This is a genomic window from Solimonas sp. SE-A11 (assembly GCF_030345715.1).
GTDB lineage: Bacteria > Pseudomonadota > Gammaproteobacteria > Nevskiales > Nevskiaceae > Solimonas_A.
In genome coordinates, this window is the sequence record NZ_JAUASX010000015.1 from 1 (window position 1) to 55,569 (window position 55,569).

Here is a 55,569-nt window from a genome sequence, read left to right on the forward strand (position 1 = left end):
CGCAGGCCAAGAAGCTGGCGCCGACGCTGTCGGCGGAGCAGAACATCGTCATCAACCTGTCCGGCCGTGGCGACAAGGACATCTTCACGATCGCCAAGCTCGAAGGGATCTCGCTGCTATGACTGCCGAGGCGAGCCGGGGCGCAAGCCAGAGCAAGGCGACCCAGTGAAGCCATCCGATCATATCCAGGGTCCCGCGCGTCGATGCGGTGTCCTGCTGGTCAACCTCGGCACGCCCGACGCGCCGACGGCACCCGCGATCCGCCGCTACCTGCGCGAGTTCCTCAGCGACCGTCGCGTGGTGGAGTTCAGCCGCCTGTTCTGGCTGCCGGTGCTGCACCTGTTCATCCTGCCGCTGCGGCCGCTGAAGCTGAAGCACGCCTACGAGTCGGTCTGGACCCCGCAGGGCTCGCCCCTGATGGCCTTCTCCAAGCGCCAGCAGGCGGCGCTGCAGGCCGCCCTGGGGTCCGAGGTGCCGGTGGCCCTGGCGATGCGCTACGGCAATCCGTCGATCGCCGATGCGCTCAACGCGCTGGGCCGCCAGGACGTGCGCCGCATCGTGGTGCTGCCGCTGTATCCGCAGTACTCGGCCACCACCACGGCCACGGTGCTGGACAAGCTGTTCGAGCTGCTGCGCGCCTGGCGCTGGCTGCCGGAGCTGCGCACCGTCAACCAGTACCACGACGATGCCGGCTATATCGGCGCGCTGGCGCAGAGCGTGGAGACCCACTGGCAGGCACAGGGCCGCGGCGAGCACCTGCTGATGTCCTTCCACTCGATCCCGCTGAGCTACTTCAAGGCCGGCGATCCCTACTTCTGCCACTGCCACAAGACTGCGCGCCTGCTGGCCGAGCGCCTGGGCCTGGCCGAGGGCCAATGGTCGGTGAGCTTCCAGAGCCGCCTGGGCCGCACGCCCTGGCTGCAACCCTACACCGAGCCGCGCGTGCAGCAACTGGCCAAGAAAGGCCTGCGCAAGCTCGACGTGATCTGCCCCGGCTTCTCCGCCGACTGCCTGGAGACCCTGGAGGAGATCGCGCTGCGCTACGGCGAGAGCTTCCGCAAGGCCGGTGGCGAAGCGCTGCGCTACATCCCCGCCCTCAACGACAAGCCGGCCCACATCGAAGCACTGAAGGCAATCGTCGAGAGAAACTTGGCTGGCTGGCGAGAATAGAGCCCGTATGGAGGCTGCAACGATCGTGCTTTACGCCGCATACGCGGCACTGCCCGCCTTACCGGATTTCGGGGTGCCTGGGCCATCGGCTATGGCAAGGTCACGCACAGTTTAGCCAGCGCAGAGAACTAACCCTGGGGCTGCCCTCCGGTCTGCCGGATGGCGCGGGCCTTGAGCGTGATGGCTTGCCTGCGCGCCAGCCCGAAGCCATCCAGATGGCGCAGTGGCATGGCCATGCGCGGATTCTTGCGGAGACGCTCCTGGTGCCGGATCAGGAAGTCCCAGTACAGCACGGTGAAGGGGCAGGCACCGTCGCCCTCCGACTCCCGCGGTGAGTAGCGGCAGCCGCGGCAGAAGGGGCTCATGCGATCAATATAGGCGCCGCTGGCAACATACGGCTTGCTCGCCATCAGCCCACCGTCGGCATATTGGCTCATTCCCAGCGTATTCGGCAGCTCGACCCACTCGACGGCGTCGACGTACACGGACAGGTACCAGCCATGCAGCGCCCTGGGCTCCACTCCGAGGAGCAAGGCATAGAGGCCGGTCACCATGAGCCGCTGAATATGATGGGCATATCCGTGACGCAATGTCTGGGCTAGTGCGTCGCGTAGGCATGCCATCTCGGTCCTGCCGGTCCAGTACCAGTCCGGCAGCGGCTCGCGCGCGTCCAGCGCGTTCCGATCCATGTATTCGGGCATCTGGGTCCAGTAGACACCTCGCACGTACTCGCGCCAACCCAGGATCTGGCGGATGAAGCCTTCTGCCGCCGGCAGCGGGACTTTGCCGCTCTGCCAGGCGTGTTCGGCGGCGCCGACGACCTCGCGTGGATCAAGCAACTTGAGATTCAGCGCGGCGGACAGCTGCGAGTGGAACAACCAGGGCTCCTGCGGCCACATGGCGTCCTGATACCGGCCGAAGTCCGGTAGCCGCTGCTCGATAAAGCGCTCGAGTGCGTGGAGGGATTGCTCTCGCGTGACGGGCCAATGGAACTCGTCAAGCGTCCCGGGATGATCGGGAAACTGCTCCAGGACGAGTTCGATCACCTCTCGGGTGATGGAGTCGGCCTCGAATCGTGGAGGGGCCGGATGTCCCTCAGGACCCACCCGTCCGAATGATGCCCGGTTCTGCGCATCGAAGTTCCAGGCCCCTCCAGCTGGCGCACCGTCCCGCATCAGCACATTATGGCGCCGGCGCATCTCCCGGTAGAAGTACTCCATGCGCAGCTGCGAACGCGACTCCGCATGGCGGCGGAACTCGCGGACGCTAAGATAGAAATGGCGGTCATCGCGGACCTCCAGGGGAAGGCGATGGTCGCGAGCCACCGCGCGCAGTGCCTGCAGCACTCGCCAATCACCCGGCGCCGTCATGATCAGCCGCTCGGGCCGATGGCGTTCGATGGCAAGCCCGAGGCTGACCGCGAGGGTATCGGAGCCCCGGGCGTCATCGAGCCTTCCGTAACTCAGCGAAAGGCCGCTCTTGCGCAGTTGATCTGCAAAATGTCGCATGGCCGAGAGGAACAGGGCGATGCGTTGCTTGGAGGACCAGACATGGGTCGATTCCTCGCGGACTTCGGCCATCCAGACCTGGTCGCGGCTCCGGTCGAATCCGTCCAGGGCGGACGCATGGACGTCCAGTTGGTCACCCAGGATCAGAACCAGGTTCCTGCACTTGCGCATCACCCGCATCCCGCCACGGGCGAGCGCGGGGGAACCTCAGGCATGAGGGGGCCTGACTCCGACGAAGTTGATCGCCGCATGCTTCTTGGTTTTGTCACACCTGCTCTACGACTGCGGCGGGGGTCGCGGATGCACCGGCAGGCGAACGAGGCCTCAGGTACCGACCTTGCCGCCGTCGGCCTTCCAGATCACCACCGTGGCAGGACGCGGGCGGCCGCCGGCACCGTTGTCGGGCCAGCGTGAGAAGGCCAGCGGATCCTGCTCCGGCCTGGTCTCCGGCTGATTGGGATGGCCGCCGTACTCGCCCGGGTGCTGGATGTTGACGAACACGCAACGCTGGTCGGGGGTGAAGCTGATGCCGGTGATCTCGCAGGCGGAGGGGCCGACCATGAAGCGGCGGATCTCCTTGCTGTGCGGATCGGCCACCAGCATCTGGTTGTTGCCCATGCCGGCGAAATCGCCGGTGTTGGAGTACTTGCCGTCGGTCTCGATCCACAGGCGGCCGTCGGCGTCGAAGGACAGGCCGTCCGGGCTGTTGAACATATTGTCGGCGTTGACGTTGGACGAACCGGCCTCCAGGGTGCCGGCATCATGCGCCGTGGGGTTGCCGGCCAGCACGAACAGGTCCCATTCGAAACGCTCGGCGGCCGCATCGCCACCGGCCTCGCGCCAGCGCACGATCTGGCCATAGACGTTCTTCTGGCGCGGGTTGACGTCGTCGGTGCTGCTGCGGCCGCTGTTGTTGGTCAGTGTGCAGTAGACCTCGCCGGTCTTCGGATGCACCGCCACCCATTCCGGGCGGTCCATCCTGGTGGCGCCCGCCGCATCGGCGGCCAGGCGGGTGGACACCAGCAGCGCGCCCATGTCCGGATACAGATCGCCGAGCGTGCCACCGGCCACTGCGGGCGTGTCGAGCCGCAGCGGAATCCACTGGCCGTCACCCATCATGTCGCCGCTGGCGGCGCCCGCGCCGAATTTGGCGACGTACAGCGTGCCACTCTCCAGCAGGTTGCGCGCCTTGTTTCCGGCATCGGACAGCGCCGGATCATGGGCGGCGTCGGAGACGAACTTGTAGAGGTAGTCGTCCGCCTGATCGTCGCCCATGTAGACCACGACGCGGCGGTCAGCCGCCAGCCGCAGCGCGGCGTTCTCGTGCTTGAAGCGGCCCATCGCGGTGCGCTTCTTCGGCGTGGACGAGGGCTCGAAGGGATCGATCTCCACGATCCAGCCGAAGCGGTTGGATTCGTTCGGCTCCTTGGCATAGTCGAAGCGCTCGTCATGCTCCTCCCAGCGGTATTCGCTGGCGGCGGCGGAGACGCCGTAGCGGCGCATCAGCGGGCTGCGGGTGTCTTCGCCGCCGGTCGTGCCGAAGTAGTTGTTGAAGTTTTCCTCGCAGGTCAGGTACGTGCCCCAGGGGGTGTAGCCGTTGCCGCAGTTGTTGATCGTGCCCAGCGATCCCTCGCCCGTGGGACTGGCGGTGGTGCGCACCTGGGTATGACCGCGCACGGGGCCGGTGAGCTCCATCGCTGTGTTGGCATGGATACGGCGGTTGCAGGGCGCGCCCACCACCACCTGCCAGCTGCCGTCGGCCTGGCGCTGAACCTGGGCCACCGACACGCCGTGGGCGTGCTGGCTCTTGCGTACGTGGTCCTGCGACCAGGGCGTGTCGCCCGACTGCACGTCTGGTGTGAAGAAGTATTCCGGGTTGATGTACTCATGGTTCATCACCAGCAGGCCTTCGCGGCTGTTGCCGGCACCCAGCGGGAAGAAACGCATGCCGTCGTTGTTGTCGCCGAACTGCATCACCTGCGCGGCCGCGTTCTCGCTGGCGTCGCCCTTCCAGGCCGGCGAGTCGGCAAACAGCGGATCGCCCCAGCGGCACAGCACGGCATGGCGGTAACCCTCCGGTACCACCACGTCGTCGCCGCTGTTCGCGGCCACCGACTTGAAGCCCAGCAGCGGATAGGCGTCGCTGCGGTCGCAGGCGGAGAGCCCCGCCCCGAAGAAGCCGACCGCGCCGAAAGCCAGGCCGGCCTTGAGCACGTCGCGGCGGGAGTAGATCATCGCGGCAACCTGGTTCAGGTGCAGGTTGGCGGAGGGATTGCTGGAGACGTCGTCGGCGTCGGTGGCTTTCATGGTCGCGGGTCCGATTGGCGTTAGGCGGCCATGGATGGCCGCGGCAAACCGGGCACGCTAGTGACGGCAAATGACAGCAGCATGACCCCAGGGCTGGGAAAAATGGCCTAGCGAACCGACCGTAGCCGGCCCGCCAGGAAAACCCCAGTCAGTGGAGGACCAGCGTGAAGCCGGAGATGGCCTCGGCCCGGTCGAAGCCCCGCAGTTCCGCGAAATCGGCCGGCCGCTTCGGGAATCCGACGGCGCCGCTGATGCAGAGCGCGCCCCGCCGGCCAGCCAGCGCGCCGCTGCCGCTGCCCTGCACACCCATGCAACCGGTGGCGCGATAACGCACGGGAAAAGGGCCGCTGCCTCCGGGGATCGGGCCGAGCTCGAACAGCAGGCGCCCCTGCAGCGGGATATCGGTCTCCGTCAGGGGCGTGGCGGGGTCGTCGAGCAGTTCGGTCAGCACCGAGCCATCGGCCAACTCCAGGCGCAGGCGCGTGGAGCCAAGATCTGTGAGGGTATTGGGGGGCAACCCGACAGATGTGCGATCGACACGCAGGCGGATGTTCCACCCGACCACCTGCCCGACCACCGGGCCCTCGCCTTGCCATTGCGCATCCGCGGCATCCACGGTCGCCACACGCACTGGGCCGGAGAAGTTCCAGCTCACCCAGTCCTCGCCGCTGCCGCTGCGTTGTCCCTGCAGATCGTAGTGCAGCGAATACTTCAGCACCTCGGCACCGCTGAAGCTACGCAGGCTCCGCAGCAGGATGTCGAGCGCACTTTCGATAAGGCCGGCGGAGGCGGACAGCGAAAGTCCCAGTAGCAACGCGGCGAGGCAGAGGCGCTTCATGGGCGCTGGCCCTGCACGGTGATGGCGCAGTCCGAGCGTCCGGTCAGCAGACTGCCCGCCAGCAGTTGCAGCAATGCCGCCAGCTCCGCCGCATCGCCGCCGTCGGCGAAGCCGGCCAGGGCCTGCGCCAGCGTGGCCGGTGAAGGGCTGGAGAAATCGAATTGGCCGTTCATGCAGATGGTGCCGCGTCCGCCGGCCAGCAAGCCCAGGCCCATCACCTCCTGAGTGCCGCCGCAGCCGACGCCGCGCAGACCGAAGCCGATACCGCCGGTCTGGGGCGACAAGGCACCGAGGTTCTGCAGGAAGTGTCCCTGCATGGGGATATCAAAGACGGCGGAGCGCAACGGCTCGCCGTCAGGCGCGGTCGCATCGCCGGGAAGCAAGGGGCGCAGCAGGGCACCATCCGCGAAATGGATGCCGCAATCGATGCAGCGGAACGTCAGGAAATCACTGCTGGTGGGCGAGCGTGCGGGATTCACGCGGAACGCCACCACCGCCGGGCCGAAGCGGCCCAGGCTACGGCTGCCCTTGCCGGTCACGCGCCCCGTGGCGGGGTCCACGGCCGAGGCCACCATGTCGCCTTCGAAGCGGAAGAACACCTCGCCAGCCGCCAGGTCCACGTAGGGGGCCTGGGGCGTGGCGTTGACCTCGAAGTGGATCAGCAGCGAACGCAATCCCGCCCCGCCCGGGGGCGAGGAGGGCTCGCTGCAGGCCGCGAGCAGGCCCAGGCAGACATACAGTCCTGCCCGGGCCCGCCGCTTCAGCCTCAAGGGCAACCGTTGGCCTTGACCGCGACACCGGCCGGCGTCGCCGGGCATTGGTCGGCACCGTCCTTGATGCCATCGCCGTCGCTGTCCACGCCGCAGTCCTGGCGACGGCCGCTGGGATCGACCACGGCCACGCTGCACTCGGCCGGCGCCGCGTTGCGGAAGCCGCCCTCGCGCAGGAAGTACAGCGGCACCTGCAGGCCGACGTTGATGCGGTAGTCCAGCAGCCAGTCCTCGCCGCTCACCGACTTGTCGTTGACCTGGAGTTGGGCGCGCGCTTCCGTGCGCAGCGCCAGCCCGTACCAGGGCAGAGGGAACAGAAGGCCGGCACCGGCGCTGGCGCCGAGGTGCAACTCTTCCTCGCCGTCCACGTCCTCGTTGACCAAGCCGACGCCGCCCAGGATCAGCGGCGTGAAGGCCGGCAGCGCGGCGATGCCGACTTTGGTGCTGGCGTAGTGATGCACCCAGTCGACGAACAGCGCGGTCTGGTAGTCCTTGCCGCCGTCGAGGTCACGCTTGCGGCTGACGTCGAACAGGCTCACTTCCAGCGCGTTGTTGGTGCCGTAGTCGAGCGGAATGCCGACGCTGATCTGCAGGCCGCGGCCGCTGTCGGAATCGCGGGCGCTGTCGGAAATCTCGTGTCCGTAGGAAATGCCGGCATACGGGATGTCGTAGCCGGCGGTGGTGACCGCAAAGGCAGGCGCGGTGCTGAGCCCTGCGAGCAGGGCCATGGTCTTGAGCTTCATTGCTTCCCCTTGTGCGCCGGCATCCCTGCCGGCTCCCTTGTAATCGTTGGTTTGCCGCTGCCGCTGTATCAGCAGGGGTTGGCCGGGTTGATGGCGGCGCGCAGTTCGCTGGCGCTGATCGACTGCGTCGCTCCGTTCAGGTCGAGATCGGCGCTGCCGTCCGGCTTGAAGCGGAACACCGCCTTGCTCGACGCCGACGTCACTTCCAGCGTGCCCGCGACGATCTGATCGCCGTTCTCGCCGAAGGCCAGACCGTCGCTGGTGCTGACGGTGGCCGTGCCGCCGCTGCAGGTCCTGGAGCTGTAGCCGTAGGGGCCGCTGACGCTCAGCAGGTCACCCTGCACGACCTTGAACGGCGTGCTGGTGTTGCCGACGTCGGCACTGAAGAACTCGCCGCCGGAGCGGGCATAGCGGTAGGCGTAGACGGCGCGCGCGTCGATCGGGGTGCCCTGCAGGCTCTTGACCTCGGACAGGCCGCGATAGCTGACCTTGGTGCTGTCCACCAGGCGGGAGCCGTCCTTCTTCTCGAACAGCTCGGTGTAGAAGTCGCTGCCGCTGCCGGCGCTGCCGTAGCTCAGGCCCGCCGCGCTGCCGCTTTCCTGCACGCCGTTGAGCGACAGGGTCTGCGTGACGTTGCCCTGCTGCGGGAAGGCCGACTTGCAGTTGATCTCGCTGCTCCTGGACAGCGCCGTGTCCGCTGACTGCCCGCCGAACAGCGTGTAGTTGCGGCTGGCGCTGCTGTCCTCGGTGGTGAAGCTGCCGCCACCCGGGCAGTTGCCGGAGCTGCTGTCGGCGGCGCCGACCTGCGCACGCTCGTTGTTGTTGAAGGCCCAGGGGCGAACGCGCTGCGAATCGGCGTTGCCGCTGTTCCAGGCGGAGGCGCCGCCGGCCACCTGGTTGGCCAAAGCGCCGATCACGCCCAGCTCGCGCAGGGCGTCGGCCTTGGACCCCAGCGCCGCAGCGCTGGTGTTGATGTCGCGGCTCTGCGGCACCGCCGAATCGGTCGCCTGGTCGCTGCGGCTGCAAGCGGCCAGCGTCAGCAGCGAACCTGCCAGTGCGAATCCCAGAATCTGTTGAATCTTGTGCGTCGTTGCCATGAATCCCATCGCTCCCTGATTTCTGAGGACCGCAAGCGGTCCATGGTGTCTTGATTTGCCTGAACTCTAGACAAGCGTTCCCTGCGCCAGAAGGAATTTTTTTGCGGCCTTCTTCCAGACCGTGGCATATGTTTATTCCGCTTGGTTAAGGTACTGCTCGAGCAGGGCTCCGCCCTGCACCACCCGGCGCTCGCCGGCACCCCAGGCTGCACATTGCGGCCCGCGCTTGAACACGAAACGCTCGGGTGCCGCATGCAGCCAGACGCCAGACTCGCCATTGCCCAGTGCCAGGCAGCCCTGGCGCGCGGCCTGCGCTTCCGGTGCCGCAGCATCCAGCTCGATTCGGTGCAGCTCGCCCGGCAACAGCGGTCGCGGCGGCGGTGACTGCGCCTCGAACAGCAGCTTCCAGCCGGTACCGCCGCGCTGCGGCTCGCTGCCGCGGTAGAGCAGGGGCAACGCGGCGTCGCCCAGGCGCAGCGTCGCGCCACGCAGCCGCGACGGCAGCGTGGCGTCATGGCTCAGCGCGGCGAGCTGCAGGCGCTGCGGATCGGCGATCTCGAACAGCAGCTGCCCCGCGGACACGCGCTCGCCCTCGCGCACCGGCGCGCTGGCCAGCGTGCCATCGGCAGGCGCACGCAGCGGTTGCGGCACCGCCAGGCCCAGGCCGGCCAGCTCACGCTGGCGCTGCAGTGCACGCCATTCCAGGTCGGCCTGCTCGTAGTAGACGTTGTTCTGCGTGGCCGCGGGATTGTCCAGCGCATCGGCCTGCACTCGCAGGCGCTCGAAGTTCATCCGGGCAATGCGCAGCTTCTCGTCCAGGCGCGCGATCTCGGCCTGGCGACGCGCCGTTTCGGCCTGCGCCATCGTCGGCCGCAGCCAGGCCAGCAGTTCGCCCTTGCGCACCCGCTCGCCGGGCAGGCGCCAGCGCTCCGCGGGCTCCAGGGTCCCGGACTGCGCAGCGCGCAGCTCGCCGGAGTAGCGTGGATCAGCCACCACCTCGGCCAACAGCGATCCGGCGGACACGCCGCCGCCGACCGCGGTGCGGATGCCCAGCAGCCGCTGCAGGCTCTTGGGCACCAGGAGTTCGGCCTCGCCGATGCGGCGCACACTCTCCGCCGGCACCGTGGCCGCCTGGACGGAAGCAACCATGGCCAGTGCGACCACCAGCGGCGAGAAGCGCAGGGTCTTCACGGCTCGCGCCCCGACAAGGCTGCAGCGCCGTCGATAACCACCCGTGAATCCGGCGCAAGACCTGCGACGCGAACCCAGCCGTCCGCCAGCACGGTGGCCGATACCTCGCGGAGCGCGAAACGCTCCGCGGCCTCATGCAACCACACGAACTGTTGCGCGCCACGCGTCTGCAGGCTGCGCGCCGGCAGCAGCCAGCCGGCCTGCGTACGGCGCGACAACCTCATGCGTAGCGGCTGGCCAACGGCCAGGGGCTGCGCCGTTGCACCGGCGGCATAAAGGGTACGGCGCGAGCGCGAAACCGGGTCCAGGGTCTCTCCCAGGAAGCCCAGCGGCAGTCGCTCCCCCTGCAGCGTCCAGGCCGCATTGGCCGAAGCGCTGTCGTAGTCCTCACCGTCGAACAGGAGTTCCACCGCCACGCCGCCGCTACTGTTCAGCTCCAATAATGTCTCGCCTTCCGCTGCGACACGCCCGCTGCGCAAGCCGGAACGCAGCACGATGGCGGAGGCCGGTGCACGGATCGCCACGCGGCCATCCAGCGCATGCCGCAATTCCAGCTGGCGAGCTTTGGCGATGCGGTAGTCGGTCAGGATCTGGATGGACGGCGTCGGCAGGCGCACGTCGAGGTTCTCCGCCTCGTCGATCGAGTAGCGGTCGATCTGCAGGCGGCCCAGTTGCACGTCGCGCTCCACGCCGACGCGTTCGGCTTCCAGGTCGCGGCGCTGCGGTGCCGTCAGCGCCGGACGCAGCCAGGCCAGCAACTGCCCCGCGGCCACCGTGTCGCCCGCCACCGCGAAGCCTCCCGGCGGTGGTTCCAGCGTGCCGGCCTGGATGCTGGTCACGCGCAGGTGCCGCCGCGGGTCCACCACCACGCGCGCCGGCAGCAGCACCGTGGCCGGCGCGTCGGCGCGCTGGGTGCGCAACAGCAGGCGTCGCTGCTCGGCCTTGTCCAGTTGCAGCACGCGCTCGCCCGGCGCCGCCCATGCCAGCAGCGGCAGGCACAGCAGCAGGGCGGTGGCGCGGCGCATCAGCGGTGCGTCAGGGCGTGGCGCGGGCGGCCGTCGCGGGCGATGGCGCGTCCTTGAGCAACGCCACGACTTTCTGCAGCCCCTTGAGCTGGGCGATCCGCAGCGGTGTGTAGCCGGCCTTGGAGGCCAGAGCCGGATCGGCACCGCGCGACAGCAGGTAGCTGACCTGCTCCTCGCGCCCGCTGACGCTGGCGAGGTACAGCGCGGTGATGCCGCGGTCGTTGCGGCCGTTGACGTCGGCGCCGGCCTCGAGCAGCAGGCCCAGAAGGTCCGGGTCGGCACCGGCATAGACCGCATGGATCAGCGGCGTCCAGCCTGCGCGATCCGCGAGCTCGGGATTGGCGCCGCTATTGAGCAGCAGCTTCACCGCCAGGATCTGCTTGTGGCTGACAGCACCGATCAGGGCCGTCTGGTCCAGCGAGTCGAAGGCGTTGACGTCGAGCCCGGCCTTGAGTTCGCGCGCGACATCGAGCAGTTCACCCGCGCGCGCGTGGTTGACGAAGAAGGCGACGCGCTCTTCCTGCGTCAGCGCCGGCTGTGCGTCGGCGACCGGCGTGGCAGCCGGCTTGTCCGCTTCCGGCGAACCGGTGGTGGCGCAGGCGGCCAGCAGCAGCGGCAGCAGGGCGAAGACGACCTTGTTGGGATTCATATCGGTCCTTACTTGCTGTTACGGGCGACGGTGCCGGGGTTGCTGATCTTGGCGCCGGCGGTCAGGCGCGCGGTCAGTTCCTCGATGCGGATCTGCGCGGCCTTCTGGCGCAGCGCTTCCTTGACCGAGTCATCCAGCGCCTCGAAGGTCTCGGGGTTGGCAACCGCGCGCGGGGCCTCTTCGAGCTTGATCACGTGCCAGCCGAAGCGCGTGCGTACCGGCGTCTTGGTGTATTGGCCCTTCTTCAGCGACTCGACGGCGTCGGTGAAGTGGTGATCCACGAAGATGTCGGGGCGGAACCAGCCGAGGTCGCCACCATTGGCCTGGCCGCCCGGGTCCTGGGTGCTGCGCTTGGCCAGCGCGGTGAAGTCCTCGCCCTTGCCGAGCTTGGCGATCAGGTCCTGGGCCTGCTCCGGCGTCTGCACGAGGATGTGGCGAATCTTGTATTCCTGGATCTTGCCGTTGGCCTTCTTGAAGTCGTAGCTCTTCTTCAGCACCGAATCGGTGATCGGATCCTTAGCGAAGAAGTCCTCCAGGTAGGCGCGCGACAGGATCACGCGGTTCTGGAAGGCCAGTTGATCGGCGATCACCGGGACCTTGTCCAGGCCCTGCTTCCTGGCTTCCTGCGCCAGCACTTCCTGGGTGATCAGCTCGGCGCGTGCGGCCGCCTGGGCGTCGGCATTCTCCGAGCGGTTCGACTTGTTCTCGGGATCGATGCCCTGGCTCATCAGCAGCACGTGGTTGCGGCTGATGGGCTGGCCGTTGACCAGCACGTCCGCGGCCAGGCCCTGAGAGGCGGGGGCGGCGAAAGCTGCGGTGGAGGCAAGCAGGCTGCCGAGCGCCAGTGCGTAGATTGTCTTCTGAAGTTTCATGTGTCTCATCTCAGGTGAATCAAGGTCGGTTACACGGCCGTTGAAGCCGAAAAGGACGCTGCCTGCTTGCGCAGGCAGCGTCCGGTTTCCATCACGGCCGCTTTGTCGGCCTGGTGTTACTGCGCGCCATCCGCGTCGATCGGCTTGGCCGGGTAGTAGCCCGGGCCAAACAGTGCCGCGCCGTCACGCTCGAAGGCCGCCGCGTGCGGCTTGGCGCCGCCCTTGGCACCGCGAGCGCCCGGCCAGGTCCAGCCGTCGCGCGCCTTGCTGTCGAAGTCCAGGCAGGGCGTGCCGAGCAGTTCGTCGGTGAACGAGGTGTCGAGCACCGTCGCGCCGGTCTTGCGGTCGAACTTGCCGAGGCAGATCGTGCGGTCGCCGTCGGAGCCGGTGCCCGGACCCGGGACGTGCTGCAGTTCCACGAAGTACTGGATGAAGGCGAAGCGGGCGGAGCCCGAAGCCTCCGGCTGGCCTTCCACCTGGTCACGCGGCGGGCCGAGGCCGTTGACGACCTTCGGACGCAGGTCCAGGTAGCCACCCTCGCCGTTCGGTGTGCGCTGGTGCCCGACGCGGTCGTACAGCGTGAAGTGCGGACCACCGTGCGTGTACAGGTTCTGCAGCGAGTTGAGGTTGCCGCTGCCCGGCGTACCGCCGTCGCCCGAGGGCTCGCCGCCGGTCTGCTGGCCGTTGAGGATGATGCCCGCCACGTCCAGGCCATCCAGCAGGCCCAGGCCGTCGACGTTCAGCTCCAGCAGGCTGCGGATGGCACTGCCGTCCAGCACGTTGCCGGCCGCGTCGGTGATGTTGTTCAGCAGCGTGCCGGGGTTCAGCACGTTGTCGAGCACGCTCACCAGGCGCAAGCAGCCGGTGCCGACCTGGTCGGTGTTGGAGGACACCGTAGTGGGCAGGCCCTTGCCGTGCGGGCCGGTCTCGAACTGGCCGATGGCGCCGCGGATACGCGGGCAATCGTCCGCCTCGTTGTTGTGCTTGAGCACATTGAACTTGCCGCTGGCACCGGCGAAGCGGTTGCTGCGCGTGGCCGAGGTACCCAGCGAGGTGTTGGCCGGCCGCGTGGCATCCGGCGGCGGGAAGTCGCAGGCGATACGGGTCGCGGCGGTGTCTGCCTTGCCCTTGGCCAGCAGCGGACGCACGTCCACGGTCAGCACGCGGCGGCTGTGCTGGCGCGGGTAGTCACGGTCGAACACGGCACTGCCCGAGGGATCGATGCTGGGCGGGCTCTGGATGCCCGATACCGGCTGGATCAGGAAGCGGTCGTCGTCCGACAGCGTGAAGTACGACACGCCCGAGCAGGGGCCGACGTCATACACCGGACGCCAGTAGGGGCCGTTGCCGCCGTAGGCGTTCGGCTGGTCGCCGCGGATGGTGATGTCCGGCGAGTAGTACAGCACGCCACCGCACATGCTGGCGGTGAAAGCGCCGTCATGCGGCACGTAGTCGGCGTCGCCCGGCTTGCAGTCGGAGGAGCTGATCTTGGAGGCGTCGTTGGCCGACACGCCGGCCTTGGTGACGGCGGCGTCGTAGGACGGATCGCCCAGGTTTTCCCAGCCCTTCTGGCCCACGCAGTGATGCGACTGGTGCGCCAGGCCGAAAGCCATCAGGCCCTCGTTCTCTTCATGGAACAGAACCTCCTCGCGGCGAGGACCATCCGGCACGGCGCTGACCGAGCGGATGTAGGAGTTGCCGGAGTAGACGTTGGCTTCCTTCAGCGAGTCGCGCGTCTTGCCCAGGTTGTAGACGCCGCTGGTCTCCCACACGCGCACCGAGGCGCCGTAGGTGGAGCCGCAGATGCCCAGGGGGCCAGCGTTGACGGTCTGGTTCTTGGCACAGAACACCGACAGTGCGCCGTTGATAGCGGCGGCACCGATGGAGGCCGGCACGGCGTAGTCCGAGGTCGCCAGGTACTTGCCGTCATAGGTCAGGCCCATGCCGTGGGGCTGGGACTCATGACCGGCATCGGAGTTGCCCAGGAAGAACACGCCCTGGTTGCGCTTGCGTGACTCGCGCTGGTCCGGGTAGCTCGTGTAGTTGGTCGGGTTGCGCGACTGATTGGCGCTGACACAGCCCGGGTACTCGGTGATGCCCTTGTGTCCCGGCTCGGCGCTGTCTTCCGGCGTGGTGCCGCCAACGCAGCCCAGCAGGCCGACGGTCTCGAGCAGCGGCGCCACCGCCGGAACCGACGGGGTGCAGATGCCGGCCACCGTCGGCGCGTTGCGGCCCGGGTCGATCTCCGTGACCGTGCCCATGGCGCCATAGCCGTAGCTGCCCATGTAGGTGTAGATGATCTTGTGATCACCACCCGGCGCCGGCATGACGATGAAGTCGTCGGTCAGCGAAGAGCGCTTGGGCTGCGTACCGCAGACCACCAGGTCGGCCTTCTGGATGTTGCGCACGCTGGTGATGTCGTAGCGGAACACGTTCTTGCTGATCACGCCGCCGCCGAAGGTGTACTTGCGGCCCTTCTGCAGGCCATCGCCACCACCGGAGATGTACGAGGTGTAGCTCAGCATGTGATGCGGGTCGTTGTGCGCATCGGAGTTGGCGATGATGCCGCCCGGCAGGATGTTGGACAGCGTCACGCGCGGCAGCTCGGCGGTCCAGATGACGTCGCCGTAGCGGGTGGAGTTGGGCTCCACGTCGACCACCGCCAGGAAGTCCTGGGCGCTGTCCGGGCTGCAGGTTCCGATGGGGACCGGCAGGGCGCAACCGTCGCCCGTCCAGACCAGCAGCACCGAGCCGTTGGGAATGATCTCCCCCGTGTACTTGTTGATGGCGGCAGGCGCAGACGCCTGAGCCGCTCCCGCCGCGGCAATCACGCCGCTGGCCGTTGCCGCGAGTGCAACTCGCCGCAACGACCGCAGGACTCCCTTGGAAAATTTGTACATATCCACTCCTGTGGCTTTCGCTTGTTTGTGCCGCACGACAGGCGGCATTCGGAGCGGAGAATAGCGATGCACAAGAGCTCGTAGACCCTTACGGAAATAGAAGATTTTCTGCTGGGTTATGGTCGGCATGGGTATAAGCTCATGCCTTGGTGGCGATAAGCTGCAGCAAGGGCTTCTGTCCATGGCGCAGGAACAGCGCCGGCGTGACGAAGCTGTCGAGCAGCGTGTTGCTGAACAGGCCGCCGAATACCACCAGCGCCACCGGATGCAGGATCTCGCGCCCCGGTGTGCCTCCGGCGAGCACCAGCGGCAGCAGCGACAGCGCCGCGATCAGCGCGGTCATCAGCACCGGCGCGAGCCGTTCCGCAGACCCACGCAGCACCAGTGCCTCGCCGAAGGCTTCGCCCTCGTCACGCGCCAGGCGGATGTAGTGGCTGATCTTGAGGATGGCATTGCGGACGGCGATGCCCGCCAGCGTGACGAAGCCCACCAGGCTCGCCACGGACAACGGCGTGGCGGTGATCGCCAGCAGCAGCACGCCACCCGCGCAGGCCAGCGGCACATTGCCCAGCACGATCAGGGCGAGCCGCAGCGAGCGATAGCGCCCATGCAGCAGCACCAGCATGAGCAGCAGCGACAGCGCCGCCAGCAGCAACACCCGTCGCGCGGCCGCGCGCTGCTCTTCCGCCTGGCCCTCGAAGCGCAGCTCGTAGCCTGGAGGCAGGGACAGGTCCTGCAACTGCTCGCGAGCCTGCGCGCCGGCGCGCTCGAAGCCGCTGGCGGCCGGAAAGGCCGACACCGCGATGCGCCGCCGTGAGCCTTCGCGGCCGACCGGGTAGGCACCGGGCTCCAGCTCCAGGCTCGCGATCCAGGACAGCGGCACCAGGCCCGCGGGGGTTTCCAGCGGCAACTCGCGCAAGGCTTCCACCGTGCGCTGATGCTCCGGCAGGCGCAGCACGAGATCATGGCGGCGATCGCCGTCGACGAATTCCGACAGCGGCAGGCCCACGGTCAGGCTGGAGACTTGGCGCAGCACCGCGGCCGGAGAAAGGCCATAGAGCGCCGCGGCGCGCGTGTCGACGCGCAGGCGCGCCTGCGGCACCGCGTCCTGGCGTTCCACCTGCACGTCGGCCAGGCCCGGCAAGGCTTGCAGGCGTGCCTGGACCTCCTGCGCCAAGTGCCGCAGCGTCTCCATGTCGTCGCCGAACACCTTCACCACCAGCGGCGCGCGCACGCCCGACATCAGGTGATCGATGCGATGCGAGATCGGCTGGCCGATGGCAATGTCGCCCGGCAGCACCGACAGGCGCTGGCGCAAGGCCGCCACCACCTCGTCGCGCCGCGCATCGGCGGACAGCGACACGTCCAGTTCCGAGTAGTGCAGGCCCTCGGCGTGCTCGTCGAGCTCGGCGCGGCCGGTGCGCCGGCCCACGGCCTCAACGCCGGGCAACTGCAGGATCAGCTGCTCCGCCCGTTGGCCCAGGCGGTCCGACTCCGCCAGCGAGATGCCCGGCTGCAGCACCAGGTTCACGGTCAGCGTGCCCTCGTTGAAGGGCGGCAGGAAGCTGCGCGGCAGAGACAGCGCCGCGGCGGCGGCGATCGCCAGCAGCGACAGCGTGACCGCGAGCATGGCCCTGGGGCGGCGCAGGCTCCACGCCAGCAGCGCCATGTAGCGCTCACGCAGGCGCGCCAGCCAGCGCCGCTCGCCGATATGGGCCGGCGTGCCGCTGCGCAGCAGCAGACTGCACAGCACCGGCGTCAGGGTCACCGCCACCAGCAGGCTCGCCAGAATGGCGGTGACGTAGGCGATCCCCAGCGGAAGGAACAGGCGACCCTCGATGCCGCCCAGCGCGAACAGCGGCAGGAAAGACAGCACGATGATGAAGGTGGCGTAGAGGATGCCCGAGCGCACCTCGACGGTCGCCGCCAGGATCGTTCCCAGCACGTCGCCGCTGCCGGCCCTCAGCCGTCGCATGACGTTCTCGACGCCGACCACGGCATCATCCACCAGCTCGCCGACGGCGATGGCGAGGCCACCCAGGGTCATGGTGTTGACCGACAGCCCCAGCCACTGGAACACCAGCACCGCTGCGAGCATCGACAGCGGGATGGCCGCCAGTGCGATCAGGCTGGGACGCAGGCCCGCGAAGAAGGCCAGCAGCGTCAGCGCCACGATCACGCTGGCATGCAGCAGCGAGGCGCCGAGGTTGTCCACGGAACGGTCGATGAAGTCGGCCTGGCGGAACACCGGCGACACGCGGGCGCCCGGCGGCAATCGTGGAGCCAGCTCCGCCAGGCGTTGCTCCACGGCGGCGGTGACGGCGACGGTGTCGGCACCCGGATGCTTCTGCACCGCGAGGATCACCGCCGGCCGGCCGCCGTGACCGGCGGCGCCGCGACGGATCGCGTGGCCCTGCCCGATCTCCGCCACCTGCCCCAAGCGCAGCGGCGATCCGTCGCGCCAGTCCACCGCGACCTGGGCGAGATCGCCGAAGTCTGCGGCTGCTGCGCGGCTGCCCACCGGGATTTCCTGCCCGTGGTCCTCGGCATAGCCGCCGCCCGCGGCGCGGGCATGCCCACCCAGGGCTTGTTCGATCTGCTGCAGCGAGACCCCGAGTGCGCGCAGCCGTTGCGGATCAGGCCGGACCTCGATCTGCAGCAGGTCGCCGCCGATCACGCTGACCTGGGCCACGCCCTGCACGCCGATCAGCGCCGGGCGGAGCGTCCAGTCGGCCGCATCGCGCAGGCCGACGGGGTCGGTTGCTTCGACATCCTGCCACTGCAGCGACAGCAACAGGATCTCGCCCATCAGCGAGGTCATCGGCCCCAGCCGCGCCTTCAGGCCCGCCGGCAGACGCGCAAGGTCGAGCCGCTCGGCCACCAGTTGTCGCGCGCGGTAGGGATCCATGTCCCAGCCGAATTCGACATAGGCCAGGGCCAGGCCGGGCGCGGTGGTTGTGCGCAGGCGCTGCAGGCCGGGGATGCCCTGCAGCGCCGCTTCCAGCGGCACCGTCGCCAGGGTCTCCACGTCGGCCGTCGCCAGGCCCGCCGCTTCGACATGCACGGTGACGGTGGGGCGGTTCAGTTCGGGCAGCACGTCTACCGGTAGGCGCTGCAGGCTGGCCAGTCCTGCGATCAGCAGGGCCAGCGAGAGCAGCAGCACCAGCGCCCGGTTGTGCAGGCTCCAGTGCAGGATGCCGGAGAAGCTCAAGCCCGCCCCCGGCGCCGCCGGGCGAAGCCGATGCCGGCCAGGGCCAGCAGCACGGTCAGCGCAGCAGCCGACCAGGGCCATCTGGCCAGGTGCGGCGCCGGTGATTCATCGGCGACGGGCGGCGGCAGGCTCAGCGCAAAGCTCTCTTGCCAATGCGGTCCACGCAACTGCAGTTGCAATGCATCACCTGGCGGCAGCAGGTCCAGCGGCAGGCGATAGACGCCTTCGCCCAGCGCCTGCGCTTCGACGCGACGATCCGCGGCGGCCACAGCTACCGCCAGATGTTCCAGGGGCGCGTTGCTGCTGTAGTCGTCGGCATAGACCAGCAAGGCCTCGGCGCCACGCACCACCACCACCTCGACGCGCTCGGAGTGCAGTGCCACCCGCGGCTCCAGCACCGTCGCGGAGGCGGTGGCGGCCGGCTCGCCATGCTCGTGGCCTTCATGGGCCTGGGCCGACCAGCCCAGCGCCAGCATCAGCACCGTCACCAGCCGTTTCATGGCAGGGGCTCCGAGTAGCGTTCGTCCTGCAGGAAGGCTTCGTCGGTCAGCGACTCGAGGAAGGCCACCAGCGCCTGCTGCTGCTCCGCGCTCAGGGCCATGCCACCGCGCAGCGCCGGATCCAGCGCCGGGGAGTCCTGCACGCCGGAGGCATAGTGCCGCAGCACCTGCGCCAGCGTGTCGAAGCGGCCGTCATGCATGTAGGGCGCGCTGACGGCGACATTGCGCAACGAGGGCACCTTGAAGCGGCCACGATCCTCGGCCTTGCCGCTGACGACGCTGCGGCCAAGGTCGGCGCTGTCCGCGTCCAGTCCATTGCCGCGGTAGCTGTAATCGGTGAACAGGGGCTCGCGGTGGCAGGACGCGCAGTGCCGACGGAACAGCGCCAGGCCCTCGCGCTCCTGTGCCGAAAGCTCGTCGCGGTCATAGCGCGAATCGGCCGAGCGCAGGGTGCCGACGAACTGCGTCAGCGCCAGCAGCATGCGGCGGCTGTCGATCTCGCCCGGGCCGAAGGCGGCCTCGAAGCGACGTCGATATTCGGCGTCGGACTGCAGCTTGGGCAGCACACCCTCCAGGGCCTCGCCCATCTCCACCGGATTTCCGAGCGGAGCCAGGGGTTGCAGCTCGAGGTCGTGGATCGCGCCGTCCCACATCAGTTCGGGCTGCCATGCGAGGTTGAACAGCGGCGGTGCATTGCGCGTGCCATTGGCGCCGTTCAGGCCATGACTCACGCGATGGTCGAGGTGCGCGAAGGCGGCGAACTGCTGGTGGCAGCTGGCGCAGGAGATGCTGCCGTCACGCGACAGGCGCGGATCGTGGAACAGGCGACGGCCCAGTTCGAAACCGGAGGCCGTGACCGGGTTGGACGAAAAATCGTACTGCGGCGCCGGCCAGCCCGCGGGCACCGCGGGCCGCGGCGTCGGGAAGCTCTCGATGATGTCCGCCAGGCGCTGGCGCAGCACACCATTGGCGGCGATCAGCAGCACCACGATCAGGGGCAGCAGGATCACGGCACGCCGCCTCATCCGCCGCCGCGCCGGCGCGGTTCATGGTGCAGGTGATCGACCCGGAACATGGCCGCCGCATTGTCGGCCAACGGCCTGGCCGCGACCGGGTCCATGGCCTCGGGCAACTGCGCGATCCGCACCGGGTTCACGGCGGACAGCAAGGCGCCCACGTCCACTGCCAGGTGCACGGTCGGCTTCACCCGCTCCTCGACGCGGATCGACCGCTCGCCGAACGGCAGGTACACGCGGCGCGCCAGCGAGGGCTCGCCGCCACCCAGGTGATAGCTGTAACGGCCACCGGGCGCCGGCGACTCCGGGGAGGTTCCTTCCAGCACCAGGAAGATGTAGCCGCTCTTCCAGGTCCAGAACATGCCGCGCGCGGGATCCAGTGCGCCGGTCTGCGCGCCGCCATGGTTGCGGGCGTCATCGACGCCCAGCAGGAACTCGATGCCCACGTACTCGCCCGCCGGTACGCCGCCGATCCGCAGGCGACGGCTGTCGGCCTTGGCCTCGTCCACCAGGTGATAGGCGTCGACCGACTCCGCCGGATACCGCGGCTCGAACCAGCTGCCGTCGGCACGGCGCAACCGCGGCAGGCTCAGGTAGTAGCGCAGGCGCCCGACCGTGAATTCCTCCCCCGCCGCGTTGCGGTAGTGGCCCTCATCCAGGCGCAACGGCTCGCCGCCGACGACGTGGCTGATGTCGATCTCGGCATCCAGCTCCGGCGCGCGGCCGCAGGCGGCCAGACCCGGCAGCATGGCCAGGATCAGCAGTGCCGCCCGCTTCATAGCGTGCGCAGTGCCGGCAACAGCTCGCGCACGCGGTTGCGGCGTTCCTCGGGGTCGGCCAGCCGGCCCACCTCGTCGACCACATCGCGGCTCAGGTGCGGCGCGAACAGCTGGATGAAGTCGTACATGTAGCCGCGCAGGAACATGCCGCGGCGGAAGCCAATGTGCGTGGTGCTGGACTCGAACAGGTGGCCCGCAGGCAGGCGCACCAGGTCGCTGTCGGTCTGCGGGTCGTAGGCCATGTCCGCGACGATGCCGACGCCCAGCCCGAGTCGGACATAGGTCTTGATCACGTCGGCGTCCACCGCCGTCAGCATCAGGTTGGGCTTGAGTCCGCGGGCACCGAAGGCCTTGTCCAGCTGCGAGCGGCCGTTGAAGCCGAAGGTGTAGGTGACGATCGGATACTGGGCCACGTCCTCCAGCGTCAGTTCGCCGAGCTGCGCCAGCGGATGCTCGGGCTTGACCAGCACGCAGCGGTTCCAGCGGTAGCAGGGCAGCATTACCAGCTGGTCGTAGAGGTCCATGGCCTCGGTGGCGATGGCGAAATCAGCCTGCCCTTCCGCGGCGGTCTTGGAGATCTGCACCGGTGAGCCCTGGTGCAGGTGCAGCGAGACCTTGGGATAGCGTCCGGTGAAGGCGCTGACCACGCCGGGCAGCGCGTAGCGCGCCTGCGTGTGCGTGGTGGCGATCGCCAGGTCGCCGGCATCGGTATCGCGGTACTCGCCGGCGATGCGGGAGATGTTCTCGATTTCGGTGAGGACGCGCTGCGTGTGTTCGAGGATGCGGCGGCCCGCGGGCGTCACCTGGGTCAGGTGCTTGCCGCTGCGTTCGAAGATGTCGACGCCGAGCTCCTCTTCCAGCACGCGGATCTGCTTGCTGACGCCGGGCTGGGAGGTGAACAGCGCCATCGACGCGGCCGTGACGTTGAGCCCGCGGCGCGAGACTTCGTGGATATATCGCAGTTGCCGCAGCTTCATGACCGGACTCCCGATCGCCTGCTGCTCCCCACCCTGTCTTGCTGTTGCATTGCCGCCACCCTTAGAACCGGTTCACCGAACCGGCGTGCAATCTAGGGCAGCAGCGTTATATATCAAAAGAATATGGTGTTTTACTTATATTCCCTTAGAGCCTATCTGTTGGGTATAGCCACCACATTTCAACCGGCCTGCCCCAGACAGCCACCGAACAGCGCGCGATGCACGCCGAAGGCCGCCTCGTCGTTGGCGGCGCGATAGATCGCCGAGGTGACATCCTTCAGGTATTGGGTCGGCAGCGTCTTGCCGTAGATGCCCTGCAACTGCGCCAGCGTATCGGCTTCCCCGGCACCGCCGGCCTTGCGCAACTGCGCCACGGCGGGCACGCCAGCCATCTGGAAGCAGCGCAATTCCACATCGCCGAGGCGCGACTGCAGCTGGTGCCGCTCCAGGCAATGGGTGAAGCGGCTGCGCGCCACCATGCCGGGAGCCGTGGTGCGCTTCCAGACCGCGAACTCGCGACGGCGCTGCTGCAGTTCGTCGTCCTCGTCCACGCCCCGCAACAGCGCCTGCTCGATGCGCGCAGGGTCGGCCTTGGCGAAGCGCAGCGCCATCAGCCCGTAGTTAAGCCGCAACGCCTGGTCGAGGCACTGCTGGGGCGGATTCGGTTCCGGCGCGATCAGCATCTGCAGGAACAGCAGGCGTAGCTGCTCGGGCGTCGGCTGCGGCAGGACCTCCGGCGGCTGGACAGGAGCCTGGAGGCTGACCGCATCGGCTTCCGGCGTAGCCGGAGGGCTCGAAGCGGCCCGGGACGAGGTGATGACGCCAGCCAGGGCGACGGCCAGCAAGGCGACGGACAAGCGGCACTTCACACGAAACTCCGTAAGCAGAGACGGCGCGAGTCCAGCATGCAGCGGCCGGCACCGCAAGCCCTGGCGCGCTTCAGGCGGGCCAGCGGCTGCCACTGCAGCGTTCCGCCAGCGCCCACAGCCGCGCGCCTACGGCAGGGTCCAGGGCCAGCGGATTGGGGCGCTGCAGGGCCGGCGCGCCCGCCATCTGCATCCAGCCGGACGGCCCCACGAAGGCGGCGGCCGGCAAACCCTCGGCGCAGAGCGCCACCATCACCGAATCCGCGGCCTGCTCGGCTTCCTGCCCGAAGCGCATCTGCGTGTAGGCGAAGAAATCCGCCTTGAAACGCTGCAGCCGGCTGTCGCTGGCCTGGCGGCGGCGGTTCTGCCCCAATTGCGTCCGGCACACGCCGGGGTGCGCCGCGAGGCTGCTGACACGGCTGCCGGCCTCGGTGAGCCGCCGCTGCAACTCCACCGCCAGGGTCAGGGCCGCGAGCTTGCTCTGGCGGTAGGCATCGATCGGCCGGTAGCGGCGCGTCAGGAAGGGGTCGTCAAAGTCGATGCGACCCTGGCCCTGCACCAGGCTGGTGATGCCTACCACGCGCCCGGCCTCGCTGCGTTCCATCAGCGGCAACAAGTGCAGCGTCAGTGCATGGGGGCCAATCAGGGCGATGGCCAGGCTCAGCTCCCAGCCCTCGGCGGTCTGCATGCGCTGCGCCGGCGGATAGATGCCGGCATTGTTCAGCAGCAGGTCCAGGCGATCGGCTCGCGCCGCGACCGCCGTGGCCAGCGCGCGCACGCTGGCCATGTCGGAAAGATCCACGGGCAGGAACTCGACCTCCGCGCCGGGGTGGCGGGCTCGCAGCGCGGTGGCTGCCGACTCGCCGGCAGCGGCGTTGATGTCGGCCAGCAGCACGCGCGCGCCCAGCGCCAGCAGGCGCGAGGCGCTGGCCAGGCCCAGGCCGCCGGCACCGCCGGTGACCAGGGCCGTACGGCCCCGTAGCAGGCCGGGCGTATCGGGAATGGCAAGATGCATGTCGCGCTCCATTCGGGAATCGCGATAGTGTCGCGGGGCGGCTGGCTCCTCACCTCGTCCGAAAGCGTGGCGCGCGGCGATCGCCGCGCGCCATTGCCGCCGGCAGTTCCTAGTTCCGGGCCCGTGCCAGCCGCTGCACCACCCGCGCCAGCAGCTCGACTTCCTCGCAGGTGTTGTAGAAGGCCAGCGAGGGCCGCACCGTGGCCTCCACACCGAAGCGGCGCAGGATCGGCTGGGCACAATGGTGGCCGGAGCGCACCGCGATGCCTTCCTGGTTCAGGGCCTTGCCGACCTCCTCGGTCTGGTAGCCCTGCAGCACGAAGGACAGCACACTGGTCTTTTCCTTGGCCGTGCCGATCAGGCGCAGGCCCGGGATGTCCCGCAGCAGGTGGGTGGCGTACTCCAGCAGGTCATGCTCGTAGGCCGCCACGTTCTCCAGACCCAGGCGTTCCAGGTAGTCCAGCGCCGCGCCCAAGCCCACCGCGTCGGCGATGTTGCCGGTGCCGGCCTCGAAGCGTGCCAGAGCGCCGTGATAGACCGTCTTCTCGAAGGTCACGTCCTGGATCATGTTGCCGCCGCCCTGCCAGGGCTGCGTCTGCTCCAGCACTTCGCGCTTGCCGTAGACCACGCCGATGCCGGTGGGGCCAAAGATCTTGTGCCCGGAGAACACGTAGAAGTCGGCGTCCAGCGCGCGCACGTTGACGCGCAGGTGCGACACCGCCTGGGCACCGTCGATCAGCACCTTGGCGCCGGCGCGGTGGCCCATCTCCACGATCTGCTGCACCGGCACGATGGTGCCCAGCGCATTGGAGACCTGGGTGACGGACACGATCTTGGTGCGGTCGTTCAGCAGCTTCTGGTATTCGTCCAGGCGCACCTGGCCCGTGTCGTCCACCGGGATCACGCGCAGCCTGGCGCCCTTCTCAGCCGCCAGCATCTGCCAGGGCACGATGTTGGCGTGGTGCTCCAGGTGCGACACGATGATCTCGTCGCCCTCGCGCACGTTCTGCCGGCCCCAGCTCTGCGCCACCAGGTTGATCGCCTCGGTGGCCCCGCGGACGAAGATGATCTCCTCCACCGAGCTGGCGCCCAGGAAGCGCGCCACCTTGTTGCGCGCGCCCTCGTAGGCATCCGTGGCGCGTGCCGCCAGCTCATGCGCGGCGCGGTGGATGTTGGAGTTCTCGTGCGCGTAGAAGTACGCCAGGCGGTCGATCACAGCCTGCGGCTTCTGCGTGGTGGCGGCATTGTCCAGCCACACCAGCGGACGACCGTTGACGCGTTCCTGCAGGATCGGGAAGTCACGCCGCACGGCCTGCACGTCGAAATGACGGCGGCCTTCGGGCACGGCCGGCGTGCCGCGCGCGGGCGGCGTGGCGGACTCGGTGAAGTAGTACTGCGGCGCGGCCGAAGCCTTCGGCGCAGGCGCCGAGGGCTCGCGCAGCACGCGCGTATCCAGGCCCGCCGGCACGGCGAAGTCGGGCACCGTCGGTACCGGCGCCGGAGTGGCGGCGGACGAAGGCCAGCCACTGGCCTCACCCAGGAAGTAATACGGGGTGGATGGCGTGGACGGCGGCGCCACCGGCGCGCCCGGCAGGGCTCCGTCGGTGGGCACCGGTGCGGCGGCCGGCAGGCCGGCGGCGTAGGCTTCAGGCACGCCTTGCGTTACACCGCCGCCATGCGGCAGCGCCGGAGACACGGTGGTGTTGAAGCCGTGCGGGTCCACCGTCTGCGCCTGCGTCGGCAGCACGCGCGGCGTGATGGCCGAGGGCGGTGCCACGGCGGCGGCCGCCGCCGGCTGCGACACCACGAAGGGCGGCGTCGCCGACAGGCTGGTGGCCAGCGGCAGCGGATTGGCCGGCAGCGCGGGTGCGCCCGGAGGCTGCGGCAGGGTCAGGCCGGCCGGGCGCGTGGGCGCGGTCGGCCATTGCCCGCCGGTGGGCAGCTCGCGGAACAGGTCGTTGGCGATCTGCGTCAGCGCGCCAATGTCGAGCAAGCCACCCGCGTCCGGTCCCCGGCCTGCAAGCTCACTTGTAGGTGTCGGGGTAGTCATGGAACTTGTTCACTTCCACGTCATCCAGGATCGCCACGGCGTCGTCGGTCAGGATCGCCAGCGAGCAGTACAGCGAGATCAGGTACGAGGCGATGGCGAACCGGTCGATGCCCATCAGGCGCACCGACAGGCCCGGGCTCTGCTCGCCCGGCAGGCCGGGCTGGAACAGACCGACCACGCCCTGGCGCTTCTCGCCCACGCGCAGCAGCAGGATCTTGCTCTTGCCGTCGGCCACCGGGACCTTGTCGGACGGAATCAGCGGGATGCCGCGCCAAGTCAGGAACTGCGCGCCGAACAGGCTCACGGTCGGCGGCGGCACGCCGCGGCGGGTGCACTCGCGGCCGAAGGCGGCGATCACCAGCGGATGCGTCAGGAAGAAGGCTGGCTCCTTCCACACCTTGGTCAGCAGCTCGTCCAGGTCGTCCGGCGTCGGCGCGCCGGTCAGCGGGAAGATGCGCTGGCTCTCCACGACGTTGGCGATCAGGCCGTAGTCGGGGTTGTTGATCAGCTCGCTCTCCTGATGCTCCTTGATCGTCTCGATCGTCAGGCGCAGCTGTTCCTTGATCTGGTCGTGCGGGCTCGAATAGAGGTCCGAGACGCGGGTGTTGATGTTGAGCTTGGTGGTCTGCGCGTTGAGGAAGTACTCGCGCGGCGCCGGATCGTAGTCGACGAAGGAGTCCGGCAGCTCGCCGGATTCCTTGGCGGTGCAGGCGGTGCGCACGTCGGCCGGATTGGCCACCTTGTTGACGCGGTAGATACCCGCTTCCACCGGCTGCCACTGCAGCAGGTGCACCAGCCAGCGCGGCGTGATGATGGAGTACTGCGCCGGGGTCTTGGTGGCGTTCGCCAATTGGCGCGCGCCGCTGTCGCCCAGGGTTTGGGGGGCGGTGTACTCAGCCATGAGGGATAACTCCTGTGAAGCAGACTTGGAATAAGCTCAGATTCGCGCGTTATGAAGCGCGCTTCTACAGGCTATCGCCGCCATTGAGCTGCGCTTCGTAGGTGCGCTGCGGCACCAGCACCGTCCGCTCGCTGGTTTCGATCAGCGCGGCGATCGACGAACCCAGCGCGGATGCCAGCTTGTGGATGGTGGCCAGCGAGGGGCTGACCACGCCGCGCTCGATCTCGCCGAGATAGCTGCGGTTGAGATCCGCGGCTTCCGCCAGACGCTCCTGCGACCAGGCATTGCGCTTGCGCGCGATGCGGATGACCTGGCCGAACTGCCTTTCCAGACTGCTCATGATGATTCCCTGTTTGTTTCAACCGGCTGATGCCGGCCCCTGTTGTGAGCTTTCCTGATGCGAACGCGCCTGCGTGACCTGGCTGCCGGGCGGCACGCTGCGGGTCAGCCAGACGTTGCCTCCGATGCTGGAACCCCGGCCGATGGTGATGCGCCCGAGGATCGTGGCGCCGGCGTAGATCACCACGTCGTCCTCCACCACCGGGTGGCGCGGCGCGCCCTTCTGCAGGCTGCCGTCTTCCTCGGTCTCGAAGCGCTTGGCGCCCAGGGTCACGGCCTGGTAGAGGCGAACGCGGTCACCGATGACGGCAGTCTCGCCGATCACCACGCCAGTGCCGTGGTCGATGAAGAAGCTGTTGCCGATCCTGGCGCCGGGGTGGATGTCGATGCCGGTCTCGGAATGGGCGATCTCGGCGAGGATGCGAGCCAGCAGCGGCACTCCCAGGTTGTAGAGCTGGTGCGCCAGTCGGTGATGGACGATCGCCAGGATGCCCGGGTAGCACAGCAGCACCTCGTCAACGCTGCGCGCCGCGGGATCACCGCGATAGGCGGCTTCCACATCCGAATCCAGCACGCCACGCAGCGCCGGCAGCGAGGCGGCGAATTCACGCACGATGGTCACCGCGCGCTGCTCCAGGTCGGCAGTGCCGAGTTGCTGGTGCCGCGCGGTGTAGGTCAGCTCCAGGCGCACCTGGTCGAGCAGGCCGTTGAGGGCCGCATCCAATGTGTGGCCGACGTAGAAGTCCTCGCTTTCCTGGCGCAGGTCCGCCGGACCCAGGCGCATCGGGAACAGCGAGCCGCGCAGGCCTTCGGCGATCGCCTTGAGAGCATCGCGCGACGGAAACTCGCGGCCACCGTACTCGCGGTTGCGCTGCTGCGCCTCGCGCCAGCGACGACGCGCCTCGTGCAACTCGCCGACGATGCGCTCCAGGTCCCAGTGCTGTGCGGGCACCAGCGGCGCCACCACCAGATCATGTCGGCTCATGCACGCACTCCCGTCGGCTGCGTCATCGTCGTTCCGTCGAGGCCCGCCAGGCTCAGTCCTGGATCCAGGGCAGGTCGTGTGAGCGCCAGCCGCCACGCTGTCCGCGGCGGTTGTGTTCGTCGATCTCGCCTTCGAAGCCTTCGAGGATGTTGAACACGCTGCCGAAACCGGCCTTGGTGGCGGCCTCTGCGGCCAGCACCGAGCGACGACCGCTGCGGCACAGCAGCAGCAGCACCGCACCCTTGGGCGCCTTGGCTTCCAGCTCGCGCACGAAGCGCGGGTTGCGGATCAACGAGGTACCGGTGGCCCAGGCCACGTGCAGGCTGCCCGGCACATGACCGACGAACTTGCGCTCCTCGGCGGTGCGCACGTCCACCAACACCGCCAGTCCGGAGGAGTACAGCCCCCAGGCTTCCGCCGGCGTAACGCCGCCGGCATAGTTGAGCCCGGCGGACTGGGCATGGCCGCGCGCTTCCACCAGCGTGGGATGCGACGGATCACCGACCACGACGGGCGGAATCGCAGCGGCAGCAGCCTGGGGACGGATAGCGGCGGACATGGTGACCTCTCTTCGTTGGCAGTCCTATCGGGGGACTGGTTGATCGCCATCCTAGACGCCCCGCAAGCAATCTCTAACTAATATAAATTCAGGTCTAAATTCCTTATCGTTATAAATGATCAGAGCTGATCCCCTGCAGTCAAGCCGCGACCTGCTGTCTTTAGCCACCAAAACCAAGGGTTTAGGCATATAAATATCAGCCGATATTCTTTTACTTTAGGGTGTACGCCGCATACCCTGCCGCCATAACTATCGTCAGGCCCAGGGTATTCAGAACATGTTTGGGGAATCCACTTCACGCTCGCCGAATTGGCGCCGACTGGCGCTGCTCGTTGCCCTGTCGGCACCGCTGCCGGCGATGGCCACCAACGGTTACTTCGCGCACGGCTACAGCGCCTCGCAGCGCGCCATGGGCGGCGCCGGCACGGCGCTGACCGAAGATGCCCTGGTGTCCACGATCAATCCGGCCGGCCTGGTCTGGGTGGGCAACCGAGTCGACGTCAACTTCAGCGTGTTCGCGCCGGTGCGCGACTACACCACCTTCGCGCGCGGCGAGAATGCCAACATCGGCATCATCTCCATCGACCCGGCAACGGTGAAGAGCGACAACGACCTGTTCTACATCCCCGGCTTCGCCTACAGCCGCCGCATCGACGATTTCTCCAGCTGGGGCGTCGCGGTGTACGGCAATGGCGGCATGAACACCGAGTACCAGGGCAATACCGCGCAGTTCGGCCAGGGCTTCGGCCTGGGTCCGCTGAGCTTCGCCACGCAGTGCAACGGCACGCTCGGCGGCGGCACCCCGGTGGCCGGCCGGGCCGATCCCATCGGCTTCTGCGGCGGCGCCACCAACAAGTCGGCGGCCTCGGTGAACCTGATCCAGCTGTTCGTCGCGCCGACCTACTCCTTCAAGGTCGGCGACCGCACCTCGATCGGCATCTCGCCGCTGATCGCCGGCCAGCGCTTCCGCGCCGACGGCCTGAGCGCCTTCAAGCCCTTCTCCAACTCTCCGGACAAGGTCACTGACAACGGCTACGACTTCTCCTACGGCTACGGCGGCCGCGTCGGCGTGCTGACCGGCGTGATCCCCGGCATCGGCATCGGCGCGTCCTACCAGACCCGCATCCGCATGACCGAGCTGGATGAATACTCCGGCCTGTTCGCCGAGCAGGGTGGCTTCGACATCCCCTCGTCCTGGAACGTGGGCCTGTCGCTGCACCTGAGCGACAACCTGCGTGTCGCCCTGGACTACCAGCGCATCAACTTCAGCGAGGTCGCCTCGGTCGGCAATCCGCTGGACCCGAACCGCTTCGTCAACGATTGCGCCCTGCCGCGCCTGCTCAACGGCATCATCCCGATCGTCGGCAGCAGCGACCAGAGCAGCGCCTGCCTCGGTGCCGACAAGGGCCCGGGCTTCGGCTGGCAGGACGTGCAGGTCTACAAGCTGGGCGTGCAGTACAAGTTCGCCGCGTTCAAGTTCCGCGCCGGCTACAGCATCAATGACGGCCAGCCGATTCCCAGCGACGAGGTGCTGTTCAACATCCTGGCTCCCGCCGTGATCGAGAAGCATTACACCGCCGGCCTCAGCTACCAGTACTCCAAGAGCATCGGCTTCGACCTGGCGGCGATGTACGCACCCAGCAACCCGGTGCGCGGCAAGAATCCGCTGAGCAATGTCGAGGCGACGCTGCCGGAGATCCTGCTCGGCGGCGCGGCTGGCGGCAGCGCGGCGCTGGACAACGCCTTCGGCGTCGATCCGGAAGACCAGGACATCTCACTGGACATGCACCAGTGGGAAATCACGCTCGGCTTCAACTACCGCTTCTGATCCTCACGGACGACCTCTCCCCATGAACATCGCCCGTCGCCCCGCCCAGCGCCTGCTGCGCGACACCCTCGTCGTCCTCTCCGCCGCCGTGCTCGGCATGCTGCTCAGCGCCGGCCCGGCCTGGTCCGCCGAACTGCTCAAGCCCTACGTGCTGGCCTACACCAACACCGCCGATCTCAACACCGAGATCGCCGCGGTGAAGGGCAAGCTCGCCGCCGCCGGCTTCGAGGTCGTCGGCGAATACAATCCCTACCCGAACGCGCACGTCGTCTCCTTCACCAGCGCCGAGCTGAAGGCCGCCGCCGCCAAGCCGGCGTTGTCGGCCTTCGGTGCGGTGCTCAATGTCGGCCTCACGGTGGTGGACGGCAAGCTGCAGGTCGCCTACCTCAACCCTCGCTACCAGGCTGCGGCCTACCGCCTGCCGGTGGACCTCGCCGGCGTCGCGCAGGCGCTGGCCAAGGCGCTGGGCGCCCAGGACAGCTTCGGCGCCGACAAGGGCCGCACGGCGGAACAACTGCGCAGCTTCCGCTACATGGTGGGCATGGAAAGCTTCGAGGACACTTACGACCTCGGCAGCCACGCCAGCTACGAGGATGCGGTGAAGACCGTGGAAGCCAACCTGCAGAAGAAGGTCGGCGGCGCCGCCAAGGTCTTCCGCCTGGACCTGCCGGGCCAGCGCACGCTGTTCGGCATCTCCCGCGCCCAGGTCACCGACCAGCGCGCCAATGACAAGCACATCCTGCAGGACACGGTGGACCAGAAGTTCGCGGTCAAGACTACCTCCTACCTGCCCTACACCCTGCTGGTGGACGGCAAGAGCGTGAAGGCCCAGCACATGCGCTTCCGCATGGCGGTCTGGCATCCTGACCTGACGATGGTGACCTTCGGCAAGCTGATGAGCAGCCCCGGCGCCATCGAGGAACTGCTGGCCAAGGTCAGCGGCGGCAAGAAGGAAAGCTTCAGCTTCTGAGCATGCCCCGCTCAAGCTCCCGTTCGCACTGAGCCGGTCGAAGTGAGAACGGGAGCCGCCGACCCGTACGGTGGACGATCCGCTCATGCTTCGACAAGCTCAGCACGAACGGATAGCCGCCCTTGGAGAGACAAGCCCATGACCACCATCGTCTTCAGTATCCCGGACGCCGCCGCCTCGCTGGCCGGCGGCCTGCTGATCGGCGCCTCGGCCTCGCTGCTGCTGCTGGGCAGCGGCCGCATCGCCGGCATCAGCGGCATCTTCGGCAACGCCCTCAGCACCGGCCGCGACCGCGTGCGCGTGGTCTTCCTGCTGGCGCTGCTGGCCACGCCCTGGCTGTGGCGGCTGGTACAACCGCTGGAGCTCGGCGGCGCGCTGGCCACGCCGCAGTGGGGCGCGTTGATCGGCGCCGGCCTGCTGGTTGGGGTCGGCACCCAGCTCGGCAATGGCTGCACCAGCGGCCACGGCGTCTGCGGCCTGGCCAACTTCTCGCTGCGCAGCCTGGTCGCGGTCCTAACCTTCATGGGCGTGGCGATGCTGGTCGTTGCGCTCGGCTTTGGGGTGACTTCCGCATGAGCAAGCAAGTGATCGCCGCCGCTGCTGCCGGCCTGCTGTTCGGCTTCGGCCTGATCCTGTCGGGCATGACCGACCCCGCCAAGGTCCGCGCCTTCCTCGACATCACCGGGCAGTGGAACCCGGCCCTGGCCTTCGTCATGGGCGGCGCCATCCTGGCCGCCCTGCCGGCCTTTGCCTGGGCCCGGCGCCGCCGCACCACGCTGGCCGGCGCTCCCCTGAGCCTGCCGGATCGCACGCTGATCGACGCCCGCCTGGTCGGCGGTGCTGCCCTGTTCGGCGTCGGCTGGGGCCTGTCGGGCCTCTGCCCCGGCCCGGCGCTGGTGGTCGGCTCCAGCGGCAGCCTGCCGGTGCTGGTCTTCGTCGCCGCGATGGCCTTAGGCCTGCTGCTGTCCCGGCGCTTCCTGGCGCCACGCGCCTCGACCCTGGCCTGAAGCGGCTATCCGCTCCTGCCATTGACAGGTGTAACAGCCGGCGCTGATAGTGAGGCGGTCGGGGCTTCTTCCCCCGATGCTGGTTTCCGCTCCTGCCCCTGACGCCCCTTCCCCGCGTTGGGGGTAGGGGTTGGTTCAGTGCCGCACGGCACTGTGCCTGCGGGCCTCGGAGAGGATTATCCCATTGATTTTACTGCGTTCAAGGCATGTTCCGCTTGCCTTGGAGCAGCCTGCTGCCCGATGTTTTCGAGACGGTCTCCGGCTGGCGTCAGGGCTCTAAAAATCGTTCAGCCAGCGTTCGGTTTCGATCCGTAGAATCTGGTTCCAAGAGATCACCCCCTTCGGTCTCCCAGGAGGTTCCCCCAACCTCCGCACCCCCAAGGTCCGCAGTCCTCCCCCGGCTGCGGGCCTTTTTTGTTTGTGGCGCGACTTAGGTCCGGGTCGCCATCCATGGCGGGGCAGCCGTTACCCGATTAGGCCCCGGGGCGGCCATCCATGGCCGCCCGTGATCCGCCGCAGGCGATGCCATTTAGGCATCGCCTGCGGCGGATCACCCCCTTCGGGCTCCCAGGAGGTTCCCCCCAACCTCCGCACCCCCAAGGTCCGCAGTCACCCCCCGGCTGCGGGCTTTTTTATTTGCGGCGGGATGGCCGTCACCAGTACGCCGTCAGCCCCAGGCGCACGCTGCGCGGCTCTGCCGGGTGGAAGTGGCGGTCTTCAACCCCGACCGGCGGGTCTTGCACCGGCGTTTCGCCCGGCAGTCTCGACTCGTAGTAGTACTCGATGTCGTTGACGTCGCGGTCGAAGACGTTGAACACGTCCAGCGAGACTCTCAGGCGCGGCGAGAAGGCATAGCCGCCACGCAGGTTGACCAGGGTGGAGGAACTGGCTCGCACGGCGTTGTCCTCGATCAGCGGACGGCTGCCCAGGTAGCGCAGGCGCGCGCCGCCGAACCAGCCCTTCCAGCCGTTCAGCACCACGCCGACCGAGGCGGTGCGCTCGACCGCGCCCGGAATGCGATCACCCGCCGGGTCGCTGTCGCGGAAGCGCGGCCGCGACCAGGCCAGGTCGGCGTCCACGATCAGGCCCTTGTGCGGGGTCCAGTAGTTGGAGAACTCGATGCCCTGGCGCCGACTCGGCCGCGTGGCCTCGGTGTTGCCGGCGTCGCCGATGAACAGCAGCTCCGAGTCCAGGTCGAGCTGCCACAGCGTCAGCGCGGTCTGCAGCGAGGGCAGCAGTCGCGTCTGCAGGCCAACCTCGTAGGATTTGGCACGCACCAGCAGGTCCACCTTGTCGGCCGGCTCCACCGGGTTGCTGCCCGGCACCACGGTGATCGTCGCACCGCGTGCGTCGTTGCTGTGGAAGCCGTAGCCGCCGTTGAGGAAGACATGGGTCTGCGAGGTCGGGGACCAGATCAGCGACAGCTTGGGCGAGAGGATGGCGTCATCGGCCTTGCCGGAGTTGGCGGCGTTGTCGGAATCCACGTCCACACGGTAGTGATCGGCACGCAGCCCCAGCACGCTGCGGAAGGCCTTGTTCCACTCGATGCTGTTGCTGTACCAGGCGCCGGCGCTGAGCTGCTCCACGCCGTCCTCGCGCACGGTGCTCAGCCGCTGCCGCCGCACGGTACGGTGCAGACCCACTTCGCCGATGTCGTCATAGCGCAGGTCCAGGCCCAGGCGCTGGTGCATATGCCTGCCCAGCCACTCGCCATGGTGCTCGTGCACCAGGCCCAGGCCGCCGTAGCGGCGCTGGTCCACCTGCTCGAACTGGTCGCCGTCGGCGGGTTTGTCGAGGAAGTAGGTGAAGTTGGAGAACAGGTCCAGGTCGTAGTCGACGAAGTAGGCAGTGGCCCGTGTCTCCGACGTCTCCTTGCCCCGGGCCCAGTCCAGCGACAGGCTGTAGCGGTGGCTGTCGCCACCGGTGGAATCGTCCAGCGAATCGAAGCGGCCGATCTGGCCGCTGTCCACCGCGCGCTGCGGGATCTGGTCGGTGGCGGTCCAGCGATTGGAATAGGCCATGCCGGTGACGGACCAGGCACCTGCGTTGTTGCGCCAGCCGTAGCGCAGCAGCGCGTTGTACTTCTCGGTGTCTTCCGGCACGGTCCAGGGGCCATCCTGCGTGCTGGCTTCCACGGCGGCCAGCAGCGTGCCGGCGCCCACGGCGCCGGAACCGGCGGCGAGCACGCGGCGGTAGCCGTCCTCGCCGATCTCCACGGTGGACAGCGGCCGCGGCAGTTGCTGCATCAGTTCCAGGTGCGCCGCGCCCGCCGCGGAGAAGTCACCCTCCTCGGCGTAGTAGGAACCCTTGCGGTATTCGATGGAGGAGACCAGCTCGGGGATCACGAAGCCCAGGTCGGTGTAGCCCTGGCCGTGGCCGTGCGTGGGCATGTTCACCGGCATGCCGCCCACCGTGGTGCGGAAGTCGGTGCCGTGGTCTAGGTTGAAGCCGCGCAGGAAGTACTGGTTGGCCTTGCCGTCACCGCTGTGCTGCGTGACGATCAGACCGGGCACCACCTCGAGCAGTTCGCCCGGGCGCAGACGCGGGCGGTTGGCCAGCTGCTCGGCGGTGACGGTGCCCTCGCTGGCGCTGCTGCGCGCGGTGTTGGCGCTGGCGCGGATCTCCACCGGGGCCAGCTCCACCGGGACCGTCTGCAGGCCGCCGGCCATGGCCTGGCCGGACAGCAGGCAGGCAGCGGCGGCACCCGATCGTGCGGCGATTCTCATGAACGTCTCCTCACTATTTGTAATTTTTACAGCCTGTCCAATTCTGTAGGCAAGCGGGGCCGGCACTCAAGGGGCGCCGCCACCCAGCTCGCCCAGGCGCTGCGCCCGGTAGGCCATCGGCGAAATACCCTTCCAGCGCTTGAAGGCGTGCACGAAGGCCGCCGGCTCGGAATAGCCCAGGCGCATCGCCACTTCCTCGAGCTTCATCTTGGCCGTGGTCAGCAATTCCTCTGCCAGGGCCTGGCGCACCTCGTCCACCAGCGCGCGGAAGGAGGTGCCCTCCTCGTCCAGCCGGCGGCGCAGGCTGCGCACCGCCATGTTCATCTCCGCCGCCACGGTCTCGACCCCAGGCATGTCGCCGGGGTTCTGCAGCAGGCGGTCGCGCACGCGGCCGGCAACGCCGATGCGTACCCGACGGCGCGCCAGCAACTGCCGGCACTGCTCCTGGCCCATGCTCGCCATGATGCTGTTGCCCTGCGGCAGTGGCGCGTCGACGTAGGCAGCGTCGAGCCAGGCGCTGTGCTCGGCAGCGTCGAAGCGTGGCTCGGCACCCAGCAGGGCGGTGTAGCGATCGGCGTAGGCCGGCCGGCGGAAGGCGAACTGCGCGCCCAGGATCGGCAACCCGCCGGGACGCAGCTCGCGCACCATGTTGATGAAGGCGGCGAAGTCGCGCTCCAGCAGGAAGCGGCGCGTGTCCTCGGGAATCTCGCGGTCGTCCATCAGCACGTGCAGCTCGCCGCGCTGCTCGCGCAGGCCGAAACGCACGAAGGCGTAGGACAGGTCCAGGTAGCGCAGGGCGATGTCGGCGGCGCTGCGGAAGGTAGGGCTCGACAGCAACGCGAAGCCCCAGATGCCGTAAGCCGAGAGGTGATAGCGCTGGCCCGCCTCCAGACCCAGGCCGGGAACATGGCCCAGGGCCTTCACCAGGTTGCCGGCCAGGCGCAGCTCCTGCGCCGCGGTGATCTCCTGCTGCGGGTCGGCCAGCGCCTCGGGGCCAATGCCGGTGCCCTCCAGCGCCGCCGCCGCGGGCAGGCCGTGGTCCGCCGCCAGCTGCAGGAGCAACTGGGCACTGACGACGCTGCGGCGAACCTGTTGGTAGGGCATAGTCTGGGATGGGAGACGTGGCCGGAATTATCAATGTAATGGCCGTGCCCGTCATCCACGCAAGGGGCCGGTGACGCCATGATCCGCCCCACGGTTAACAGAACGACGAGGAGAACCATGGCCACTACCACCAATGGACCGCTGCAGGTCGCCATCATCGGCGCCGGCTTCGGCGGCCTGGGCCTGGGCTATTACCTGAAGCAAGCCGGCATCGAGAACTTCACCCTCTTCGAGAAGGCGGACGAGGTCGGCGGCACCTGGCGCGAGAACACCTACCCGGGCTCGGGCTGCGACATTCCCTCGCACCTGTACTCGTACTCCTTCGAGCCGCACTACCCCTGGGCCTACCGCTACGGCAAGCAGTCCGAGATCCTGGAGTACCAGCGCTACGTCACGCGCAAGTACGACCTGGGCCGGCACATCCGCTTCAATGCCGAGGCCGCCAGCGCGGAGTTCGACGAGGCCAGCGGCCTGTGGACGCTGCAGCTGGCCAATGGCGAGTGCATCCAGGCACGCCACCTGGTCAGCGGCGTGGGCCAGCTGCACCGCCCCGCCTATCCCAAGCTGCCGGGCCTGGAGCGTTTCAAGGGTAAGGCCTTCCACTCCGCCCGCTGGGACCACTCCTTCGACCTGAAGGGCAAGTCCGTGGCGGTGATCGGCACCGGCGCCAGCGCCGTGCAGTTCGTGCCCGAGATCGCCAAGCAGGTGGACCAGCTCTACGTCTACCAGCGCACGCCGGGCTGGTTCATCCCCAAGTTCGAGAAGGCCTTCGGTCCGTTCACGCAGTGGCTGCTGAAGACCTTCCCGGTGATCCACGACATCGACCGCTGGCGCATCTTCCTGATTACCGAGACGCTGGCCAACGCCTACAACGGCACCAAGTGGATCGAAAGCCTGGTGACGCTGCTGGCCAAGGCGCACATGCGCATCCAGGTGCGCGACCCGGAGCTGCGCAAGCGCCTGACCCCGGACTTCCCCGTGGGCTGCAAGCGCATCCTGCTGAGCAACGACTGGCTGCCGACCATGGCGCGGCCCAATGTCGAGGTGGTCAGCGAGGCGGTGCGCGAGATCACCGAGGACGGCGTCATCACCGCCGACGGCAGGCTGCGCAAGGTCGACGCCCTGGTCTACGGTACCGGCTTCACCGCCACTGACTTCCTGGCGCCGATGAGCCTGCGCGGCCTGGCCGGCCGCGACCTGCACCAGAGCTGGAGCAAGGGCGCCGAGGCCTACCTGGGCATGACGGTCTCCGGCTTCCCCAATTTCTTCATGATGTACGGCCCCAACACCAACGTCGGCTCGGGCTCCATCATCTACATGCTGGAGTGCCAGCAGCGCTACATCGTGCAGATGGTGCAGGCACAGCAGAAGCAGGGCTGGCGCTACGCCGAGCTGCGCGCCGAGGCGCAGGCCGCCTACCGCGCCGAGATCGAGCGCCGCAGCGCGGAGACCACCTACTCCGGCAACTGCCAGAGCTGGTACAAGACCGCCGAGGGCCGCAACACCAACAACTGGGTCGGCACCATGCTGGAGTTCCGCCGCCGCACCAAGCTGCCGGACTACGCCGCCTACCGCACCGCCCCGCAAGAAGCCGCCTCCACGCTGTCGCGCGCGGCCTGAGGAGAACCCATGTCCGGAACCCTTCTTCGCAATACGCTGCGCACGGTGGTGCGGCTGACGCTCAAGCCGATGCTCGGGCCCTCGCTGTCCATCACCTCGCAGCGCCGCATGCTGAAGCTGCTCGGCGTCGCCACGCGCGTGCCGCGCGACGTGCGCGTGACCCCGCGCATGCTCGGCTCCGCACCCGGCGAAACCCTGCAGCCCTCCGGGCCGGCCTCGCGGGACGGCGTGATCCTGTTCCTGCACGGTGGCGGCTACTGTGTCGGCTCGCTGGACTCGCACCGCCCGCTGAGCGCCACGCTGGCCAAGGCCAGCGGCCTGACCGTGTTCGCGCTGGACTACCGCTTGGCGCCGGAGCATCCATACCCCGCCGCGCTCAACGACGCGGTGTCCGCCTACCGCACGCTGCTGGATGAAGGCCACACGCGTATCGTGCTGGCCGGCGACTCCGCCGGCGGCGGCCTGGCGCTGGCCACGGCGCTGAGCCTGCGCGATGCCGGCCTGCCCCCGGCCGCGGCCCTGCTGCTGATCTCGCCCTGGGGCGACGTGGGCTGCAGCGCCTCCACCATGGCCAGCAAGGCCGCGGTCGACCCGATGCTGTCGCAGCCGTCGCTGCAGCGCTGGGCCGCGGCCTATGTCGGCCGCGTGCCCACCGACCACCCGCTGTGCTCGCCGCTGTTCGCCGACCTGCGCGGCCTGCCGCCGGTGATCCTGCAGAGCGGCGAAGACGAGATCCTGCTGGACGACACGCTGCGCCTGGAGAAGGCGCTGACGCAGGCCAAGGTGCCGGTCACGCTGCAGGTCTACCCCGGCCTGTGGCATGACTTCCACCTGCAGGCCGGCATCCTGGGTGACGCCGACGAAGCGATCGGCAAGCTCGCGGATTTCGCCAGGTCCACCCTGGCGGCCGGCAACGCGACCGCCCGTCGCGGCGCTTGAAAACAAGACAGATCGAGTTCCCGTAGCGCAACGGAGGAGAGAGCCGTGGCCGAGTACGACTACATCGTTGTCGGGGCCGGCTCTGCCGGCTGCGTCGTCGCCAACCGCCTGTCGGCGGACGGGCAGCGCCGCGTCTGCCTGCTGGAAGCCGGGCCGGACGACACCAATCCGCTGATTCACATGCCGCTGGGCGTGGTGGCGCTGGTGCGCGGCTGGTTCGCCAACTGGAATTTCTGGACCGAGCCGCAGCCGCATTGCGCGGGCCGGCGCATCCACCAGCCGCGCGGCAAGGTGCTGGGCGGCAGCAGCAGCATCAACGCCACGGTCTGCACCCGCGGCCACGCCTGGGATTACGACCACTGGGCCGAGCTCGGCTGCGAGGGCTGGTCCTATGATGAGGTCCTGCCCTACTTCGTACGCTCCGAGAACTACCAGGCTCCACTGGCGGAACGCGACCGGCGCTTCCACGGCCAGGATGGCCCGCTCAATGTCACCGAGCGCCGCTACACCAGCCCGCTGAGCGAAACCTTCATCGAGGCCGCGCAACAATGCGGCCATGCGCGCAACGACGATTTCAACGGCGCCGAGCAGGAGGGCTTCGGCACGTTCAAGGTCTTCCAGAAGGACGGCGAGCGCTGGAGCAACGCCCGCGCCTACCTGACGCCTGAGGTGCGCAACCGCCCCAACCTGACGATCCTTACCGGCGCGCAGGCGCTGCAGGTGCTGCTGGAGGGCAAGCGCGCCGTGGGCGTGAAGCTGCGCCGCGACGGCCGCGACGAGGAGATCCGTGCGCAGCGCGAGGTGATCCTGTCGGCCGGTGCTTTCCAGTCTCCGCAGTTGCTGCTGCTCTCGGGCATCGGCCCGCGCGCGGAGCTGGAGAAGCACGGCATCCCGGTGCGCCACGAGCTGCCGGGCGTGGGCGAGAACCTGCAGGACCACCTCGACGTCATCATCGAGACCAGGGCCCGTAGCCGCGCACCAATCTCCTGGCACCCCACATCCTTGCTGCGCTCGCTGCGCAGCCTGTTCCAGTATCTGTTCCAGCGCAAGGGCGAGCTCAGCAGCAACGTCGTGGAGACCGGCGGCTTCTTCAAGTCCTCGGCCGACGAGCCGATCCCCGACCTGCAGTGCCACTTCGCGCCCACCGCCAACGTCGAGAACGGTTTCCGCCTGGCGGCGATGCTGGACTACCGCTACATCGCCTTCGTCTGCGACCTTCGCCCGCTGGCGCGCGGCCGCGTGGGCCTGGCCAGTGCCGACCCGCTGGCGCCGCCGCGGATCGACGGCAACTTCCTCAGCCAGAAGCGCGACGTCTCCCGCCTGGTGGCCGGTGTGCGCGCCATGCGCCGCATCCTGGCGCAGGCTGCCTTCGACCCGCATCGCGGCGAGGAGCTGTCGCCCGGCCCCGCCGTGCAGAGCGACGCCGAGCTTGAGGACTGGGTACGCCGCAACGCCGGCTCCAACTTCCACCCGGTGGGCACCTGCAAGATGGGCGTGGACCCGATGGCGGTGGTGGACCCGCAGCTGCGCGTGCACGGCCTTCAGGGTCTGCGCGTGATCGACGCCTCGATCATGCCGACCCTGAACGGCTCCAACACCAATGCCCCCTCGACCATGATCGGGGAAAAAGGCGCCGCTCTCACCCTTGCGGGCGGGGCGGAGCCGGCACGCTTGCGGCAGGCTACGCACCCCGCAGAAAAACCAAGAGTCCTGGAGACCACAGCATGAAAATCGAGAATTCCGTCTTTATCATCACCGGCGGCGCCTCCGGCCTCGGTGCGGCCACCGCCCAGGCCCTGGCCGCGCGCGGCGGCAAGGTGCTGATCGCCGACCTCAACGAGGCCGCCGGCACGGCCCTGGCCACGGAGCTGGGCAACGGCGCGCGCTTCGTGCGCGTGGACGTCAGCAACGAGGCGCAGGTGCAGGAAGCGGTGGATGTCGCCGTCAAGGACATGGGCGGGCTGCACGGCGTGATCAATTGCGCCGGCATCGGCACCCCCGAGAAGGCCCTGGGCAAGGAAGGCCCGCAGGCGCTGGCCAACTTCCAGCGCGTGATCAACATCAACCTCACCGGCAGCTTCAATGTCATCCGCCTCGCCGCCTGGGCCATGAGCCAGCAGGCGCCGAACACCGACGGCGAGCGCGGCGTGGTGATCAACACCGCCTCGGTCGCGGCCTTCGACGGCCAGATCGGCCAGCCCGCCTATGCCGCCTCCAAGGCCGGCGTGGTCGGCATGACCCTGCCGCTGGCACGCGAGTTCTCGCGCTTCGGCATCCGCGTGCTGACCATCGCCCCGGGCCTGTTCGAGACCCCGATGATGGCCAGCCTGCCGCCGGCCGCGCAGGAGGCCCTGGGCAAGTCCGTGCCCTTCCCGCCGCGCCTTGGCCGTCCCGCCGAATACGCCCAGCTTGCCGTGCAGATCGTGGAAAACGTGATGCTCAACGGCGAGACCATCCGCCTCGATGGCGCGCTGCGCATGGCACCGAAGTAAAGCCACCGCTTGTCTCCTCTCTCCCGCTGGCGGGAGAGAGGCCGGGAGAGAGGGTCTCTGTAACGCTCCACCGGAAACAGACACCCTCCCCCCACCCCTCTCTCGCACGCGGGCGAGGGGAGTTATTTCAGGATCTTGATATGAACGCCCCGCTCTCCGCCCCCGCCGTCATCCAGGCCCCCGCCCCCTGGGACCTGGTCGGCCGCGGCTACATCGCCATGCTGCGCTTCTCGCCCGACAGCAAGGTGCAGGACACGTTCCTGCCCAAGACCCTGCTCGGCAAGCGCGGCCGCTCGCCCTACGGCTGGCTGATGTTCGTGGACTACCAGAGCTCGGACGCGGGCCCCTACCACGAGCTGCTGTTCATCCCCGGCAGCTTCCCCTTCGAGGACGGCCAGCGCCACCTGTCGATCAGCCGCATCTTCGTCTCGACCATGGACAGCGTCGTCAACGGCCGCAACAACTGGGGCATCCCCAAGGAGCTGGCAGACTTCGACGTGCGCTATGGCGAGAAGGGCGTGGACCGCGTGACCCTGTCCAAGGACGGCCGCGTGTTCGCCGAGCTGGAGTTCAAGAGCTACCCGTTCTGGATTCCGTTCCTGACCGCGCTGATCCCCAAGTCCCTGCGCACCCTGGGCCAGCACCATGACGGCAAGACCTTCGTCTACACGCCCTCGGCCCGCGGCTGGATCAAGCCGGCACGGACGATGCGCGCCCGTGCCGATGCCGCTATGTTCCCCAATCTCGGCCGCGCCAAGGCCCTCATGACGGTGGAAGTGCCGCGCTTCCGCATGACCTTCCCCGTCTCGAAAATCATCAACCGCAAATAAGGTCCTGCCTATGAAACGCCCCGCCATCGACTCCGACATGGAGCTGTTCAGGGACAACGCCCGCAAGTTCTTCCAGACCGAGATCCGCCCGCATTCCGAGCGCTGGCGCGAGGCCGGCATCGTCGACCGCGAGGCCTTCCTCAAGGCCGGCGAGGCGGGCTACCTGTGCATGTGGATCGACGAGAAGTACGGCGGCCTGGGGCTCAAGGACTTCCGCTACGAGCAGATCCTGATCGAGGAGAACGCGCTGCACGGCGACAGCGGCTACTTCATCACGCTGCACAGCCGCCTGGTGGCGCCGTACCTGGAGCATTTCGGCACCGAGGAGCAGAAGCAGCGCTTCTACCCGGGCATCATGAGTGGCGAGAAGATCATGGCCATCGCCATGACCGAGCCGGACGCCGGCTCCGACCTCGCCGGCATGAAGGCCCGCGCCGAGGACAAGGGCGACCATTGGTTGCTCAACGGCTCCAAGACCTACATCTCCAACGGCATCCTGGCCGACGTGGTGATCGTGGCCGCCAAGACCCATCCGGAGAACCCGCACGGCGTGACGCTGTTCCTGGTGGAGCGCGGCATGGAGGGCTTCGAGCGCGGCCGCATGCTCAAGAAGATGGGCATGAAGTCCCAGGATACCGCCGAGCTGTTCTTCCGCGACGTGAAGGTGCCCAAGGCCAACGTGCTGGGCCAGCCGCATGCCGGCTTCTACCAGTTGATGAAGGGCCTGGCCGAGGAGCGCCTGATCGCCGCCGCCGGCAACGTCTCCGGCGCCCGCGCCGCGCTGGACGTGACCAAGGAGTTCGTGCGCAATCGCAAGGTCTTCGGCAAGCCGCTGTCAAAGATGCAGAACACCCGCTTCAAGCTGGCCTCGCTGGATGCCGAGCTGGACATCGCCCAGGTCTACGTGGACCGCTGCGTGGAGCAGCACAACCTCGGCAAGCTCGACCCCACCGACGCCGCACGCGCCAAGCTCTACACCAGCGAGCTGCAGGGCCGCATGGTGGACGAGGGCGTGCAGCTGCACGGCGGCGCCGGCTACATGGAGGAATACCCGATCTGCCGCATGTACCAGGACGAGCGCATCCATCGCATCCTGGCCGGCACCTCGGAGATCATGAAGGAAATCATCGCGCGCTCGACGCTCGACTGATACGACGGAGGTCGGCGTGGACTACCAGGAAATCCTCTACGGCGTGGATGACGGCGTGGCCGTCATCCGCTTCAACCGCCCCAAGGTCTACAACGCCATCACCGGGCAGATGCTGACGGAGCTGGACGATGCCTTCGTCCGCGCCGGAGCCGATGCCGCGGTGCGCGCGATCGTGCTCACCGGTGAGGGCAAGGCCTTCTGCTCCGGCGCCGACCTCGCCGCCTCGCTGGCAATGACGCCGCGCGACGCGCAGGGTCGTCTGGACCCGGGCCAGGCCCTGGAGGATTTCTACAACCCGCTGATCCTGAAGATGCGCGCGCTGCGCAAGCCGATCATCTCCGCGATCAACGGCATCGCCGCCGGCGCCGGCGCCAACCTCGGCCTGATGGCCGATCTAACGGTCTGCGCCCGCTCCGCCTACTTCCTGCAGGCCTTCGTCAACATCGGCCTGATCCCCGACGCCGGCGGCACCTGGGTGCTGCCGCGCTTGGTCGGCCTGCAGCGCGCCATGGGCATGGCGATGCTCGGCGAGAAGCTGCCCGCCGAAAAAGCCTTGGCCTGGGGCCTGGTCTGGGACGTGGTGGACGACGAGCAACTGCTGCCCACTGCGCTGACCCTGGCCCACAAGCTGGCCAATGGCCCGGCCGCCGCGCTGGAGCGCATCAAGCAGGCGATCTACGCGGGGAATGGCAGCACGCTGGAAGAATCTCTGCAGATCGAGCGCCGGCTGCAGGGCGAATGCGGGCACTACGACGAATTCACGGAGGGCGTGAGTGCCTTCCTGGAGAAGCGCAAGCCGGTGTATCGCAAGGGCTGAACGCCAGCCCTGACCCGCAGGCCCTGAACGCCATGCCGGCTCCCGCTGGCGTGGCGTTCCTGTTTGCGCGGCGCAAAAAAAGCCCGGCGTGCGCGGCGCCGGGCCGAGCCCCACGACCATTGCGGGAGACGCCCCAGGGCGCTTCCCTCGATGTTCCTGGCCGCCATTGCAGTGGCCGATGAATGAGACACTACGTAGTACGTGTCTCTTAGTCAATACATGATATTGCTCGTGTCTCAGGCCGGCCGTATGCTGTCGGCATGTCGCCCACCGCCCCCAAGCCTGCCCGGATCGCGCCGATCCCCGCGCTGCAACGCAGCGCCGCGCAGGCGACTCCGACGGACATGTTCCGGGCGGCGCGGCGGATCTACCTGGCGGGCGAGAAGCTGGACATGAACCAGCTGGCGCTGCAGCTGGGTATCGCGCGGGCCACGCTGTATCGCTGGATCGGCGACCGGGACCGCTTGCTGGTCGACGTGATCTGGTCGCTGACGCAGCAGACCCTGGAGCGCGCCGCCGCCCGTGCCGCCGGCCAGGGAGTGGCGCGCCTGGAGGCGATCTTCGGCGAGCAGGTGGAAGTGATCGCCACGGCGGTGCCGCTGCGCCGCTTCCTGGAGCACGAAGGCCAGGCCGGCTACCGCCTGGTGACGCATCCGGATGGCGTGCATGGCCGCCTGGTGCACGCCGACATGGCGTTGATCCGCCAGGAGATCGAGGCCGGGCGGTACCGCCCGCCAGCCGACCTGGAGACCCTGGTGGAAGCCATGGTCAGCGTGGGTGAGCACTTCCTCTACTCCGGCCTGATCGGCGGCTTCCACCCGCAGCCGGACAAGGCGCGGCGGGCCATCGGCCTGCTGCTGCGGGAAAACACCGGCGAGCCCCCGCGGGCCGGGGCCGGCAAGCGCCGCCGGGCCTGATCCCCCCGGCGGAGGGGTATGCCCTGGGGCGCCGCCGCCCTAGGCTGCTCGCACCTTCCCCGGGGACCCGGTTACTGTGCCACCCTGGATCACCGGTTGCCGTCATGCGTCCGCCCTTTGCGCTGTTCAACTACCAGGCCTACCCGCCGCCGCTCGCCACCGAGATGCTGGCGCTGGGCTGGAGCAGCCTGCGCCCCTGGCTCTCGCCGCTGGCGGTGGCGGTGGTGGCCGGCCTGTGCTGGGACGTCAACGATCACGGCTTCCTGCTCGGCTGGCTGGCGATTAGCATCGCCAACGGCATGATCGGCCTGGCCATGCGGCGCCACTACCAGCAGCTCAGCGCGCCGGTGCTGCCGCTGGCGCAGTTGCGCATGGGCGAGTGGCTGGCGCTGCTGCATGGCGGGGTGATGCTGGGTGCCATCTGGGGGGCGCTGGGTTTCCTGCTGGTGCCGGCGCCGGCCGGGCACAACCTGATGATCGTGATGATCTACATGGGCGTCAGCGTGTCGGCTTCCTCGATGGCGTCCTTCGGCCTGGCGCATGTGTGCTCGGCCTCGCTGGTTTCGCTGCTGTTCCTGCTGCCTTCGCTGCGCCAGACCTTTGCCGACAACTGGCTGCAGCTGGCGATCATGTTCGTGTTCTTCCATGCCACCATCATCCAGGCGGTGCTGCTGCGCCATCACGGCAATGCCCGCACGCTGATGCTGGAGAAGGAGAAGGACCGCCTGATCGAGGAACAGCGCATTGCCGTGGAGAGCGCGCAGCGCGCCAACCGCGAGAAGTCGGCCTTCCTCGCGGCGGCCAGCCATGACCTGCGCCAGCCGCTGCATGCACTGATGCTGACCAGCCACGCGCTGCGCATGCGCGTGCCGGGGGAGGAAAGCCGCGAGCTGGTGGACCGTGTACTGGAAGCCGGGCAGGCGCTGTCGGACCAGTTCAACAGCCTGATGGACCTGTCGAAGCTGGAAGGCGGCGCCTACCGCCTCAATCTGCAGCCGACCCCGTTCCTGGAGCTGCTGCCGCGTGCCATCGCGGCACACCGGCAGATCGCCGGCTACAAGGGGATCCGGCTGCGGCTGCGCATCGACCGGCGCCTGCAGCAGCGCGCCCTGGATACGGACCCGGTGCTGCTGGGCCGCGTGCTGCACAACCTGCTCGACAACGCCATCAAGTTCTCCACGCCCGATCGCGCGGTGCTGCTCACGGCGCGGCGGCGCGGCGGTTCGGTGGAGCTGGCGCTGCAGGACCAGGGCATCGGCATCCCGGCCGAGCAGGTGGCCGAGGTATTCAAACCCTACGTGCAGTTGCACAACCCCACCCGTGACCGCAGCCAGGGCATCGGCCTGGGCCTGAGCATCGTGCAGGAGGCCTCCAACCTGCTCGGCGCGCGGCTGTTGCTGCGCTCGTGGCCCGGCCGCGGCAGCCGCTTCACCCTGCTGCTGCCGGCCACGGCGTTGATCGCCCTGCCCGTGCGCGGGCTCGCGCCGCGGGAGTCCGTGCCCCAGGCCGCGCCGCTGCAGCGCCTGCGCGAGCGTCACCTGCTGCTGGTGGAGGACGACCCGATGGCGGCGAGCGCGCTGGCCACCTGGGCCGGCGACTGGGGCCTGCGCGTGAGCCACCGCAGCGATCCGGCACAGGTGGAAGAGACACTGGCGCCCGACCTGATCCTCTGCGACGTGCGCCTGCCCGGCGGACGCGACGGCATTGACTGGCTCACCGACTGGCTGGCGCAATGGCCGGATGCGCGTGGCCTGCTGGTGTCCGGCGAGCTGGCGCCCGAGACTCACCAGCGTGCCGAGCAGGAGGGCCTGCTGCTGCTGACCAAGCCGGTAGCCCCGGAGCTGCTGCTGCGCACCCTGGCCGGGATGGCGCCGTGAACGCCGCCCCCACTACAGAGGGGTACTCGCCGGCCACCACGGCGGGTCTAATGGCGCAGCCCTTCCGCTCCAGGCTCGCCCACCCATGGCCGACGGCTCCCATTACGCTGGCTATACCCGCTACGAGGCTGCCGAGCTCGAAGCGGCGTTCGAGCGGGTGCGGGAGCAACTGCCGGTCATGTTCCGCAGCTTCTGGCATCGCGCGGAGATACCGTCCGGCAAGCCGGCGCTGTTCCGCATCCATGCCGAGGACGGTTCGCCGGTCCTGCAACTGGAGCGCATCGACACCGGCCGCTATCGCAGCGTCGGCCTGTGCCGTGGACGACGGATCGTCTTTGCCAACTGCTGCCCTTCCATCGACGACGCGTTGCGCGCCGCCGGCCTGCTGTAGTCTCGACCCATGCGCCTACTGATCGTCGACGATCACCCCATGACCTGCGCCGGCCTGCGCAGCCTGCTGCAGGCCTGCTATCCACAGGCGCGCATCGACACGCTGCACCAGCTCGACGCCGAGGCCCAGAACGGTCGCTGGGACTACCTGTTCCTGGACATGCATTTGCCGGGCATGCGTTTCGAGGATTCGCTTGAGAGGCTGGCACCGCGCCTGTCGCGCGTGATCCTGATCTCTGCCGCGCCGGAGCCGGAGGCGGTGGACCTGGCACGCCGCCGCGGTGTCTGCGGCCTGCTGCTGAAGAACGCCGACATCGACCACCTGCTGGACGGCTTCCGCCGGATCCAGGAGGGCGAAAAGGTATTCGTGGATTCCGAGGAGATGATCGGCCTGCGCGCGCCGCCGCAGGAAGCACTGACCGAGCGCCAGCGGCACATCTACGAGGCGCTGCTCGGCGGCTTCTCCAACAAGCAGATCGCCCGCACCCTGGGCATCAGCGAGTACACGGTGAAGGAACACGTCACCGCGATCCTGACGATCTTCGGTGTGCGCAACCGCCTGGAGCTGGTGCTGAGGCAGCAGAAGGCGCCGGTGGTTTAGCGGTGGGACGCTGCCGCTCCGCCCCCCGCGAAGACGAAAATCTCCGGGATTCCCAACCTGGGGCGGGGTCGCCATCCATGGCGAGACTTCAGTGACTCGAGCAAACCCCTGGGCGGCCATCCCTGGCCGCCCGCGAAGACGAAAAATCTCCTTTGGAGATTTATTCGTCTTCGCCCATACCCAATTCCTTGATCTTGCGTGACAGCGTGTTGCGCCCCCAGCCCAGGCGGCGAGCCGCTTCCTGGCGCTGGCCGCGGGTGGCGGTCAGGGCCGCTTCGATCATCACGCGCTCGAACAGCGGCGTCGCCTCGCCCAGCAGATCATCCTTGCCGGACTGCAGGGCGGCATCGGCCCACTGGCGCAGTTCCTCGTCCCAGGCACCGGACGACGCGCCGGCCAGCGGCGCGCTCGGCGGGGCCGGGGCCGTGACGGGTGCAGCCACCACCGGTGCCGATGTGGCCGTGGGCATGACCGGCACCGGCGCCACAACGGCCGCCACGACCGGGGCCGCAGCAGGCGCGGCGGCGTAGCTTGCGGGGCGCACTTCCGGCGGCAGGTCCTGAAGGTGGATGTCCTGGCCCGGCGCCATCACGGTGAGCCAGCGGCAGATGTTCTCGAGCTGGCGCACGTTGCCGGGCCACTCGAAGGTCTTCAGGCGCTCCACCACCTCGGGCCGCAGACGCTTGGGCTCGGTCTTCAGCTCCTCCGCGGCGCGGGCCAGGAAGTGGCGCGCCAGCTGCGGCACGTCCTCCGGGCGTTCGCGTAGCGCGGGGATCCGCACGCGAATGACGTTGAGGCGGTGATAGAGGTCTTCACGAAAGCGACCGTCCTTTACCAGCGACTCCAGCGCCTGGTGGGTGGCGGCGACCACGCGCACGTCCACACGGATCGGCGCGACACCGCCCACGCGATAGAACTCGCCGTTCTGCAGTACGCGTAGCAGGCGGGTCTGCAGGTCGGCCGGCATGTCGCCGATTTCGTCCAGGAACAAAGTGCCGCCGTCGGCCTGCTCGAAGCGGCCCTTGCGCTGCGTGGCAGCGCCGGTGAAGGAGCCGCGCTCGTGTCCGAAGAACTCCGATTCCAGCAGGTCCTTGGGGATCGCCGCAGTGTTGATGGCGATGAAGGGCTTGGAGGCGCGCGGGCTGTTGACATGCAGCGCGCGGGCCACCAGCTCCTTGCCGGTGCCGGACTCGCCGGTGACCAGCACGGTGATGTTGGATTGGCTCAGGCGGCCGATGGCGCGGAACACGTCCTGCATCGCCGGCGCCTCGCCGATGATGTCGGCGCTGGACTCCAGGCCCGCCGGCTCGGCCGGCTCTTCCAGCTTGCGCGCGGCTCGGCGCACCAGGGAGGCGACGCCGTCCACGTCGAAAGGCTTGGGCAGGTACTCGAAGGCGCCGCCCTTGTAGCTGGCCACGGCGGCGTCGAGATCGGAGTGGGCGGTCATGATGATGACCGGCAGTTCCGGCTTGGAGCGGTGAACGCGCTGCATCAGCTCCAGGCCGTTGACGCCGGGCATGCGGATGTCGGAAATCAGCACGTCGGGCGTGTCGTCGTTGAGGGCGTCGAGCAGCTCGGCGGCGCCGGGGTAGCTCTCCACGCGCATGCCTTCACGCGCCAGCGAGCGTTCGAGCACCCAGCGGATGGACTCGTCGTCGTCCACCACCCAGACGCGCAGTGCGGCGCTCAAGGCGACACTCCACGGGACTGCGGTTGGTGGCTGCCGGTCGATCCGTCGTCCAGCAAAGCCCGGAGAAGTGGGGCGGTCATGTCGATTCCAGGGGTAGGTACAGGGAGAACACGGTGCAGCCCGGCCGGCTCTTGCATTCGACCAGGCCACCGTGGGAATGAATCAAATACTGAGCAATCGGCAGGCCAAGTCCGGTGCCCTCGGCCCGCGTGGTGATCATCGGATAGAAAATTTTCTCCAGCATCGCCGGGGCAATGCCTGGCCCGTCGTCCTCGATGTCGATCTGCACGACCAGCTTGTGGCGCACGGCAGCGATGGTGAACTGGCGGCGGGTGCGCGAGCGCAAGGTCACCGTGCCTTCGCCGCCTATCGCCTGCATGGCGTTGCGGACGATGTTCAGCACCGCCTGGATCATCTGCTCGCGGTCGGCGCTGACCTCGGGGATGCTGGGATCGTAGTCGCGCAGGAAGGCGATGTCGCCGGAGGACTCGGCCTGCACCAGCTGGCGCACGTGCTCGAGCACCTCGTGGATGTTGAGCCAGTTCTTCTGCGGGGCGCGGTTGGGGCCCAGCATGCGGTTGACCAGATTCTGCAGCCGATCCACCTCGCGGATGATCACGCGGGTGTACTCGCGGTGCTCGGAGTCCGGGAACTCGCGCTCCAGCAGCTGGGCCGCGCCACGGATACCGCCCAGGGGGTTCTTGATCTCGTGGGCCATGCCGCGGATCAGCTCGCGGCTGGCTTGGTGCTGGGCCAGCAGCAGTTCGTCGCGAGAGATGCGCAGGTGGCGATCCAGGGCCTGCACTTCCATCAGCAGGCCCGGCTTGCGGCCCAGGATGAAGGGGGTGACGGTGCAGTCCACGGTGACCGCCGCATCGCCAACCCGCTGCAGCCGCAGTTCGCGCTCGATGAAGCCGGTGGCGTTGTCCAGCGAGCGGCGCAACCTCAGCTCATGCGGCGCCAGGTGGGGGATGGCCTCCGCCAGCGGCGCACCAATAGCGTGCTTGCGGGAGATGCCGAACAGGTTTTCACAGGCCGAATTCAGCGAGGTGACGCAGAGCTGCTCGTCCAGGCCGATGACGGCCGTCGTCAGACCGTCCAGCACGTCCTCCGGCCGGACCGATGAGCTGCGGGGAATGAATTTCATGCGCGGGATACAGCAAGAGTCGCGCCAAAAGGCAGCAGCCCCAGACTAGCGCAGTCCGGGGCAATTTGCACCGTTTTAGTGCATCAACGTGGTGCAGGACGGGGCGGGCGGGTACCTACCGGGTTCTTCACCGTGGGCTGGCGCAGGTACACGGTTACCGGCGCGGACTGGGCCACTTCCTTGCCCTCCGGGTCCAGCAGGCCCACCGTGAGATTGTGCTCGCCCCGCTCCACGCCGCTGAGGGTGGTGCTGGTGCTGACGGTGGGTTCGCCGTTGGGCGAGCCGTCGACGTAGTAGACCAGCCGGTAGCCGTCGGGGATTCCCGGCGAAACCTCCACCGACACCGCCAGCGTGCCGCTGGCATCGCGGGCGGTCTGGTTCTGCACCGGCGAGACGATCCGCAGTTCGAAATCCCCGGCGACGGCCGCCGACTCGGCCTTGGCCTTGGGCTTGGCGCCCGCCGGCGTGCTGCCGCCCGCCTCGGAGCCTTCCGGGGCGGACACCGGCGCATAGGTATGCAGGGGCGGCAGGTTGGCCGGCTTGGCGCCCTTGGCGGGCGCCTTGTCGGTGTAGTGCACCACGCCCTTTTCGTCCGTGTACTTGTAGACCTGCGCCGCCAGCGGCAGCGGCAGGACCAGGGCGATCAGGAGGGCCAGTTTGCGCATGTCCCGAGGGTAGCGCCGGGGGACGGTCAGGTCTAGGTCTGGGCGGCGCCGCCAAACTGCCGTAGCAGCGCTTCGCTGGCGGCATCGGCCGGGTAGAAGCTCTCCACGCGCAGTTCGTCGGTGGTGATGTCCTGCGGCGTGCCGAAGGTGGTGAGCATGGAGAACAGCTTGAGGCTCACCGGCCCGACCCGGAAATCGGTGGGCAGCACCGGCAACGGCAGCGGATGCACCTCCTGCACGCGCCAGCGCGACGGGATGCCCGGGTAGGTCAGCACCTCGTCCAGCACCGCCTGCACCTCGGGATGCTCCAGGCCCTCGCGCGCGGTGCGCGCCAGCAGCGGCGCGGCCACCTCGGCGAAGTTGGCGATGTAGGGCTGCAGGCCCTGCGGGTGCAGGGTCAGTTTCAGGACATTGCGCGGGCCGTCACCACAGACACGGGCATAGATCTCGTCGAGGTTGCCGAGCAGGCCGAAAACGCGGGGCACCGCGTCGTTGGCCATGAACAGGTTCCAGGCCCGGTCCACCACCACCGCCGGATAGGGCTCGTGGTGCTTCAGCAGGCGCTCCAGGGCCTGCCGCACCGGCCCCATGTCGCCGGTCTCGAGCCGGCGCTGCGGAAACAGCCCGGCATAACCCGCCGCCTGCAGCAGGCGGTTGCGCTCGCGCAGCGGCAAGTCCAGGGCCTGCGCCAGTTGCAGCACCATGTCCCGGCTGGGCTTGGCCCGCCCCGATTCGAGGAAGCTCAGGTGACGCTGCGAGACCTCCGCCTCCACGGCAAGATCGAGCTGCGACAGGCGGCGCCCGCGGCGGCAGTCACGCAGCAGGTGGGGAAAAGCGACGACATCGGCGAGATCTCCGGCCATGAACGGTCTCCAGCGGCCCCGTCGAGCGGGGCGGCCTTGCCTCCTGCAGTGTTTCGGTCCGCGGGCAGTTTCCTTCGCCCGCAGCGGCCATTCAATTACCCCTGGGGTAAAGCAGGCGCCTCAGGGCGCGCCCGGCGACCAGCGCTGCACGCCACTGTCGCCGACCGTCAGCAGGTCGCCGCGCCAGGCCAGCAGGTGGCTGAAGGCCCCGAGCTCATGGCCGGCCACCGCCGCCGGCGCGCCGGCGCGGTGCCAGTCCAGCGGCTGGACGCGACCCGCGCTGTCCACCACCTCGAGAAAACCATTGAGGCCGGCCATGCCGACACTGCCGCCCGGCATCGGCGCCAGGCCGAACACCGACTGCACGCTGCCGGTATCCACGCGCTGCCAGTCACCCGCCGCGACGTCGGCGCTGCGATAGGCATTGCCGCGCAGTCCGGCGACCACCGCACCTGAAGAACCCGACGCAAGCACCGCGAACAGCGAGCTCTCGTAGGGCGAGGCCAGGCGCTCCCAGGTGCCGCCGGCATCGCGCGACAGGGCCATCATGCCCTCCTCGCCCACCACCAGCAGGGAGCCGTCACCGAGCCGTGTGAGGGCGTTGAAGTGCAGACCCTCCTGCGTCAGCGGCGTATCCAGCCGGATCCAGTGGGCGCCGCCATCGCGGGTTTCCAGCATCAGGCCATAGGCGCCCACGGCCAGCCCGTGCTGGGCGTCGAGGAACAGCACGTCCAGCAGCGCCAGGTTCAGCTCCGGCTGGAAGTTCTGCAGCTTCCAGCTGCGGCCGCCGTCGGCGCTGTGCAGGATGCTGGCGTCATGGCCCACGGCCCAACCGTTGCGGGCGTCAGCGAAGAACACCGACGTCAGCAGGGCATCCACCGGGGCCGCCACCTGGGTCCAGGCGGTGCCGTCCTCGGAACGCAGCACATGGCCACGCGCACCGACGGCGACTAGGGCGGAGCCCGCTGCCACCACGCGCGTCAGCAGGCTGCGCTCCGACATCGGCGCCATCTCGGCCGCTCGCGGCTTGGGCGCCTCCGCGGAGTGGGCGGGCGCGGCGGCCAGCAGGGCGGCCAGAACGGCCACGGCAGGGATCGGACGAAACATGGTCGTTCCTCTAGAACTGGTACTTGACGAAGAAGCCGAGGTTGTCACGGTCGGCGTAGAGGTTGTTCTTGCCGCCGCCGAAGAAGGTGTTGTACGCGATGGTGAAGGCCATCGACTTCTCGTAGCGGGTCTCCAGCAGGAAGTTCAGCGACTTGCGGCCTTCCACGAAATTGCCCGCCGGGCCCGGCGAATTGCCCTGGATGTCCTGCTGCCAGATGAACAGCGGCTGCACGCTGATGCCCGGCAGCACCGACTCGTAGCTGATGCGGCCGACCACGCGGTATCCCCAGGAGAAGGCGTCGGCGAAGGCGCTGCGCGGAGCCTGGAAGGGATTGAAGCGCAGGCCGTCCGGGCCGATCGAGCAGGACGGGTTGGTGGAGCAGGCCAGTTGCGATCCGTCGGCACCGCTGCCGTTGGCGCCGGCGCTGGCATGCGTAGTAGCGGTCAGCGGGCCTTCGATCTGCAACTGGTCGAAGCCCGGCATGTTGAGCACGTGCGTCGCCGCCAGTTCGTACAGAAGGATCACCTGGTCGGCGCCGATCCAGTTCTCCGAGGCGCCGAGCACCTGCGTGGCGCCGATGTTGTATTGCGCCACCTTGCCCGGGATCCAGCCCTGGATGTAGCTGTTCGGCGCGTTCTCGCCGACCACGCCGCCACGGTACGGAATGATGAAGTTGGGGAAGGAACGCGCCGAACCCGGCGCCGCGCCCACGATCAGGTTGACCGCGTCCGGATAGGGGTTGTTGCCGTTGGCATCGACGAAGTTGTTCTGGTCGTAGATGACGTACTGGCCCTGCTCGTTGAAGCCGATGCCGGCGCTGGCGCCGGCGCAGCCCAGCGAAGCATCGTGGCAGCGCGTCAGCGTCGGACCGAAGGAGGCGAACGCCAGGTCGATCAGCGCCACCTGCAGCGGTACGTTGGGGCGGTACGACACTTCACCCTGGAACGACAGGTCGCCGGCCGTGGTGGTGAAGCTGAAGCCGTACATCTTCAGGTTCTCGGGATACTCGATCTGAATCTTGGCGGTATCCAGCGGCACGGCATCGCTCTGCGGGCCGTCGCGCGGAATCAGCAGGCTGGTCATGCCACCCAGGGCGGTGCCCAGGTCCAGGCCCAGGCCAAGTTCGCCGAGGATACCCGGGCGCTGCAGGGCCAGCGCGCCGATGTCGGCCAGCACCGGGATCGAGGCGCGGGGATTGGCCACCGGCAGGTTCGGGCAAGCCTCCAGGAACTGCAGCGTGTTGGTGGCGTCGATGCCCATCGCGTTGCCTTCGCGGCGCGCACAGCTGGCATCGGTGGAGTAGAAGCTGACATAGGGCAGCTTCGAGTGGTAGTTCATGAAGTACAGGCCCAGCTCGGTGCCGTCGTTGAGCCAGTCGGCGTAGTACTTCAGCGACACGCCGTACTGGCCCTGGTCGCTGGCTTCCTTGTCCTTCAGGCGGTCCAGCGTCAGCGTGGTCGGCGTGATCAGCGCCAGCGGGCTGTTGAGCTGGAAGCCGCGATGATCGGGATCGTCGGCCGAGCCGCCGAAGGCAGCGTTGACCGAGTCGCGCAGGTTGTCGGTGCCGATGTCGACGAAGGACATGTAGCTGCCCGGGGTTGGGATTTCGATCGGCTGCCATTCGAACTGGTAATAGCCCTCGACGCTGACGCCGCCGGCGATCTCGGTGCTGGCGCGGACCATGCCGACCGGCACGAACAGCTCCTCCAGCAGGCCGAAGCCGAGACGGTACAGGCTGTTGGCGTTGACCGGCTGGGCCTGGTTGACGCTGTTGATGACCGCCACCGTGCTCTGGCCCCAGTTCACGGTCTGGCGGCCGACGCGGAAGATCAGCTCGCGCTCGCCATCGAGATAGGGCATGACGCCGTAGAAGTTGGCGTCGAGCAGGTCGTAGCGCATGCCGATCTCGCGCGCCTCGGCCTCGTCGCGTTCCGAGCGCACCCGGGCGCCCGGCCCGTAGCTGCGCGCGAAGTAGCGGTTGCCGACACCGGCGTCGCCGGTGATGCCGACCTGCTGGTAGTTCTCGTTGGTGATCTTGTTGGGATAGGTCTCCTTGAAGCCGCGGTAGTTGATGTCATCGTAGATGCCGATGCCGCGGAAGAAGAAGCCGTAGTTGCCGAACTTGATGTTCAGGTCCTGCGACAACTTGAGCGGCGCCTGGGTGATGTCACCCTTGTCGTAATTCAGGTTGCCGTCGTCGAAGTTCATCGACGCCATGCCAGGCGCTTCGAACAGGTGCTGCGCCGGATAGCTCTGCGCTCGGTGCACGCCCTGGCAGGACTGGTAGGCACCACTGCAGACGTCCGGATTGAGGTTGGACTTGCCGACGAGATCGTCGGAGCGTTCCTCGATACGCCAGGACGCGCCTAGCGTGACGGTATTGTTCAGCACCGCGCTGAACGCGGTATCGCCGATGTTGAAATTGAACTCCGCGGCCTGCGTGGCCAGCGGCGCGAAGGCGCAGGCGAGCAGCAGCGTCGCCCTGGAAAGGATTCTGGTCGGCATCTTCGTGATCTCCTGCACGGACGCTTCTATTGGGGGGGGGGGGGGGGGGGGGGGG

At 68.4% G+C, this 55,569-nt stretch carries 47 protein-coding genes; 16 read left to right on the forward strand and 31 right to left on the reverse strand.

The window, feature by feature from the left end; translation table 11 throughout:
- Nucleotides 1-165 precede the first annotated feature (165 nt).
- Nucleotides 166-1,170, forward strand: coding sequence for a ferrochelatase (gene hemH, locus QT386_RS16300; RefSeq protein ID WP_289274798.1), 1,005 nt, complete (start codon nucleotides 166-168; stop codon nucleotides 1,168-1,170).
- Between the two features lie 128 nt (nucleotides 1,171-1,298).
- On the opposite strand, the gene QT386_RS16305 is transcribed toward hemH, so the two are convergent.
- The 23 genes from QT386_RS16305 to QT386_RS16415 all read right to left on the reverse strand — a co-directional run bounded on the left by QT386_RS16305 (nucleotide 1,299) and on the right by QT386_RS16415 (nucleotide 28,268).
- The gene (locus tag QT386_RS16305) at nucleotides 1,299-2,849 is read right to left on the reverse strand and encodes a cryptochrome/photolyase family protein (protein ID WP_289274799.1); all 1,551 of its coding nucleotides are present in this window, start codon (nucleotides 2,847-2,849) and stop codon (nucleotides 1,299-1,301) included.
- Between the two features lie 153 nt (nucleotides 2,850-3,002).
- Nucleotides 3,003-4,985 carry a PhoX family phosphatase gene (locus QT386_RS16310; RefSeq protein ID WP_289274800.1) on the reverse strand — a complete coding sequence of 661 codons (1,983 nt, stop codon included), beginning with the start codon at nucleotides 4,983-4,985 and terminating at the stop codon, nucleotides 3,003-3,005.
- 148 nt (nucleotides 4,986-5,133) lie between these two features.
- Nucleotides 5,134-5,823, reverse strand: a complete 690-nt coding sequence (locus tag QT386_RS16315) for a hypothetical protein (protein WP_289274801.1) — start codon at nucleotides 5,821-5,823, stop codon at nucleotides 5,134-5,136.
- Nucleotides 5,820-6,497 carry a hypothetical protein gene (locus tag QT386_RS16320; protein ID WP_289274802.1) on the reverse strand — a complete coding sequence of 226 codons (678 nt, stop codon included), beginning with the start codon at nucleotides 6,495-6,497 and terminating at the stop codon, nucleotides 5,820-5,822. Before QT386_RS16320 ends, QT386_RS16315 begins: the two co-directional genes overlap by 4 nt.
- A gap of 92 nt (nucleotides 6,498-6,589) precedes the next feature.
- A complete protein-coding gene (locus tag QT386_RS16325; RefSeq protein ID WP_289274803.1) occupies nucleotides 6,590-7,336 on the reverse strand; it encodes a hypothetical protein in 747 nt (248 codons plus the stop codon).
- A 68-nt stretch (nucleotides 7,337-7,404) separates the two neighbouring features.
- Entirely contained in the window at nucleotides 7,405-8,433 is a 1,029-nt protein-coding gene (locus tag QT386_RS16330) for a hypothetical protein (RefSeq protein ID WP_289274804.1), read from the reverse strand.
- 132 nt (nucleotides 8,434-8,565) lie between these two features.
- A complete protein-coding gene (locus tag QT386_RS16335) occupies nucleotides 8,566-9,624 on the reverse strand; it encodes an HlyD family efflux transporter periplasmic adaptor subunit (RefSeq protein WP_289274805.1) in 1,059 nt (352 codons plus the stop codon).
- Nucleotides 9,621-10,649 carry an efflux RND transporter periplasmic adaptor subunit gene (locus QT386_RS16340; protein WP_289274806.1) on the reverse strand — a complete coding sequence of 343 codons (1,029 nt, stop codon included), beginning with the start codon at nucleotides 10,647-10,649 and terminating at the stop codon, nucleotides 9,621-9,623. The genes QT386_RS16335 and QT386_RS16340 overlap by 4 nt, the downstream gene beginning before the upstream one ends.
- Nucleotides 10,650-10,659: 10 nt before the next feature.
- Entirely contained in the window at nucleotides 10,660-11,298 is a 639-nt protein-coding gene (locus QT386_RS16345; protein WP_289274807.1) for an ankyrin repeat domain-containing protein, read from the reverse strand.
- Nucleotides 11,299-11,306: 8 nt separating this feature from the next.
- The gene (locus QT386_RS16350; RefSeq protein ID WP_289274808.1) at nucleotides 11,307-12,170 is read right to left on the reverse strand and encodes a peptidylprolyl isomerase; all 864 of its coding nucleotides are present in this window, start codon (nucleotides 12,168-12,170) and stop codon (nucleotides 11,307-11,309) included.
- Between the two features lie 116 nt (nucleotides 12,171-12,286).
- Nucleotides 12,287-15,070: a hypothetical protein gene (locus QT386_RS16355; RefSeq protein WP_289274809.1), complete on the reverse strand. Its 2,784-nt coding sequence runs from the start codon at nucleotides 15,068-15,070 to the stop codon at nucleotides 12,287-12,289.
- A 139-nt stretch (nucleotides 15,071-15,209) separates the two neighbouring features.
- Nucleotides 15,210-18,281 carry an efflux RND transporter permease subunit gene (locus QT386_RS16360; protein ID WP_289274810.1) on the reverse strand — a complete coding sequence of 1,024 codons (3,072 nt, stop codon included), beginning with the start codon at nucleotides 18,279-18,281 and terminating at the stop codon, nucleotides 15,210-15,212.
- On the reverse strand, nucleotides 18,278-18,781 hold the full coding sequence (locus tag QT386_RS16365) for a hypothetical protein (RefSeq protein ID WP_289274811.1): 504 nt from the start codon (nucleotides 18,779-18,781) through the stop codon (nucleotides 18,278-18,280). Before QT386_RS16365 ends, QT386_RS16360 begins: the two co-directional genes overlap by 4 nt.
- Nucleotides 18,778-19,791, reverse strand: a complete 1,014-nt coding sequence (locus tag QT386_RS16370; protein WP_289274812.1) for a cytochrome c peroxidase — start codon at nucleotides 19,789-19,791, stop codon at nucleotides 18,778-18,780. Before QT386_RS16370 ends, QT386_RS16365 begins: the two co-directional genes overlap by 4 nt.
- Before the next feature lie 11 nt (nucleotides 19,792-19,802).
- Nucleotides 19,803-20,576, reverse strand: coding sequence for an MbnP family protein (locus QT386_RS16375; protein WP_289274813.1), 774 nt, complete (start codon nucleotides 20,574-20,576; stop codon nucleotides 19,803-19,805).
- Nucleotides 20,573-21,553, reverse strand: coding sequence for an HTH-type transcriptional regulator CysB (gene cysB / locus QT386_RS16380; RefSeq protein WP_289274814.1), 981 nt, complete (start codon nucleotides 21,551-21,553; stop codon nucleotides 20,573-20,575). Before cysB ends, QT386_RS16375 begins: the two co-directional genes overlap by 4 nt.
- Before the next feature lie 179 nt (nucleotides 21,554-21,732).
- A complete protein-coding gene (locus tag QT386_RS16385) occupies nucleotides 21,733-22,410 on the reverse strand; it encodes a hypothetical protein (RefSeq protein ID WP_289274815.1) in 678 nt (225 codons plus the stop codon).
- Between the two features lie 82 nt (nucleotides 22,411-22,492).
- Nucleotides 22,493-23,434 carry an SDR family NAD(P)-dependent oxidoreductase gene (locus QT386_RS16390; RefSeq protein WP_289274816.1) on the reverse strand — a complete coding sequence of 314 codons (942 nt, stop codon included), beginning with the start codon at nucleotides 23,432-23,434 and terminating at the stop codon, nucleotides 22,493-22,495.
- A 109-nt stretch (nucleotides 23,435-23,543) separates the two neighbouring features.
- Nucleotides 23,544-25,427, reverse strand: coding sequence for a family 2A encapsulin nanocompartment cargo protein cysteine desulfurase (locus QT386_RS16395; RefSeq protein WP_289274817.1), 1,884 nt, complete (start codon nucleotides 25,425-25,427; stop codon nucleotides 23,544-23,546).
- Nucleotides 25,428-25,458: 31 nt separating this feature from the next.
- Nucleotides 25,459-26,385, reverse strand: coding sequence for a family 2A encapsulin nanocompartment shell protein (locus tag QT386_RS16400; protein ID WP_289274818.1), 927 nt, complete (start codon nucleotides 26,383-26,385; stop codon nucleotides 25,459-25,461).
- A 64-nt stretch (nucleotides 26,386-26,449) separates the two neighbouring features.
- A complete protein-coding gene (locus QT386_RS16405; protein WP_289274819.1) occupies nucleotides 26,450-26,725 on the reverse strand; it encodes a helix-turn-helix domain-containing protein in 276 nt (91 codons plus the stop codon).
- A gap of 18 nt (nucleotides 26,726-26,743) precedes the next feature.
- The gene (epsC, locus tag QT386_RS16410) at nucleotides 26,744-27,709 is read right to left on the reverse strand and encodes a serine O-acetyltransferase EpsC (RefSeq protein WP_289274820.1); all 966 of its coding nucleotides are present in this window, start codon (nucleotides 27,707-27,709) and stop codon (nucleotides 26,744-26,746) included.
- Between the two features lie 52 nt (nucleotides 27,710-27,761).
- A complete protein-coding gene (locus tag QT386_RS16415; RefSeq protein ID WP_289274821.1) occupies nucleotides 27,762-28,268 on the reverse strand; it encodes a rhodanese-like domain-containing protein in 507 nt (168 codons plus the stop codon).
- Between the two features lie 277 nt (nucleotides 28,269-28,545).
- Between QT386_RS16415 and QT386_RS16420 the strand changes: the two genes are divergently transcribed.
- From QT386_RS16420 to QT386_RS16435, 4 genes are all read left to right on the forward strand, one after another.
- Complete coding sequence (locus QT386_RS16420) at nucleotides 28,546-30,096, forward strand: OmpP1/FadL family transporter (RefSeq protein ID WP_289274822.1); 1,551 nt, start codon at nucleotides 28,546-28,548, stop codon at nucleotides 30,094-30,096.
- A gap of 22 nt (nucleotides 30,097-30,118) precedes the next feature.
- Nucleotides 30,119-31,066 (forward strand): hypothetical protein, encoded by a 948-nt coding sequence (locus QT386_RS16425; protein WP_289274823.1) that lies wholly within the window; start codon nucleotides 30,119-30,121, stop codon nucleotides 31,064-31,066.
- Nucleotides 31,067-31,204: 138 nt separating this feature from the next.
- Nucleotides 31,205-31,642: a YeeE/YedE family protein gene (locus QT386_RS16430; RefSeq protein WP_289274824.1), complete on the forward strand. Its 438-nt coding sequence runs from the start codon at nucleotides 31,205-31,207 to the stop codon at nucleotides 31,640-31,642.
- A complete protein-coding gene (locus tag QT386_RS16435) occupies nucleotides 31,639-32,073 on the forward strand; it encodes a DUF6691 family protein (RefSeq protein WP_289274825.1) in 435 nt (144 codons plus the stop codon). The genes QT386_RS16430 and QT386_RS16435 overlap by 4 nt, the downstream gene beginning before the upstream one ends.
- A gap of 653 nt (nucleotides 32,074-32,726) precedes the next feature.
- Here QT386_RS16435 and QT386_RS16440 read toward each other — a convergent pair.
- Together QT386_RS16440 and QT386_RS16445 are read right to left on the reverse strand one after the other, a co-directional pair.
- On the reverse strand, nucleotides 32,727-34,799 hold the full coding sequence (locus QT386_RS16440) for a TonB-dependent receptor (RefSeq protein ID WP_289274826.1): 2,073 nt from the start codon (nucleotides 34,797-34,799) through the stop codon (nucleotides 32,727-32,729).
- Between the two features lie 66 nt (nucleotides 34,800-34,865).
- Nucleotides 34,866-35,903: an AraC family transcriptional regulator gene (locus tag QT386_RS16445; protein ID WP_289274827.1), complete on the reverse strand. Its 1,038-nt coding sequence runs from the start codon at nucleotides 35,901-35,903 to the stop codon at nucleotides 34,866-34,868.
- Between the two features lie 117 nt (nucleotides 35,904-36,020).
- On the opposite strand from QT386_RS16445, the gene QT386_RS16450 reads away from it, so the two are divergent.
- From QT386_RS16450 to QT386_RS16500, 11 genes are all read left to right on the forward strand, one after another.
- The gene (locus QT386_RS16450) at nucleotides 36,021-37,523 is read left to right on the forward strand and encodes an NAD(P)/FAD-dependent oxidoreductase (RefSeq protein WP_289274828.1); all 1,503 of its coding nucleotides are present in this window, start codon (nucleotides 36,021-36,023) and stop codon (nucleotides 37,521-37,523) included.
- A gap of 9 nt (nucleotides 37,524-37,532) precedes the next feature.
- On the forward strand, nucleotides 37,533-38,462 hold the full coding sequence (locus QT386_RS16455) for an alpha/beta hydrolase (RefSeq protein ID WP_289274829.1): 930 nt from the start codon (nucleotides 37,533-37,535) through the stop codon (nucleotides 38,460-38,462).
- A 45-nt stretch (nucleotides 38,463-38,507) separates the two neighbouring features.
- On the forward strand, nucleotides 38,508-40,190 hold the full coding sequence (locus tag QT386_RS16460) for a choline dehydrogenase (RefSeq protein WP_289274830.1): 1,683 nt from the start codon (nucleotides 38,508-38,510) through the stop codon (nucleotides 40,188-40,190).
- Nucleotides 40,187-40,954, forward strand: a complete 768-nt coding sequence (locus QT386_RS16465; RefSeq protein WP_289274831.1) for an SDR family NAD(P)-dependent oxidoreductase — start codon at nucleotides 40,187-40,189, stop codon at nucleotides 40,952-40,954. The genes QT386_RS16460 and QT386_RS16465 overlap by 4 nt, the downstream gene beginning before the upstream one ends.
- Before the next feature lie 140 nt (nucleotides 40,955-41,094).
- The gene (locus tag QT386_RS16470) at nucleotides 41,095-41,784 is read left to right on the forward strand and encodes an acetoacetate decarboxylase family protein (RefSeq protein ID WP_289274832.1); all 690 of its coding nucleotides are present in this window, start codon (nucleotides 41,095-41,097) and stop codon (nucleotides 41,782-41,784) included.
- A gap of 10 nt (nucleotides 41,785-41,794) precedes the next feature.
- Nucleotides 41,795-42,934 (forward strand): acyl-CoA dehydrogenase family protein, encoded by a 1,140-nt coding sequence (locus QT386_RS16475; protein WP_289274833.1) that lies wholly within the window; start codon nucleotides 41,795-41,797, stop codon nucleotides 42,932-42,934.
- A gap of 16 nt (nucleotides 42,935-42,950) precedes the next feature.
- Nucleotides 42,951-43,751 carry an enoyl-CoA hydratase-related protein gene (locus tag QT386_RS16480; protein WP_289274834.1) on the forward strand — a complete coding sequence of 267 codons (801 nt, stop codon included), beginning with the start codon at nucleotides 42,951-42,953 and terminating at the stop codon, nucleotides 43,749-43,751.
- Nucleotides 43,752-44,011: 260 nt separating this feature from the next.
- Nucleotides 44,012-44,668, forward strand: a complete 657-nt coding sequence (locus QT386_RS16485) for a QsdR family transcriptional regulator (RefSeq protein ID WP_289274835.1) — start codon at nucleotides 44,012-44,014, stop codon at nucleotides 44,666-44,668.
- A 104-nt stretch (nucleotides 44,669-44,772) separates the two neighbouring features.
- Nucleotides 44,773-46,545, forward strand: a complete 1,773-nt coding sequence (locus tag QT386_RS16490) for an ATP-binding protein (protein ID WP_289274836.1) — start codon at nucleotides 44,773-44,775, stop codon at nucleotides 46,543-46,545.
- 85 nt (nucleotides 46,546-46,630) lie between these two features.
- Nucleotides 46,631-46,936, forward strand: coding sequence for a hypothetical protein (locus QT386_RS16495; protein WP_289274837.1), 306 nt, complete (start codon nucleotides 46,631-46,633; stop codon nucleotides 46,934-46,936).
- A 9-nt stretch (nucleotides 46,937-46,945) separates the two neighbouring features.
- Nucleotides 46,946-47,536 carry a response regulator transcription factor gene (locus QT386_RS16500; RefSeq protein WP_289274838.1) on the forward strand — a complete coding sequence of 197 codons (591 nt, stop codon included), beginning with the start codon at nucleotides 46,946-46,948 and terminating at the stop codon, nucleotides 47,534-47,536.
- A gap of 160 nt (nucleotides 47,537-47,696) precedes the next feature.
- Here QT386_RS16500 and ntrC read toward each other — a convergent pair whose 3' ends face one another.
- From ntrC to QT386_RS16530, 6 genes are all read right to left on the reverse strand, one after another.
- Nucleotides 47,697-49,226 carry a nitrogen regulation protein NR(I) gene (ntrC, locus tag QT386_RS16505; RefSeq protein WP_289274839.1) on the reverse strand — a complete coding sequence of 510 codons (1,530 nt, stop codon included), beginning with the start codon at nucleotides 49,224-49,226 and terminating at the stop codon, nucleotides 47,697-47,699.
- A 76-nt stretch (nucleotides 49,227-49,302) separates the two neighbouring features.
- Entirely contained in the window at nucleotides 49,303-50,373 is a 1,071-nt protein-coding gene (gene glnL / locus QT386_RS16510) for a nitrogen regulation protein NR(II) (RefSeq protein WP_289274840.1), read from the reverse strand.
- Nucleotides 50,374-50,456: 83 nt separating this feature from the next.
- Nucleotides 50,457-51,038 carry a DUF4124 domain-containing protein gene (locus QT386_RS16515; RefSeq protein WP_289274841.1) on the reverse strand — a complete coding sequence of 194 codons (582 nt, stop codon included), beginning with the start codon at nucleotides 51,036-51,038 and terminating at the stop codon, nucleotides 50,457-50,459.
- 32 nt (nucleotides 51,039-51,070) lie between these two features.
- Nucleotides 51,071-51,901 (reverse strand): helix-turn-helix domain-containing protein, encoded by an 831-nt coding sequence (locus QT386_RS16520; RefSeq protein WP_289274842.1) that lies wholly within the window; start codon nucleotides 51,899-51,901, stop codon nucleotides 51,071-51,073.
- A 120-nt stretch (nucleotides 51,902-52,021) separates the two neighbouring features.
- Nucleotides 52,022-53,008 (reverse strand): YCF48-related protein, encoded by a 987-nt coding sequence (locus QT386_RS16525; protein WP_289274843.1) that lies wholly within the window; start codon nucleotides 53,006-53,008, stop codon nucleotides 52,022-52,024.
- Between the two features lie 10 nt (nucleotides 53,009-53,018).
- The gene (locus QT386_RS16530) at nucleotides 53,019-55,514 is read right to left on the reverse strand and encodes a DUF1302 family protein (protein WP_289274844.1); all 2,496 of its coding nucleotides are present in this window, start codon (nucleotides 55,512-55,514) and stop codon (nucleotides 53,019-53,021) included.
- Between the last annotated feature and the right edge of the window lie 55 nt (nucleotides 55,515-55,569).

Bases quoted from the DNA above. Each gene is read 5' to 3' on its own strand.
- QT386_RS16365 (WP_289274811.1), bottom strand. From the start codon at position 18,781: ATGAAACGGCTGGTGACGGTGCTGATGCTGGCGCTGGGCTGGTCGGCC.
- QT386_RS16530 (WP_289274844.1), bottom strand. From the start codon at position 55,514: ATGCCGACCAGAATCCTTTCCAGGGCGACGCTGCTGCTCGCCTGCGCC.
- QT386_RS16445 (WP_289274827.1), bottom strand. From the start codon at position 35,903: ATGCCCTACCAACAGGTTCGCCGCAGCGTCGTCAGTGCCCAGTTGCTC.
- QT386_RS16420 (WP_289274822.1), top strand. From the start codon at position 28,546: ATGTTTGGGGAATCCACTTCACGCTCGCCGAATTGGCGCCGACTGGCG.
- QT386_RS16345 (WP_289274807.1), bottom strand. From the start codon at position 11,298: ATGAATCCCAACAAGGTCGTCTTCGCCCTGCTGCCGCTGCTGCTGGCC.
- QT386_RS16490 (WP_289274836.1), top strand. From the start codon at position 44,773: ATGCGTCCGCCCTTTGCGCTGTTCAACTACCAGGCCTACCCGCCGCCG.
- QT386_RS16525 (WP_289274843.1), bottom strand. From the start codon at position 53,008: ATGTTTCGTCCGATCCCTGCCGTGGCCGTTCTGGCCGCCCTGCTGGCC.
- QT386_RS16400 (WP_289274818.1), bottom strand. From the start codon at position 26,385: ATGGCTGAGTACACCGCCCCCCAAACCCTGGGCGACAGCGGCGCGCGC.
- QT386_RS16520 (WP_289274842.1), bottom strand. From the start codon at position 51,901: ATGGCCGGAGATCTCGCCGATGTCGTCGCTTTTCCCCACCTGCTGCGT.
- QT386_RS16515 (WP_289274841.1), bottom strand. From the start codon at position 51,038: ATGCGCAAACTGGCCCTCCTGATCGCCCTGGTCCTGCCGCTGCCGCTG.
- QT386_RS16405 (WP_289274819.1), bottom strand. From the start codon at position 26,725: ATGAGCAGTCTGGAAAGGCAGTTCGGCCAGGTCATCCGCATCGCGCGC.
- QT386_RS16470 (WP_289274832.1), top strand. From the start codon at position 41,095: ATGAACGCCCCGCTCTCCGCCCCCGCCGTCATCCAGGCCCCCGCCCCC.
- QT386_RS16390 (WP_289274816.1), bottom strand. From the start codon at position 23,434: ATGCATCTTGCCATTCCCGATACGCCCGGCCTGCTACGGGGCCGTACG.
- QT386_RS16315 (WP_289274801.1), bottom strand. From the start codon at position 5,823: ATGAAGCGCCTCTGCCTCGCCGCGTTGCTACTGGGACTTTCGCTGTCC.
- QT386_RS16495 (WP_289274837.1), top strand. From the start codon at position 46,631: ATGGCCGACGGCTCCCATTACGCTGGCTATACCCGCTACGAGGCTGCC.
- QT386_RS16330 (WP_289274804.1), bottom strand. From the start codon at position 8,433: ATGGCAACGACGCACAAGATTCAACAGATTCTGGGATTCGCACTGGCA.
- QT386_RS16310 (WP_289274800.1), bottom strand. From the start codon at position 4,985: ATGAAAGCCACCGACGCCGACGACGTCTCCAGCAATCCCTCCGCCAAC.
- QT386_RS16425 (WP_289274823.1), top strand. From the start codon at position 30,119: ATGAACATCGCCCGTCGCCCCGCCCAGCGCCTGCTGCGCGACACCCTC.
- QT386_RS16450 (WP_289274828.1), top strand. From the start codon at position 36,021: ATGGCCACTACCACCAATGGACCGCTGCAGGTCGCCATCATCGGCGCC.
- glnL (WP_289274840.1), bottom strand. From the start codon at position 50,373: ATGAAATTCATTCCCCGCAGCTCATCGGTCCGGCCGGAGGACGTGCTG.
- QT386_RS16305 (WP_289274799.1), bottom strand. From the start codon at position 2,849: ATGCGCAAGTGCAGGAACCTGGTTCTGATCCTGGGTGACCAACTGGAC.
- QT386_RS16485 (WP_289274835.1), top strand. From the start codon at position 44,012: ATGTCGCCCACCGCCCCCAAGCCTGCCCGGATCGCGCCGATCCCCGCG.
- QT386_RS16430 (WP_289274824.1), top strand. From the start codon at position 31,205: ATGACCACCATCGTCTTCAGTATCCCGGACGCCGCCGCCTCGCTGGCC.
- QT386_RS16340 (WP_289274806.1), bottom strand. From the start codon at position 10,649: ATGCGCCGCGCCACCGCCCTGCTGCTGTGCCTGCCGCTGCTGGCATGG.
- QT386_RS16475 (WP_289274833.1), top strand. From the start codon at position 41,795: ATGAAACGCCCCGCCATCGACTCCGACATGGAGCTGTTCAGGGACAAC.
- cysB (WP_289274814.1), bottom strand. From the start codon at position 21,553: ATGAAGCTGCGGCAACTGCGATATATCCACGAAGTCTCGCGCCGCGGG.
- QT386_RS16440 (WP_289274826.1), bottom strand. From the start codon at position 34,799: ATGAGAATCGCCGCACGATCGGGTGCCGCCGCTGCCTGCCTGCTGTCC.
- QT386_RS16415 (WP_289274821.1), bottom strand. From the start codon at position 28,268: ATGTCCGCCGCTATCCGTCCCCAGGCTGCTGCCGCTGCGATTCCGCCC.
- QT386_RS16455 (WP_289274829.1), top strand. From the start codon at position 37,533: ATGTCCGGAACCCTTCTTCGCAATACGCTGCGCACGGTGGTGCGGCTG.
- QT386_RS16325 (WP_289274803.1), bottom strand. From the start codon at position 7,336: ATGAAGCTCAAGACCATGGCCCTGCTCGCAGGGCTCAGCACCGCGCCT.
- QT386_RS16355 (WP_289274809.1), bottom strand. From the start codon at position 15,070: ATGTACAAATTTTCCAAGGGAGTCCTGCGGTCGTTGCGGCGAGTTGCA.
- QT386_RS16500 (WP_289274838.1), top strand. From the start codon at position 46,946: ATGCGCCTACTGATCGTCGACGATCACCCCATGACCTGCGCCGGCCTG.
- QT386_RS16435 (WP_289274825.1), top strand. From the start codon at position 31,639: ATGAGCAAGCAAGTGATCGCCGCCGCTGCTGCCGGCCTGCTGTTCGGC.
- QT386_RS16375 (WP_289274813.1), bottom strand. From the start codon at position 20,576: ATGAAGCGGGCGGCACTGCTGATCCTGGCCATGCTGCCGGGTCTGGCC.
- epsC (WP_289274820.1), bottom strand. From the start codon at position 27,709: ATGAGCCGACATGATCTGGTGGTGGCGCCGCTGGTGCCCGCACAGCAC.
- QT386_RS16465 (WP_289274831.1), top strand. From the start codon at position 40,187: ATGAAAATCGAGAATTCCGTCTTTATCATCACCGGCGGCGCCTCCGGC.
- QT386_RS16350 (WP_289274808.1), bottom strand. From the start codon at position 12,170: ATGAAACTTCAGAAGACAATCTACGCACTGGCGCTCGGCAGCCTGCTT.